This is a genomic window from Georgenia soli, assembly GCF_002563695.1.
Classification (GTDB): Bacteria; Actinomycetota; Actinomycetes; order Actinomycetales; family Actinomycetaceae; genus Georgenia; species Georgenia soli.
This window is the reverse complement of the sequence record NZ_PDJI01000003.1, coordinates 56,600-112,607: the sequence shown is the minus strand read 5'-3', so window position 1 is coordinate 112,607 and position 56,008 is coordinate 56,600. Positions and strand designations below refer to the sequence as shown.

Here is a 56,008-nt window from a genome sequence, read left to right as displayed (position 1 = left end):
CGCTGTACTCGTTGGCTACGTCCTTGAGCACCCGCGTTGAGGCGGTCTCGTCGGTCTGCCAGCTCGCACCATCCCAGTAACGCCAGCGGTCCAGGGCGGTCAGGTCCCCGCCCAGCACCTTCGCGACATGGAGGTACTTCTCCGCACCGAGGTCCTCCACGCCGTAGACGTACACGTGGCCGCCGATGCGCTGATACCACGAGGCCCACTGGATGTTGCCGTCGGAGGGCAGCGGTTGGACGTCGACGAGCTCCCAGCTGTCGGTGTCGATGGTGGCGAGCGAGTTGCTGGACCAGCCCCAGTCCCAGTAGCCCTCGCCGAAGCGTGCGAACTCCAGCACGCCGACCTGCAGATCCCCCGTGCGGGTGCGCAGGCCAGCGCCGAACCAGCTCCAGTCGCTGTCGGTGCCCGGCCCCACGATGCTCTCGGGGGCTCCCTCACTCCCGCCTGTGACGGTGGTGAGGTCCTGCCCGTCCTGCACGATGATCGAGTTGTTAAGGAACGGCGTCGACTCTGGCCGACTACCGTCCTCGTGGACCGGGCCGAGGAAGGTATCAGAGAAGATCCACGCCAGGGAGCCGTCGCGGAGCTGGACGGAGTAGGTGCTGTCACCTCCGGTCCAGCCCTGCCCCGAGTCGCCATACCCGGCGAACAGATCGGTGCGCTCGGAATCTATGGAGGCGGTGGCGGTGATCTCGGCGCCAGCGAGGGGGCACGTGTCCTGGCGCTCGGGGCCGCTCGGTGGCTGGCCGGGGCTCGTGGGCTGCGCTGCGGCCGACCCGGCGGCGCCGGCGCTGAACAGGAGCGCGCCGGCAACGGCCGCCCCAGCAATGCGGGTGGTCTTGGGCATGGTGGTCACCTCGTTGTGATCAGTGTTGGTTCGCGTGTCAGGGGTCGGGTGTACTAATCGCGCCGACGACGTCGATCAAGTGACGGCGCATGAGCTCGCTCACCTCCTTGACCCTGCCGGCGGTGATAAGGCGGACGATCTCCTCGTGCTCGGCGTGATCCGCGTCGGGGTCCCCGTGAAGCACCAGGATCTGGCGCTGCTCCTCGGCGTGGATGAGCAGGATCGAGTCCAGAACCTCTTCGATGATTCGGTTGCCCGCAGTAGCGCCGATCGCCCGGTGGAGATCGATGTTGACCTTCCACAGTCGGTCGTCATTCAGCTCCAGGCATCGGCGTGCATCGGCCAGGTGCTCCTCAAGGAGAGCCAGGCCACCTGGGGCACGCACCGCCGCGGCCTGCCCGGCGATCGCGGGCTCGATCACCACCCGAGCCTCAGTGAGCTCGATGAGCTGCTGCCGGTCGGCGCGCGGGGCGACCGCGTTCGGCAGCACACTCCGGTCGAAGTTCTCCCCCACGTAGATGCCCGACCCGTGCTTGAACGACAGGATCCCCAGACCCTCAAGGCGGCGGAGCGCCTCCCGCATGGTTGGCACCGCAACACCGAACCGGGCAGCCAACTCACGCTGCGGGCCGATCTTCATCCCGGGCGTAAGCCCCTGCTCGCTGATCATGTCCACCACGGCGGCGACCAGAGTGGAAGTGAGCGTGGCTCGGGTCACTGGTTCGACTCGCGGCTGCGGCACTGACATGGAAAGTGATCTAATCACCTGCTCACTGCTACATGCAAGGGTTTCGTTCCATCGCCGCCAAGAAAAATCCTCGTTAGCCCACGGCAGTTGTGCCGCGGCGTCAGGTTGCCCTCGCGAGATGACCATCCACGCGCTGGCTGGCCGCCCGGGTGCCCCGCCAGACAGGTCCCGGAGTTGCCGTGTCGGAGGTCGGGCGGCCGCTCCGAGGCGGCAGGATGGCGGCGCAGGCGTGACAAGCCAGAACCTCGAAGCGTCTGTCCCCGAGGGGTACGGCGAGCTGCTGGAGGAGTTCAAGCAGCGGGTGCGTACTTCCAGGGTGCGGGCGGCACGGGCCGCGAACACCGAACTACTGGCGCTGTATTGGTTCGATCGGGTGCAGCGACAGGAACAGACGGTATGGGGGCGCGGAGATCGTCGAACGCCTGGCGCACGACCTGCTGCCGGCCACAGCGCAACCTTCAGTACATGCGCGCGGTCGCCGCGGCTTCGCCAGACCCGGCTTTTGTGCACCAGCTTGCTGCACAACTCCCCAAGCGCCACGTCACCGTGCTGCTCGACCGTCTCGACGAGCCCTCGCGGCCGGACTGGTACGCCGCCCAGGCCGTCGAGCACGGCTGGTCCCGCAACGTCCTTAGTCGAGACCGGACTGCTGCCTCGCGGCGGCAACGGTGAAGACGGCGAGCAATGCCGCATACGGCCCGAACTTCACCTAGAGCGCCGGTGCGATGTTCCAGATCGTCGTCGACGTCGGAAACTGGGACGCCTCCAGGGCAATGAACTCCCCGGCCAGTCCGCGAACCTCGACAGCCCCACCTGACCGACTGTTCGAGTCCTGGGCCGCCGACGGCAGACCCACGCGGGCGATGACACTCTTGGCGATTCCCCGACGCGCCGCTGACGACCACCATTGCTACTCGACAAGCAGGGGTCGCTACGAACTCGTCCTAGAAGCCCGGCAAAGGGGGAAATGGCTGTCCGACGGGTTTCCCTCAGCCACTGGGCCCCGCGACGAACCGTCGGCTAGCGTGGCGATCCCCCTCAGCGTGTGACGGGATCGCCGGAACGCTCTAGCCGACTGCGGTCGGGTGCGCCCTCCCAGTCGCCCGGTGCCTCGCAGAGCATCGCGCCAGATCTAACGGCCGTACGCATTGCGTCGTGGATGGACGCGCCGTGGAGACGTTCCGCGAGGAAGCCGGCGACGAACGCGTCACCTGCCCCCACGGTGTCGATGACCTGGCTGACCGGGACCGAAGGCATCACCGTGATCTCACCTCCGTCGAGAGCCAGGGCACCATTCGGGCCGAGTTTGACGACGGCCGTCTTGGCGCCAAGGTCGACGAGGCCTTTGGCGAGATCGACCGGTTCATGCTGTCCGGCGACGACGATCCGCGCCTCGTCGTCACCAGCGAAGACGTAGCGGCATCGCGCGATGACCTCGCGCACGAATGCCGCTGCATCGTCCTGGCTCCACAGGCGTGAGCGATAGTTGATGTCCAGCGAGATGGGCACCCCCACATCGTGGGCGCGGGCGACCGCGGCGAGGGTTGTTTCACGCGCGGAGTCGCTGAGAGCCGGCATGATGCCTGTGATGTGCAGGAGGTCCCACTGTGCGAGGTCGTCGAGTGGAAGGTCGTCCGGGGTCATGTGGCTCGCGGCTGAGCCGGCACGGTAGAAGAGCACGTTGGTCTCTGATGCGGATGTGCGCTCCTTGAGCATGAAGCCCGTCGGGCGCACAGGATCGACGGACGCGCGCACATCAACGCCTTCCGCGCGAAGCCCTCTGAGGATCATCCGGCCGATGAGGTCGTCGCCGAGGCGACTCACCCAGGTCGTCGGGATACCCAGACGCTGCAACCCGATGGCCACGTTGCTCTCGGCCCCACCGAAGCTGACGGCCGCTGCGGGCTGGTGCGCGAACGCACCGAAGCCCGCACTCGCGCACAGACCCATCGTCTCTCCGAAGGTAAGGACCTTCGGCTGCCCGGAGCTCATCGGTTCCGCGCCACGGCGACGGCGTCGACGACGCGGAGAGCACGGTCGCGGAGAGCCGCCTGGCTGCCGCCCTTGAGTGAATCGCCGAGCAGCGGTCCGCCGAGGCTAACGGCGATAGCGCCGGCGCGGATCCAGCCGCCGACGGCGCTGATGTCCACTCCGCCGGACGGGATTACCGCGAGATCGGGGTATGGCCCGTGCAGGTGCCGGATGTAGTCCGGGCTGACGGTCGCGGCCGGAAAGAGCTTCACGGCGCTCACCCCGCGACGCCAACTGTCAATAAGCTCCGTTGGTGTGAGGCCTCCGGGGTAGACCTCGAGGTCGTGTTCGGCAGCGGCGGCGATGACGTCGGGCGCAACGGCCGGGGTGACGATGAAACGTCCACCGGCTGCCCCGGCTGCGGCGACCGTCGCCGCGTCGACCACCGTCCCCAGGCCGATGGTGACGCCAGGGGGCACCTCGTCGACGATCGTCTCGAGGCGGTCGAGCACGCCAGGGGTGGTCATGGTCAGCTCGATGGCCGCGACGCCGGCGTCAGCGAGCGTCGCAATCGCCGGCCGGCAGTCGTCGATGTGCTCAGCGCGCAGCACGGCGAGGATTCCGGGTCCGGTGAGGGCGGGCGGCGGTGGCTGGATCATGCAGGTGCTCCTAGGGGGGATGGAGGGCGTCCCGATGGTGGGCCCCCTCTGCGCGGTTCAGCGGTTGGCGGTTCAGTTTGATTTCGTGTGAGTGGCGGTATCGCGACAATCCGCTCGAGGGCGACGCGCCGGTGAATCGTAATCACGCTGAAGCGGGCCACCACCAGTGCCGCCGACAGGTTGCAATATGCGGTAACAGATAGGGCGACGGCCGCCAGGAGGCTGAGGCCAGCCTGCCTGGCCGTCGTCGCTGGAGTTACGCGGAGAGGACAGCCATCCCGTCGATCTCGACCAGCATCTCTTCACGGGGCAGGCCCACGAACACGGTCGTGCGCGCAGGGAGCACGCGTGAGTCAACGTGCTCGTGCATGAACTGCTCGTAAGCCGCGTTCATCTCGGCGAAGTGCCCGCGCTCGGTGAGGAAGACCCGCAAGGAGATGACGTCGTTGAACGTCCCGCCTGATGCTTCGACGACGGCCCTCACATTGTTGAGCGTGCGAAGAGTCTGACGGCCGACGTCGCCCGGATACAGGTACTTGCCCGTTTCCGGATCCTGCGGACCCTGCCCTGAGACCTGGAGTATTCCTCCCTTGAGTACCCCTTGCGAGAATGAGTGGGCGGCCGCCGGAGCGTCAGGCGTGGTCAGAGCACGCTTCTGGGTCATTCGTATTCTTCCAAACTCGGTGCACATGGCACCGCTCAACAGGGAGATAGACGTGAGTGTTTCTGCGGTGATCAGATGAACGAGCGAGCGACTCCCACGATGTAGTCCTGCTCGTCGGCGATGAGAGCGGCTTGCCACTTGTCATGGAGCGTGCAGGGGTGCGAGATGCCGAGCTGAATGAGGTCTCCCACCTGGACATCGCTATCGGGCGGTAGTGAGACGAACGCATGTTGATCGTTAAGACTGGTGACCCGCCACCCGTCGATCGGTTGTACCGAGTCGCCCCGCCGCAGGGCCAGCGGTTGCGGGAGATCCTGGTCGTAGGGCAGGTCACGGCGCCCGGAGTCGAGGATCGCCAGGCCCGGTTCAGGCAGCGACAGAACCTGCGACCATACCTCCGCAGCAGGGATGAGGCCGCCGTCCTCCGGGCTGCCGAGCGGCGACAACCGCGTGTAGAAGCCGTGGTCGTGCGTCAGATAGGCGCCGCTGCGGATGACGCGACGGACGTTGCGTCCGAGGTCCTGGAGCTTGTTGAACTCCTCGGCGACCACGTCGAAGTAGATGCTTCCGCCAGCGCTCAGCAGATACTCCTCGGCGGCGGCGTCGAAGAGGCCGGCGGCGGCGATCGCCTCGAATTCTCGGACAACGCCCGCGAGATACGCACCGACCGCTGCCAGGCCCTCGGCGTCCCGGTCGTGACTGACGCTGCCTTCGTAGCCGGCGACGCCGACCAAAGAGAGTCGTCGGGACTGCGCGGCCGCTCGAGCGACATTCAGCGCCGTCTTCGAGTCCCGACAGCCCGCTCGTCCTCCGGCATGGCCCAGTTCGAGCAGCACCGGCAAGGGTGGTCCGGCTGGGTCGAGTGCCGCGTCCAGCAGTTCTACCCCGGCCACCGAGTCGACGTAGCAGTAGAATTCGAACTCCGGGCCAGCGGCAATCTCGCGCTGCACCCATTGCGCAAACGCCGTATTCACCAGTTCGTTCGCCATGAGGATCCGGCGCGCGCCCGCAGCACGGAACGCCCGCGTCTGGTGGGGCGTCGCAACAGAGACTCCCCACGCCCCAGCCTCTGCCTGCAGCGCCCACAGCTGGGGCGAGACGGCCGTTTTCCCATGTGGCGCCAAAGAAACGTTGTGCTTGGCGCAGAATCGCGCGAGTACGGACGCATTGTGACGAAGCGCCGACTCCCGTAGGACGAGCGCGGGCCACTCGACCCCCGCCGCCGGGTCGAACAGGCCGTAGCGGCGTTGACCGATCTGTTCGATGGTGAGGTCGTGAGCCGCCGTCGGGAGGCCCTTAAACCTCCAGCCGACCGGTCCCTCAGCGATCTGTTGGCGATGCATCCGATCCCCCAAGGTTGCGACCTTCCATTCCGTAGGTGACGCGTCCCATCAGCACCGTGCGCATGATCTCCACTGCGGCCGTGAGCTCATCGATGTCGATCGACTCATCGGGTTTGTGCGCGTCCGTGATCGAGCCCGGTCCCAGGACAACCGCGGGGATGCCGACTGCGGCAAGCTTGCTTGCGTCGCTGCCCCAGCCGGTGCCGATCGGAGCGCCATCCCGGCCGACGTGGCTGAGTGCAGCGCCCACGCTGGCAACGAACGTATCTGCCGGGTCCGTGTCGAGCGCTAGGTCGACGAGGAAGGGCTCCTCGACGACAACTCGATCGCCGAACTTTTGCTCGACCCCCGCGCGCAGTTCTGCCCACACGTTGTGTGGGTCCTCTCCGGGCAGGGTCCGGCGATCCAGCGTGATGCGGCACTCGTTGGGGACGGTGTTCGGCCCACTGCCGCCGCTGATCATCGAGGTCACCAGGGTCGGCGGACCGACGAGCGGGTGGGCCTGATCGCCGAGGTGCGGGACGACGTCCGAGGCAAGGTGGGTCACGACCTCGGCGATCGACTCGATGGGGTTCACCAGCCCCCATGGCCGGGAGCTGTGCCCTCCAGGACCGGAAGCGACGATGTGGCAGCGCATGCATCCCTTGTGGGCCACAACCATCCGCAGGTCGGTCGGTTCACCCACCACGGCGCCGACGACCTCCCGCGCCGCGGACAACGACTCGCTCGCTAGAAGACCGGTCACTCCCCGGTATTCGTGCTCTTCGTCCACGACGCCCGCCAGGACAACCGAGTACGGCGGAACCTGCCCGCTCCGGGCGAGGTCACGCATCGCGATGAGGAAAGCTGCGAGCGGTCCCTTGGCGTCACACGCGCCCCGACCGTACAGTCGCCCTCCGTCCACTCTGGCTTCGAACGGCGGCACGGTCATGTGCTCGACCTCGACGGTGTCCAGATGGCTCTCGAGCAGCACGATCCTGCTCTGGTCTCGCCCCGGCAGCGTCACAATGACGTTGCACCGGCCGTCGACCACTTCTTCGAGCCATGCGTCAAGGCCGTTCCTGCGCGACCAGTCGGCGACGAACGTAGCGACCGCCGTCTCGGCCGGGATCGCCTGCCCTCGTGGATTGACACTCGGGATGGCGACAAGCTGTGCCAACAGACTCGTGACGTCAACGCGCACCGACTCCTCGGTCCGGGACACGAGCGTGGGCTCGGGGCTCATCCCTTCACCGCCCCTGCCGTCATTCCCGCGACCACGTACTTCTGGCCGAGGAGCGCAATGACCATCATCGGCGCCGTGATGCTGACGCAGGCCGCCATCAGGGCTCCCCAGTCGATGCTGGCGTACCCGATGAAGTTGAAGACCGCCACGGGCAGGGTGCGGGTGTCCGTGCCGGACAGCACCAGTGCGAAGACGAAGTTGTTCCACGAGAAGATGAAGGACAACATCGCCGACGTGGCAATTCCTGGCACCGCGAGCGGCAGGATGATGCGGAGAAAGGCCCCGATGTGGGTCAGCCCGTCGACGCGGGCTGCCTCCTCCAACTCTTCGGGCACGCCCTCGAACACCCCGATCATCACCCAGACGATGAGCGGTACCGAGATGAACATGTGCGAGATAACCAGCGAGCTGTATCCGCCGACCAACCCCAGCGAGGCGAAGATGAAGTACCACGGAACCAGAAGGGTGACGTGCGGGATCACTCGCGAGAGCAGGATGAGAACTGACGACTTCCCCATCGAGAATCGCTGGATCGAGTAGGCCGCGGGAACGCCCAGCACCAGAGCCAGCAGCGTCGACCCGACGCCGATGATCAAGCTGTTGACGAGGAACTCTAGGAAGTTCTCCTGCTCGAAGACTGCGGAGTAGTTCCGCAGTGTCGGCGAGAAAGAGAACGTCTTCGCCGGATCGTATATGTCGATGTTCGTCTTGAGCGATGCGAGGATCATCCAGGCGATCGGCAGGATGCACAAGAGTCCGAAGACCGCCAGGAAAACCGCCCGGAACACTGAGAACTGGCGCGACTCCAACGACCCGCCGGGACGGTGGCGCCGCTCCCGGCGCCCGTCTGCTGCCTGGACAGCCTCGACAGTTTCTCTGGTGATGACCGATGTCGAGCTCACCGCTGCGCCCCCTTTCTACGCATGGTCAGCACGACGAGCACAGCGACAATGAGCAGGAAGTAGATGAGAACAAGTGCTGAGGCCATCCCATACTCGTTGTAGTCAAAGCTCAGCGCGTAGGCGTAGATGTTGAGCGTCTCGACCTCGTGAGAAGATCCGCCCCCGGTTCCCTTTGTCACGTAGAGCAAATCGAACGTCTTCATGGCGTCGATGCTGCGAAGCAGAAGGGCGGCAATGATCGTGGACTTGAGCATGGGCAGGGTGACGTGCCAGAACCGCTGCCAGTTCGACGCGCCGTCGATGCGCGCCGCTTCCTGCTGCTCCTCGGGAAGGCCGACGAGACCGGCCAGGAGAATGAGGATGACCATCGGCGTCCACTGCCACACGTCGACGAGCATCAGCGTGGGCAGTGCGGTGGCAGGGTCGGAGATCCATCCTTGCGGTGCGATCCCGAACCATCCAAGGACCTGATTGGCAAACCCGATTGTCGGCTCGAAGATCAGCAGCCACATCATGGCTACGGCGACCGGCGTCGCCACCAGGGGCAGCAGCATCGCAACACGGACGGCGCGGCGGCCCATGAACGGTTTGCGCATGAGCAGCGCGACTGCCATGCCTAACGTCATCTCGAGTGAGACGGCGACCACCGTGAAGATGAGCGTCCGCCATACCGCCGGCCAGAAGCGGGTGGTGTCGGTGAGGATGCTGACGTAGTTGTCGAGCCACACGAAGTCAAAGGCCCGCTGAATGGACCCCTGGGCATCGGTGAAGCTCAGGACCATCGTGTAGGCCAGCGGCAAGACCATCAGAGCCAGCACGAAGATAATGGCCGGTGCCGCCAGTACCCACTTGCGGTGCTTGTTCGCCCAGTCCGACGCGCGCGTCAAGACAGGGGTATTCCGGAGCGTCGTCGTAGCTGTCATGACTCCTCGCTCGCGCAACCAGCGTTGCTTCGGACCGGAGCGGTCGTGGCGACCGCGAGTGAGTGCAGCAGGGCGGTGTTATTCACGCTCATCGGCGAGGAACTCACTGAACGCCTGGTCTGCAGCGTCAAGTGCGGCCTCGACGTCGCCCCCTTCGATCGCGGTCACGATGGGTTCACCGACGATGTCGCGGGCGCGGCTGACGTTGAGGACGACCGGGTGGCTGTAGCCCACTCCGACCTCGGCACTCGCCCGCTGCGCTTCGGCGAGGTCCTCGGGGAACGTGCCGTCAACCTGGGCTTCCCAGGCCGAAGCACGGGAGCCGATGACGCCGCCCTCCTGCGCCTTGAGGGTGTTCTCCTGGTTGGTCGCCCAGCGGACAAACTCCCAGGCCGCCTCCTGGTTGTTGGACGTCGAAGGCACAGCAAGCGCCCACGCGGGAACGTTCGTCGGGCGAGATCCTGCCGGACCGGCCGGGAACTGCGCGAAGCCGACCGTCTCGGTTACCGTCGAGCTCTCGGGGTCGGTCGCGTTGGTGTAGAGGCTGTCCGCCTCGGTGTAGAAGGCCGCTCGACCCTGCGTGAAGATGGCCATCGCCTCGGGCCAGCTCATGTTGGTGACTCCGGGCGGGCCGTAGTTGCGCAACATGTCGCCGTAGAAGGTGTAAGCCGCTCGGGCCTCAGGCGTTCCGATGCCCGATGTTCCGTCGTCCGTCTCCCAGTCCGCGCCGTAGCTGTACAGGAAGCTCGAGAACTGTGTGACGGCTGCGGCTCGCGCGCCTCGGGACACGAAGCCATAGACGCCCTCGTTCCGCTCCTGGATCATTCGCGCGGCTTCCTCCAGCTCCTCGAGGGTCTGCGGCACCTCGAGGCCGGCCTCGTCGAGCAGGTCCTTGCGGTAGTACAAGACTTCACGCTCCGTCGACAACGGCACGGCCAGGACCTGGTCGTCCACCGTGACAGAAGCCTGCGGTCCCTCCTGGAAGTCGCTCCAGTCCCATGTCTCGTCGGTGGTGGCCCATTCGGTGAGGTCTGTGAGCCAGCCGTTCTCATGGAACGTCCGCACCTCCTGCAGCGGACGCATCATCATGACGTCGATGTCATCGGCGCTGGCGTTAAGCCGGACATTCAGCTGCTGTGAGAGTTGGTCCTCTGTGTAGGAGGTGACCTCTACGGTGAGGCCGGTCTCTTCCTCAAACTCGTCGATTCCGCTCAGCACCGCGTCGGTCCAGGGATGGTTGGCAACGACGACGCGCACGGTGCCGCCGCCGGATTCCTCGCTGGCCCCGCCGCAACCTGTCAGGATCAGGGACGTACACGCGACGACTGCGCCGATTGCAGCCAGACGAGGGGTACGTAGACGCATGGGTCCTCCAAAGATGGATGAGAAGCCAGTTCGTGTAGTGGCGCCGTTGCTGAACTGAACTTCTATTAACTTAACCCGATTTCTACAGTATGCTTTCGGACGTGTCAACGCGGTTCCAGGAGGAAGAGATGACCCAGCTGAGCGACTCCGGCGCGTTGGCTACCAACGACCAGTTCGACGACATCGAGACCCTGTACGCAGTCCTGCACCCGGTCATGCGTGCCATCGCAGCCGCGGTCGGACGCCATTGTGAGGTCGTGCTGCACGATCTGCGGTCGCGATCGATGGACCGGACGATCTATGCGATCGAGAACGGTCACGTGACTGGCCGCACCGTCGGCGGCCCCTCGACGAACCTGGGGCTAGGCGTACTACAGAACGAAGGGGCCAACCATGACGCCTTCGGCTACCGGGGTCGGACGTCGGACGGCCGCGACCTCCACTGTTCCTCGGTCTACTACCGGGACAGGTCGGGTGCGGTCATCGCAGCCCTCTGCATCAACATCGACCTCACTCCCCTGAAGAACGCAGAAGCATTGGTCGCGTCGCTCATTCCGACGGCAGCGGACGCGCAGTCGCCGGAGGAGATCGTCGGGCCGGACATCCAGCACGTACTCGAGGACATGATCGAGAGCGCAGTCGAGGCGGTCGGCAAACCGGTCAACTTGATGGACAAGCGCGACCGCGTCGAGGTTTTGCGTCTGCTCGAGGAACGCGGTGCCTTCCACATCAAGCGCTCTGTGGACCGGGTCGCCGCGCGCCTGGGTATCTCGAAGGTGACTGCCTACAGCGACCTCGACACCGTCCGGAACGGACGCGCCTGACAGGCGGGCACTTCCGTCGGCGCACAGTCCTATATCCGCCCCCAGTGATTGGCTGTGCCGCTATGACGGGGCGACGAACCCGAACCGGGCGGAAAGAATGTGCCCGCCCTCCGTGTTCGTCATTTCCAGGCACGGCATGGCGTTCGTCGGCCCAGAGGTCCACCTCGACGTCGCCGACGACGTGCTCGTCGTCGACCTGCTCCTCTTCCACGTCACCCAGCTGCGCTACGTCGTCGTCGAGCTCAAGATCGGCCGCCTCTCCCCCGCCTACGTCGGACAGCTTCTCCCCCGCCTACGTCGGACAGCTCGGCACCTACGTCGCCGTCGTCGACGACTGCGTCCGTAACCACGCCATCCACGCGCCCACCACTGGGTTGCTGCTGTGCGCCAGCCGCGACGAGCAGGTCGTCCGCTACGCCCTTGCCAGCGCCAGCGCACCTCTTGCGGTCGCCACCTGCGACACCCTTCCCCCCGAGCAGCGCCAAGATCCCCCCGACCGCGAGGGGACTGACAGCCACCCTTACAGACGTCCTCGCCGACACGTCGCGCGAACTTGCGGGTGATCAGCCCACCGAGAACTGACGGAGCGATCCCTGGACTGACGTATCGACCGCTACCGGATCAGCATGCGAGAGGCGAGTCTCAGCATGCAAGCCGAACGGTCTGCCGTGGCTAGCGCTCATGTTCCGCCAGCACGACCTCAAGCGTCGTGGCCTGTAAACGCCGTGACAAATCGCCCGCATGAGATGAGCCGATCTTCGCGCACAAGTCCTCGAAAGCTCCTCGCGTCGGTCAACTGACTAGTACCGTCCGTATCGACCCGGAGCCTCGACTACGGAAAGACCCGTCGCCATGCCCGCACCCATCCTCATTCCTCTGCTCCTTGCTGCGGTCATCATGGTCCCGGCAGTAACCGGCAATTTCTGGCTGACTGTGCTCGCCCTAGCCGCAGTCTGCTTCGCGAACCCCGTTGTTCGCACGATCCGAAAGAACCGTTACTTCGCGTCAGAGCACTTCCAGACGCTCAAGACGGAGATCGCCTCCGTGGTTGCCGAGCACAACGACGTGGTCGACTACGTCGAGGAGATCCGCACCCGGGGCTCGTTCGAGCTCGGATCATCGTCCACCGGCCAGCACGCGCACCTCGCCTCATTCGAGAACACCTCGGCGTGGAACAACCGGCGCGACCGCAACATCGCCGAATACGCCCCGCACGTGCACAACGCCTCACTGCAGGTCGTGCGCAACGCCAGCGCCGACCCGATCAAGTACCTCATGAAGTACTTCTCCATCAAGGCCGACCAGAACACCCTCGCCGATGTCCAGCGCGTCGCCAACGACATAGCCCAATTGGAAGAAGCCGTCGCCAACGTCAAGGAGCGCGAGGCGGACATCACCGCAAAGATCGACCCGCCCGCGTTCATCCTCAAGCACTACCGCGAGGAGTTCTGGGACCAGGTCGGCGTTCACCTCTCACCGATCGAGGTGCCTTACCCGCAGTACAAGTTCCAGTACACCTCTGCCGGCGGCAACAGCGGTCAGACGACGAACATCGAGCTCAACACGCCGACGCTCGAGGCGCTGGCCGCAACCCTCGTCGACAAGATCCGCTGGGCCAAGTCCGCTTCCGGACAGCGTGCGCTTATGACGGCCAGGCTGCGTAGCCACATCAAGGAGCGCGACAATCACACCTGCTTGAGCTGCGGGGTCTCGCTGGCCGCGGAGCCACACCTGCTGCTCGAGGTTGACCACATCATGCCCGTGTCCAAAGGCGGGCTCAGCGTTCCCGAGAACCTTCAAACGCTGTGCTGGAAGTGCAACCGCACCAAGGGCGCGAAGGTCATCGCCTGAGGCAAGCGCCCACGCAGGAAGGCGTGTCGGGCGCGTCCTCGTGTCATACGCATCAGCCTGGGACTCCGACCCAGACGAGGGTCGGCATAACTGGTTGGTAAGTGCCAGACCGCGGACACTGCACATTGCGACGGAAGTGGGGCGGATTCCCCTGTCTGTAGGTAATTCGCGGCGCTACGGTTGACAGATGAAATACGTGCTTCTCTACCTCCTCGGGCTCGCTATCTCTTGCGCAGTACTTTTCCTTGTCGTGCGGGCGGCCGTGCTCGACGCGGCTCGCCGGGCCCTGGCCGAGCACCGCACAATTAGCCTCTTCAGTGACGCTGCTGTCGAGGATGAGGAGGAAGAGAAAGAGGAGATTCCGGAGACTCGGTTCCTCGACCGCTTCCGCGACTGAATCGGGCCAGACCGTTGAATTGGCCCTTCGGCTCGTCTGGGTCGCATCGCGACCTCCGCGGAACTTCAAGTCGCCGAGACGTCATACGCCGCCTATAACGTAGAACAAGCCCAGTGGCCGGCCAGAGGCACCTGCCGCGTCGAACGTTGCGATCACAGCTTGCGCCCCGCAACAGTTCGGAGCTGACGCGCCTTGATGTGGTCGCAAACTGTCCACAAATACGCGTCCAGAGTGCGATGCTACGCGTTCCTTCTGTATTTACTGGGCCTTGGAAATCGTGCGACCGCACAATAGAGACATAAAGGTCCGTTATCGGATCCGTACAAAGACCCGCGTCTCCCTCAGGCGCAACGCTCCGCAGCGCGCCTCGGCCCTACATTGGCTCGGTCGGCGCTGGTCACTCCACGGGCTCGAGCCTCAAATACGCATTTGCCGGCACGGTGATGAGACAGGCGTCGTCTGCAGCACTACCGCTGAGGCTTACGCGAGCGTCGAGATGATGTGCCCGGCATGCCTGACGGGGCGCCGTCACTAACAGTGGCCACCGCCTAACCAGTAATGGCGCGCAGCATATCCGCTAATCCGCTGAGCAGGGCTCCCGAACCTATGTCTGTAACTGCGAGGGTTGCAGAAGCGACCGCTAGGGAGGCGAGGGAGATCCAAGTGGCCAAGCGACTGATCTTGTACGTGTCGATCGATGAGCCCCCTGACTTCCACAGGTGCGGGCGGTGCTGAGGGTGTTGGTGCAGGTCAGCGGCGTGTGGGTGGCTGATTCGGGGCACTAGCCTGCCGGGTAGTCTCACGAGGTGTCCCTGTTCATCCGTAAGGTCCGGACCTCGTCGGGGGCCACGGCCGTGCAGATCGTGGACAAGCGCGGCGGGACAAGGCGGATCGTGGCGCATCTGGGCTCGGCGCACGATGACGTCGAGCTCGCGGTGCTGATGCAGGCCGCGCGGGAGCGGCTGAACGAGGGGCAGGGCGAGCTCGACCTCGGGCTGGACACTGCCGTGCAGACCAGTCCCGGGCGGGCCCGGGTGGTCGCGACCGCCAGCCAGGTGCTGTGGGACGTCCTCGTCGACGCGTACCGGTTCCTGGGCTTCGACGTCCTGAGGGACGAGGCGTTCATGAAGCTGGTGCTCGCCCGGACCTGACTTCCACAGGTGCGGGCGGTGCTGAGGGTGTTGGTGCAGGTCAGCGGCGTGTGGGTGGCTGATTCGGGGCACTAGCCTGCCGGGTAGTCTCACGAGGTGTCCCTGTTCATCCGTAAGGTCCGGACCTCGTCGGGGGCCACGGCCGTGCAGATCGTGGACAAGCGCGGCGGGACAAGGCGGATCGTGGCGCATCTGGGCTCGGCGCACGATGACGTCGAGCTCGCGGTGCTGATGCAGGCCGCGCGGGAGCGGCTGAACGAGGGGCAGGGCGAGCTCGACCTCGGGCTGGACACTGCCGTGCAGACCAGTCCCGGGCGGGCCCGGGTGGTCGCGACCGCCAGCCAGGTGCTGTGGGACGTCCTCGTCGACGCGTACCGGTTCCTGGGCTTCGACGTCCTGAGGGACGAGGCGTTCATGAAGCTGGTGCTCGCCCGGATCATCGAGCCGACGTCGAAGGCCGACACCATCCGCGTCCTGGAGGACGTCGGCATCACGGCCCCGCACCTGAACACCCTCTACGCCACCCTGCGCCGCTCCCAGGAGCGCGACTACCGCGACGTCCTGGCCAGGAGGTGCCTGGCACACTCGGCCCGCACGACCGGCACCGCGGCGATGATCATGTACGACGTCACGACCCTGCACTTCGAGAACGAGGACGAGGACGACCTGCGCAAGGTCGGGATGAGCAAGGAACGCCGCGTCGACCCCCAGGTCCAGGTCGGGCTCCTCGTCGACCCGGGCGGGTTCCCCCTCGAGGTCCACCTCTTCGAGGGGAACAAGGCCGAGACCACCACCCTGATCCCGGTCCTGACCGAGTTCCAGCAGCGCCACGGCGTCACCGACCTGGTGGTGGTCGCCGACGCGGGCATGCTCTCCGCGGCGAACCTCAACGCCCTGGAGGACGCCGGCTTCAAGTTCATCGTCGGCTCGCGCCTGACCAAGGCGCCCTACGACCTCGCCGAGCACTTCGAGCGCAAGGGCAACTACTTCGAGGACGGCCAGATCCTGGAGTCGACCCGGGTGATGGGCACCGGGAAGAACGCCCGGGAACGGCGCATCGTCTACCAGTGGTCCTTCAAGCGGAACAAGCGCGATGACCGCAACATCAACCTCATGATCGCCAAGGCCGAGAAGATCGCCGCCGGCACCGTCCCGCTGAAGAAGGCCCGCTTCCTGAAGGTCTCCGGCGCGACCAAGGAGCTCGACCAGGCCACCATCGACCGCGCCCGCCAGCTCGCCGGACTGAAGGGCTACGTCACCAACCTGCCCGCGAAGACCATGCCCGGCCAGGCCATCATCAGCGCCTACCACGACCTGTGGCGCGTGGAGCAGTCCTTCCGCATGACCAAGTCCGACCTGAAGGCCCGGCCCGTCTTCCACCACCAGCGCGAGGCCATCGAGGCCCACCTCACCGTGGTCCTCGCCGCCCTGGCCATCAGCCGCTACCTGCAAGAAGCCGCCGGAGTCTCGATCAAGAAGCTGGTCCAGACCCTACGACCGCTGCGCTCGGTCCTCATCGACATCGACGGCCACCACATCACCGCCTACCCGACCATCCCCTCGGAAGCCCGCACCATCCTCGACAAGCTCCCGCCCATCAGCACGGGGCACTAGGACTGTGGAACTCGGGCCTAACCAGTAATGGCGCGCAGCATATCCGCTAATCCGCTGAGCAGGGCTCCCGAACCTATGTCTGTAACTGCGAGGGTTGCAGAAGCGACCGCTAGGGAGGCGAGGGAGATCCAAGTGGCCAAGCGACTGATCTTGTACGTGTCGATCGATGAGCCCAGCGATGCAACCGTGGACAGAATCTCTCTATAGTCTTTATCTGCCTGGAGTAGTGAAGTTACTCGCCGCTTGCAGACTTTGCGGACATGCTTATTGAAGTCGATCGGTGTGAATCGCGGCCTGTTCTGAGCCTCGTCTTCCATGACTATCCATGGTGCGTAATCCAAGACAAAGCGTGGCTCGCCCAGGTACCGAGTTTTGCGTCGCCAGAAATCGCCTAGGTCGCGGCTAATGCTTGTTAAGTCGAGGCTCATCGTCAAAAAGCTCGCTCTCAGTTGCTTAATGTACGCCGCCTTGAACCGGCCGTGCCTTGACCTAGCATCATCCCGCAATACGGCATACCGCTCTTCGATGACACTAAGGAAATTTGCGATGCCTAGGGTGACCAAGAAGTTGGACAGCGAGTCGTCAGCAGCGTTCGAGATGGCGCGTCGATGTTCTTTCCCGTAGAAGTGCAGGTTCTGCATCGATTGCGCGACAGAAGTTGTGTTTCCCCATAGAGTCCACGTGTGGTCTCCTTCGAATGGTGGGCACATCCGCCCCTCGACTTCGCTCAGCACCAGGTTTGGCAGATCTTTTGAGGTCCGGTACAACGAGTTGTCTGTGATGCCGAGGGCGCGCAGTGCATCCCAGTATTTCCGATCATCGCGAGTGGCGAGGATGGGGTCGTACTTCTCCAGAAGCAGCATGTCCATAAGCGGCTGCGTCTTTCCGTTCGCGGAAAAATATCCTGGGCAGCGATCGCTCATCCATGCCCTTGCCTCTTCATGTAGTTCGCGGCGGGCATTTTGCGTCTTGCGGTAAGCCGTGAACATTCGGTCGTTAGCGTGCGGGCGACGGCGCTTCCGGTAGACGATCTCGGGCTCGTGCTTTCTATGCCACATCTCGTCCACATACTCACTGCCGGCTTCATTGAGGTGGAAATGGGCAACGACTGCAGTCAATCCGGAACCTATTTGAATCGCGCCGAGTTCAATGGCCCCAATGTGTGGAGGTAACTTCTCTCGCACGCTGTCGGGGAACACATAAGGTGAGCCCTCACCGGAGACCTCTCCTAGCCGCCACCACGACCAACCTTGGCCCGTCCTGGACCTATTCAACATCGTTCGGTTCTGTTCCCCAGTGCCGATGCTCACTCGCCTGCGGTCCCAACCGTTGCGTTCGAAAGCTCTATTCAAGGCGTCGATTTCGCTCGGGGGGAAAAGCTCTACTGCCCAGAGGCCTGGAATGGTGACATGCTCATCGTCCGGTACGTGGATGTTGTGGCGCGGGTCGGCCGGGTCCCATGCTCTGTGCAACTCGTGAGAGTAATAGGGAAGCAGGTAATTCTGGATGTTGCTTAAGTGTGGTCGCACGCGGGCCGGTATGAAACGTTTCGGGCGTGCGAATAGAAGCCAGCGGATGAACCTGTACGGGAGGTCGTACCATCGGCGTCCCTTGCCGATGTCTGCGACCTTACCGTGTGCTTCGCCAATGTAGTCGGGGTCGGCTGCGCGGTTTGTGGAACCTTCCGACCTTCGGGTGTTCGGCGGCTTATCTTCGTTCATCGGTACCTCCGGTGCCGAACTTAGCGAGTCAACGCCGCTAGTCGGAGTTTTGACGCCCCGCGCCCGGTTGCACGTTGTATGAGTTGTCGCTTAGTCGCGCATGTTCGGGGTCGAGGCGGAGGTGTCGCCAGGCTCGCCACAGGGCCTCAAGGCGGACGATGGCCTCGGGGTGGCGTCACCACTCCGCGGGGCATTTCGCGGTGGTGTTGGGGCCGACGCGGCGGCGGTAGAGCTGGCGGAGGTGCTCGCGCACGAACTGGTCGACGGAGCCGTAGTGCAGGGCCGGTTCCTCCGGCCCGGACTCGCCGACACCCGCCTCGGCGGTGCGGGCGTCGATGAGGTCTTCGGCCTCGTCCCAGCCGCTCAGCTAGCGAGGGGGCGGGAGAGCAGCTGTGGGAGTGATCGGACTTGAAATGCCCAGTCTCGGGGAACGGCGCACCAAGACTTGCCCCCGCGCGCAGCAACTGGCGTACTGGCTGGTATCAGGTGAGTTTTAGGTGTGTATCAGTTAAGTAGCAGGCACATTGCATTGGTTGGTGCGGCGCCGCAACTGGCGGTTGCTGAAGCTGCATTGGTTGTGCACGCAGAGTGGTGCAATGGTGCCTATGAAGCAGTCATCTGCAGACCTGTCATCCGGCAACCAGGTCGCACTACTTGACGAGCCGGCCGCAACCCCTGCTGAGACGTGCGCCGAGATGCTCAGGTTGGTGCCGCGTGACTACTTCCAGCTTCGCGGCGTCCTCGTCCAGCTGCCCAAGGGCAACGGGGCTGACCGCAGCAGCACCTTGGCCCGCATGGTGACCGGCCGTCGGCACCGTGCCCTGCTCCTCTATCTGCTTCTGCTCACGTGCTGGCCGTGGCTCGAGAGTCGACGCGAACCGCTGCCCGCCACGGCATGGGTTCGCGCCCTCACCGCGACCGACCGAGGCGCACCAACGTGGTCGCCATCGACTCTCTCGCGGGTGTGGGCCGAGCTCGAGGAACTGGGCCTGATCGAGAAAAGAGAGCGGGAGGGGCGTGCCGTACGAGTTCGCCCCCGACGCGAGGACGGCAGAGAGGCGTACGACGCCCCTGGCGGTCGTCGCGACCTGATGAACACCTACTTCGTGTTGCCGCTCGACTTCTGGCGTGACGAAACCTTTGCGAAGCTCACCCTTCCTGGCCTCGCGATGCTGCTGATCATCGCCAAGGAGACGAACCCGAACCTGACTTCCACAGGTGCGGGCGGTGCTGAGGGTGTTGGTGCAGGTCAGCGGCGTGTGGGTGGCTGATTCGGGGCACTAGCCTGCCGGGTAGTCTCACGAGGTGTCCCTGTTCATCCGTAAGGTCCGGACCTCGTCGGGGGCCACGGCCGTGCAGATCGTGGACAAGCGCGGCGGGACAAGGCGGATCGTGGCGCATCTGGGCTCGGCGCACGATGACGTCGAGCTCGCGGTGCTGATGCAGGCCGCGCGGGAGCGGCTGAACGAGGGGCAGGGCGAGCTCGACCTCGGGCTGGACACTGCCGTGCAGACCAGTCCCGGGCGGGCCCGGGTGGTCGCGACCGCCAGCCAGGTGCTGTGGGACGTCCTCGTCGACGCGTACCGGTTCCTGGGCTTCGACGTCCTGAGGGACGAGGCGTTCATGAAGCTGGTGCTCGCCCGGACCTGACTTCCACAGGTGCGGGCGGTGCTGAGGGTGTTGGTGCAGGTCAGCGGCGTGTGGGTGGCTGATTCGGGGCACTAGCCTGCCGGGTAGTCTCACGAGGTGTCCCTGTTCATCCGTAAGGTCCGGACCTCGTCGGGGGCCACGGCCGTGCAGATCGTGGACAAGCGCGGCGGGACAAGGCGGATCGTGGCGCATCTGGGCTCGGCGCACGATGACGTCGAGCTCGCGGTGCTGATGCAGGCCGCGCGGGAGCGGCTGAACGAGGGGCAGGGCGAGCTCGACCTCGGGCTGGACACTGCCGTGCAGACCAGTCCCGGGCGGGCCCGGGTGGTCGCGACCGCCAGCCAGGTGCTGTGGGACGTCCTCGTCGACGCGTACCGGTTCCTGGGCTTCGACGTCCTGAGGGACGAGGCGTTCATGAAGCTGGTGCTCGCCCGGATCATCGAGCCGACGTCGAAGGCCGACACCATCCGCGTCCTGGAGGACGTCGGCATCACGGCCCCGCACCTGAACACCCTCTACGCCACCCTGCGCCGCTCCCAGGAGCGCGACTACCGCGACGTCCTGGCCAGGAGGTGCCTGGCACACTCGGCCCGCACGACCGGCACCGCGGCGATGATCATGTACGACGTCACGACCCTGCACTTCGAGAACGAGGACGAGGACGACCTGCGCAAGGTCGGGATGAGCAAGGAACGCCGCGTCGACCCCCAGGTCCAGGTCGGGCTCCTCGTCGACCCGGGCGGGTTCCCCCTCGAGGTCCACCTCTTCGAGGGGAACAAGGCCGAGACCACCACCCTGATCCCGGTCCTGACCGAGTTCCAGCAGCGCCACGGCGTCACCGACCTGGTGGTGGTCGCCGACGCGGGCATGCTCTCCGCGGCGAACCTCAACGCCCTGGAGGACGCCGGCTTCAAGTTCATCGTCGGCTCGCGCCTGACCAAGGCGCCCTACGACCTCGCCGAGCACTTCGAGCGCAAGGGCAACTACTTCGAGGACGGCCAGATCCTGGAGTCGACCCGGGTGATGGGCACCGGGAAGAACGCCCGGGAACGGCGCATCGTCTACCAGTGGTCCTTCAAGCGGAACAAGCGCGATGACCGCAACATCAACCTCATGATCGCCAAGGCCGAGAAGATCGCCGCCGGCACCGTCCCGCTGAAGAAGGCCCGCTTCCTGAAGGTCTCCGGCGCGACCAAGGAGCTCGACCAGGCCACCATCGACCGCGCCCGCCAGCTCGCCGGACTGAAGGGCTACGTCACCAACCTGCCCGCGAAGACCATGCCCGGCCAGGCCATCATCAGCGCCTACCACGACCTGTGGCGCGTGGAGCAGTCCTTCCGCATGACCAAGTCCGACCTGAAGGCCCGGCCCGTCTTCCACCACCAGCGCGAGGCCATCGAGGCCCACCTCACCGTGGTCCTCGCCGCCCTGGCCATCAGCCGCTACCTGCAAGAAGCCGCCGGAGTCTCGATCAAGAAGCTGGTCCAGACCCTACGACCGCTGCGCTCGGTCCTCATCGACATCGACGGCCACCACATCACCGCCTACCCGACCATCCCCTCGGAAGCCCGCACCATCCTCGACAAGCTCCCGCCCATCAGCACGGGGCACTAGGACTGTGGAACTCGGGTGACGAAACCTTTGCGAAGCTCACCCTTCCTGGCCTCGCGATGCTGCTGATCATCGCCAAGGAGACGAACCCGAAGTCCCCCGAGATGAGGATGCGGCTGTCGGATGCGCGCGACTGGTACGGCATCTCGCCGAAGACAGCTCAGAACGGCCTCAATAACCTGCGCGACCTCGGCCTCGTCCACGAGAGGAAGCAGCGGGTGAAGGCGCCACTGTCACCGACCGGGAGCACCACGCACTTCTGGTACTCGCTCACCGGCAGCTACGGCACCGAGGCCCGGAGTGCCCTTCAGAGCCGGGCGAACAAGGCGAGGAAACGCAGGGACGCCGCGGCTACGCATGGTCCCAAGAGCAAGCAGCTCGCCAAACCGATGAAGGGCAACAGGGGTGGCAAGAAGAAGAGGGCCAATGCTGGTGCGAGGGCGGAAGGGAGGTGAAGGCGTGTGGATCGAATTCGGGCGTGACGGCTGGAAAGTAGTGCGGGCCGCCATCCAGGGTGGATGGGGCCCGACACTGAGGCTGGTGTCGATCCTGCTCGCGGCTGGCACCGCGGGGATCGTGCTGCCAGCGGTCATGCTGATTTCTCAAATCTGACTCTACAGACAACCCTGCTGCACGAGGGCTACCAGAGCCGACTCCGAAACTCGTGGACATCTAGTGGTGAAAGCCGTCCACAGGCACGAAATGTGGTGTGTGCCAGGTGTGGGTGCGCGCAGTTAGAGTGAGACCACCACCGTCGGTAACACGACGGTGGTATTCACTGCCGGGCCAGATGCTCCAACATCCGGCCCGGCAGTAAACCGACAGCCGGTCGCCGGAGCGACGCGAGATGCCGAGAGTCCTTGGTCGGAACTTCTTAAGCATCTTCGCACAAGCTTCGGCCTCCGGTTAACCCCGAGCGGCGAGACGTTCGCCGCTCATGAACTGGAGGCTTTCCAATGGCAAGACCCCAGGTCCGCCTCAGCGGACTGATCACCTATCTCAACGCCCCGCCGCTCGGGCGTGCCCGTGCCGCCGAGAGCGCTCGGGGTGGTGACTACCGGTTCTACGCGGATTACTACGCCGCACTGCGGCAGGCCGTCCGCCGCGACCGGACCACGTCGCGCGACGGCGCCGCCGTCGTCGCCGCGGCGATGAACGCCACGGCCAAGAAGCGGCCGCGGTACACCGACCTCGCCGCGAAGTGGGGCAGCGTCTCTGCCCGCTGGGGGATGTTCGCCGCCGCTGCTCTCCCCCCGCGTGCTGTAGTGCGCATCGGCGGGCTGGACGTGTCGATCAGTCCTACCTTTGCTGAGGAGAGCCCCCTTGGGGAGACCGAGATCGTCATGGTCCGGTACGCCGAGGCGCCCCTCGAGGACATCGTCATCGACGCCGTCCTCCGTCTGATGGAACGGGCCTACCCGGGAACTGTTGCAGTGTTTGTCGACCTTTCTTGCAGCCACGTCGTGACGAGTCGCGAGCGGAAGCACCTTCACCGGTACGACAGCTGGCTGGAGTCTGAGGCGGCAGGTCTCGCACACCTGCTGGCTACGGCGGCGTAGGGGGCGACGAGGGACGTCCCGGATAGTCGGCCGAAGCCCGGGGCCAGGCTGCTGTGAGCGGGCCCCGGGCTTCGGGCTTCGTCAGTTGCGCATGTCGGGGAACATCCCGGCGGGCGGTGTCGTGTACGGCAAGGGGTCGCCGTCGCGGTTGCTGTCCTCGGACTTCCTGAAGGGGCCGTCCGCGGAGAGCAGGACGCCCATGTGATAGTCGGCGTGGTCGCGCAGCCAGACGCTCATGCCGGTGGCGGGGTCGAGGCGGAGGTGTTCCCAGGTTCGCCACAGGGCTTCGAGGCGGACGATGGCCTCGGGGTGGCGCCACCACTCCGCGGCCCATTTCGCGGTGGTGTTCGGGCCGACTCGCCGGCGGTAGAGCTGGCGCAGGTACTCGCGCACGAACTCGTCGACGGAGCCGTAGTACAGGGCCGGCTCCTCCGGCTCCACGGCCGCTTCATCGTCCGCCTGCTCGGTGCGGGCGTCGATGAGCTCCTCGGCCTCGTCCCAGCCGTTCAGCACGTCGGTCAACGCCGTTCTCCTTAATAGGCCGGGACCGGGTCCGGCGCATGGTCGACGATGGCGAGCTCGCGCTCGGCGTCGACGATCGTGCGGGTGGCCTGCGGGTCGTGGGCCTTGATGGAGGCGCGGACGGCGTCGGCGTGCGGGCCGCTCATCCAGGGCTGGGTGCGGATCAGCGTGGGGCGTGAGCCGGAGGCGAGGACGAGGGCGCGGCCCTTGGGCATGGCGGCGAGGTCGGCGACGTCGAGGATGCGTTCGCGGTGGAGCTGCTGGGAGACGGTTCGGTGCCCGCGCCCGTAGGAGACCGAGGACGCCTGGCGGTCGTAGTCGCCGACGATGCGGGAGAGGTCCTCGAGGAAGGCGGCTTCGGAGACGCCGCCGCCGTAGACCTTCACGTTCGCGGCGGACCAGAGCTTCTTCATGCCGGACTCGCCCCAGACCTCCACGCCCTGGGACCAGGACTGCAGGATCGTCATGATGACGATGCCGCGGGAGCCGTAGTGGCTGTAGAGGTTGGGCAGCTCGCGCCACCGGCACACGTTCGCGGCCTCGTCGAGCACGGCAAGCAGCGGCGTGGTGAGCCGCCCGCCCGGGGAGTGGACGGCGAGCTCCTCGGCGGCCTCGACGACGGCGACGGTCAGCGCGGTCACGAGGGGGCCGGCGGTGCCGCGGCCCTCCTTGGAGAGGCTGTAGAGGGTGCCTCCGCCGGCGACGAAAGCTGCGGGGTCGAAGTGGGGCCGGTGGTCGGTCTGGGATTGCGGGGTGACCCAGGCGGCGACCTGGCGGTTGGTCAGGCAGGAGGCCATCTGCTGGGCGGTGCCGTAGACGCCGCCGCGCTGCTTCTCCGGGGCGTTGATCACGCCGGCGACCTGGTCGGCCACGAGCTTGAAGTCGTGGGTGGCAAGGATGTCGACGGCGGTGTCGTCAGTGGGCCGGGTCAGCCAGGTGTAGACGTCGGTGATCGGCCGGCCGGCGAGGGCGGCCGCGAGGAGCAGGCCGGCGAGCAGGTCCTGGCCGGCGGGGTCGAAGTAGGCATCCGTCCGGGCGCCGGGGTCGCGGCTTCCGGCGGCGAAGTGCTCGGCCAGCCGGGCGGCCTTCACCTCGTCGGTGACGTAGGACAGCGGGTTCCACCACCAGGCCGGCTCCTCCAGGGCGATGGCCTGGGGGTCGAAGACCCACACCGGCCCGGTCCTGGCGCGGACGTCGCGGGTGGCGTCGACGACGTCACGTTTGTTCGAGGTGACCAGCACCGCACCGGGGGCATCGAGGATCGCCGGCACCGCCCGGGAGGTGGTCTTGCCGGTGCGCGGGCCCCAGATGTCGATGTGCATGTCCTCCCACGACCCGTAAAGCGGCTGCCGTGAACTCACGGTGACGCCGATGGGAACACCCGGGGAGTCCTTGACGCCGAGGCGCTCGGCGGTCGCGGCCGCGTGCTTGCGAGTCAGGGCCTCGACGTCCTTGCCTCCGCCCAGGTAGGCCGCGGTCCGGTCCACGCGGGTGCGCCTGCCGGTGATCCTGCGGGCCAGCAGTACGACCCCGACGAGCAGTAGAGCCACGGCGAGGGCCAGGGCGACGAGCACGCCGGTGCCGGCGGCCGGCCAGGCGACGTCCCCGGAGAGCAGGCCGAAGAACAGCCCGAACGGATCGGTCGGGATGGTGGCGCCGGTGCCGTCGATGCGGTGGCCCAGGTGCACGGCGGCGTAGGCGCCGCCGACGACCAGGACCACGACGGCGATGCCGACCCAGATCAGGACGGCCTCGCTGGACAGGCCGCCCGGGTCACGTCGCCGGTTGTTCGGGGTGCTCACGCCACACCACTCCCCTGCGTTGCCATCGCACCGATGCGCGAGACGGTGTGCCAGAGCTTGTTGGTGTCGTGGATGCCCATCTCGACCTCGGTGAGCTGGACGTCGATCGGGATGCCGGGGCGGCCGCCGACCTTGACGAGAAACTTGCCTCGGCCCGGGGGCTCGGCCTCCTGACCGGCAGCCGGGTCCCAGGCCGGTGGGTCCTGCCAGCCGATGAGCAGGTCCTGCTCGGCCCGGGAGAACGGCACCGCGGCCGTCAGCTGGGGCATCTCGGCACCGGGCAGGCCGCCGCAGATGACCATGCCCGACCGTTCGACGAAGCCGCGGGCCTTCATCCGGTCCTCCTCGTGCGCGAGGGCGAGCAGGTCGGACATGGTGTGGGAGATCATCGCGACCCCGACCCCGCGCTGACGGTTCAGGCGGGTCAGGGCGTCGACGCGGTCGACCATCCCGCGCCCGGCGCGCAGCGCGCGCCAGAGCTCGTCGAGGACGACGAAGTAGTGCCGGCGCGGCTCCAGGCCGGCGTCGGCCAGGGCATTCGCCACGTTCACGGTGCCGAACCCGGCCGACCAGCACGCCAGCAGTGTCGCGGCCTGCAGGTCCATGTCGGTGTCGTCGATCGAGGAGACGTCGTAGACCACCGGACGGTCCCGGCGCATCGGGTTCGTCGTCGGGCGGGCGAAGGTCTCCCCCAGGCGGCCGCCGTCGACCAGGCCGACCAGGGAGGCCTCGAGGTTCTCGGTGATGGCCTGGTACCGGGCCTGGTCGCCCCGGTCCAGCGCCGCGGCGCGGACCTCCTGCGGGCCTTCCTGGATCACGCGCAGCAGATCCCCCAGGACAGGGATGCCGTTGTGGCGGGCGTCGAGGACTTTCAGCGCCCGGTCCAGGATCGTCTCCTCCCGGTCCGTCGGCGGGGCGCCGCGCATGATCGTCACCAGAGCGGAGACCATGGTGTGCCGGCGCCCGTGGGCGTCGGCGAGGACCTGGGCGGCCTCCTTCTCGTATCCCGCTGCGCGCAGCCGCTCCGCGGCCTCGAGTGCCTCGCCCGGGTCGAGGACGTTGACGTAGCCGCGGCCGCGGCCCAGGGTGATGACCTGCCCGCCGAGGGCCTCGATGAGGTCGACGTAGTCGGGCTTGAGGTCACCGAGGACCAGGGGCATCACCCCGTAGCCGGCCAGCCCGGTGGCCATGCGGCGCACCAGGGTGGACTTGCCCAGGCCCGGCTTGCCGAGCACGAAGGCGGAGGGGTTGGAGATCAGCTTGGCCCGCTGGAACCAGGAGATCGGGTCGCAGCACAGCGTCGCCCCGGTGTGAATGTGCCGCCCGAGCGGCACCCCCACCATCGGGGTGCCGGCCCCGACGGCGAACGGCCACAGCCCGCACACCTGCACCGAGGTGCCGCGCCACTCATCCGCCGCCTGGACGTAGAACGACTCCCCCCGGCCGCGGCCGAGCCAGCCGCGCATGCCCGGACGCAGCACCCGCGGCCTGGCCGTGTTCTTGGTGCGCTTCACAGTTTGTCCCTCATCTCGGCCGGCACCCGCAGGTGCCGGGGCAGGACCAGGCCCAGCGGCAGGGCGCCGGCGAAGGCGGAGTCCTGCGACCCGCGCAGCAGGCGCAGCCGCAACCGTGCCGTGGCGGACAGGCCGTCGATCGCCGCCCGGGCGTCGGCCTCCTTGCCTGGGTCCAGCACCGTGGCGGTCACCAGCATCCCGAAGTTGAGCAGGCCCGCCCCAGCCGCCTCCTCACTCGCGGTGGCCGCGGCCGCGCGGGTGGCGAGGATGTCCCGGGCCGCCGGCTTCGCGCTAGAGGTCGCGCGGAACTCCGCCGCCCGCAGGTCGGCCTCGACGATCGCCGCCGCGCGGGCGGCGTCGACCGGCCGGTAGAGCAGGGTGACCCGCTTGCGGGCCACGTCCCGATGCGGGGCCAGGAGCTTGGCCAGGACCCCGGACTGCACGGTCCCGCGCGGGGCGGTGGACATGCCCCAGGTCACCGACAGCGCCGAGTCGTGCAGGTACCCGTCGTAGGTCGCCTCCGCGAACGTCGGCCCGACGTCGTACCAGGACAGCTCCGGCGTCTCCCCGGCCGCGTGGGCCTCGTCGATCAGCGCCGCCGCGGCCGGGTCGTAGGCGATGCGGATTGTCTCGCACAGCTCCTGCGCCGACAGCGGGTGCGACGCCCCCGCCCCGGTCGCCGAGAGGGTCTGCGTCAGCCCGGGCAGCCGGGCCGCGAGGTCGTGCCCCATCTCCTCCGGGGTGCGCTTCTTCCCGCCCGCCCGGGGGGCGGCCGTGAACGTCAGCGCGACGTACGCCTTCACCGTCGAGGAGCCGGCCGGGTACCGCTCGACCGCCTGGGTCAGCATCGCCCGCGCGAACTCCGGGGCGCCGGGGTCCATGTGCGTCATGACCTCCCGGCGCAGCCGGGTGCCGCTGTCCGGGGCCGTCTCGATGGTCACCGACGCGGCTTCCAGGCTCGGCTCGTCACCGAGGTTCGCCAGCCAGTGCCCCCAGTCGGCCACCCATGTGTCGATCTGCTCCGGGTCGACCAGCGCCGAGCCGTCCGGCTCGGTGCCCAGCACCACGGAGTAGTGGCCGGTCGCCGGGGTGTAGAGCATTGCGAACCGGCGCCCGTAGGAGTCGGAATGCTCGGACAGGCGCGTCGCAGCGACCAGGCCCGGCAGCTGGAAGGTGCCCCACAGGGCCCGGCCGGTCGGCCCGGAGGAGTACAGGTGCGCGCCGCGAGACCGCGCCGCCCACCAACCCGTCCTCGCGCCGATGCGCGATAGCAGGTTCCGGCCGTGCCGGTCCTTCGCCAGCAGAAGCAGCAGGACCAGGCCCAGGATCGTGCCCAGGGCCACCGCCTGCCACAGGCCGGCGACCATGACCGTGATGACGACCATCACCAGCCCGGCGATCAGCACACCCGTGCCGATGGAGCCGAGCCCCATCAGTCCCGGCGACGTCGGCCGCCGCCAGTTGCCGTAGGTGCGCCGCGCCGTGCGCGCTTCCTCAATTACTGCCACTCGGACCATCCCCCGTTACCTGGTCTGCGGTGTTCTTGGCGGCCGAGCTCGCGGCCTGTCCTGCCTGCAGGCCGGCCGCCACAGCGGCGCCAGCCGGTCCTGCTGCGGCCCCCGCACCCGTCGCGGTCGCGCCCCCCGCGGCCGTCGAGCCGCCCGCTGCGGCACCGGTGGTGGCCCCGCCGCCCGCCGAGGCGGCCTGTGTGCCTCCGGCCGCCGGCGCACCCGTAGGTGCGGGAGCGATGCCCTTGCTCCCACCCTGACCGGCGCCCGAGGGGCCCGAGGTAGCCGTGCCCGTCGAGGTGTTTGTGTTGTGGCTCGAGCTCTGCGGCGCCGCGTTCGACGCCGCCGCAGCACCACCGCCGCCCGCGCCGGTCGCCAGGCGGCCAACGGCCGCGGCACCGGTCGGGATAGCGGCCATCGTCCCCGCCGCGACGGCCGCGCCTCCCCCACCCGCGGCGAGGGAACTGACCATCGGCGTCACGAACCGCATCAGCGCCGGCATGGCGAACAGCGCCAGCACCATCAGCATCAGCCCCGTGACCACGGCCAGGATGCCGGAGCCGTCATCGGCGAAGACGTCGGTCCCCGTGAGCTGGAACGCAGCCGCATAGACGACCGCCGCGGCCGGCTTATAGAGGATGAAAGCGACCAACCAGCCGATGCACTTCCTGAACCAACTACGGCCCATCTCCGTGTTCGTCGCCGCGGCCGCCAACGGCAGGATGCCGGCCAGGATGACCAGCATCCCGCTGCGCGCGACCATCAGGACGATCTGCACCACCGACGCGAAGATCGCGATCAGGCCGAAGATGATCACCAGGACCGAGCCGAGGGACGGCTGACCCGGCACGCCGGCAGTGGTGCCAAGACCGAGCAGTGCACCGACGTTCTCCTCGAAGCACGCCCCGTTCGCCGCGGTCACGTCGCAGGCGAGCGAGTTGTTGATGACCCAGACCGAGAAGCGGTCAGCCGCGGTCACGAGCAGCGCCACCACCGTCACGCCGGCACCCCCCACGACCGCCAGGGTCAGCAGGCTGCGCAGCAGGTCCTTGCCGGGCTCCGCACGGCTCTCCCAGAACATCCGAGCCCCGCCCACGACGACGGACAGGGCCGCCGCGATGAGCATGTACGGCCAGAGCGAGGACTGAAGAAACTCGACCGTTCCCGAGACACCCACCGGGCCGTTCGGCAAAAGCGCCGAGACGATCGAACCGGCACCACCGACGAGAGCGACACCGCCGAGGATCAGACCGACCTTCCCCAGGCTCGCGATCCCCTCGCCCGTCCTGATCCGGGTCGCGATCAGCGCACCGAGAATCATCAGCGCAATGATCGCCACCGCCAACGAGACCCAGGTGACGTAACCCAGCACCGTGGTCAACTCCCTGACCCCAGGAGCAGACGCGCCGTCCAAGGCGGACGCGCCACCGGTATTCACCAGATTCGGCGTCCCGACGTTCACCCACAACGTGCCCAGCGACGCGATGACCGACGCGAACGCCTCCATCACCTGGTCCGCGAGGTTGTCCGTCGCGTCACCGATGACGGAACCGGCGGCGCCGCCGATAGCGTCGCCCACCTTGCATCCGAAGTCGATACGGCCGCAGCTCTCCTCACCGGTGGCCACCTCCCTACGCTCCCGCCCAGAGGAGGTAGCCGGCCAAATCAGGGAGGACGACGACGTCTGTGGGTAGTTGCCCGTCCGGGGCTAGTTGCACCTTCCAGTCCCCGTCCTCCCACACCAGGTCGAAGACTTGACCGGCAATTGCGCCGTTGGAGCCGCGCATGGCGATATCGACAGTCGCAGACTCGCCGGAGTAGTCCAGGAGCCTGAATCCCGCTATCTGCACGCGTACTCCGCCACCGGCGTTGCCTGTCGGGGTCTCGGACAGCGCAACGTCTCGCCCAACCCCCTCGGCAAACAGATGCTCGGCGACCTTGGGTGAGAGACCGGGGTCAGAGCCCATTGCCGCCACATTGGCGGCAGCCAGCAGTGCGCCAGTTGGCGTCTGTGCGAAGCAGTAGCGGAAGCCGTCTTCTTCCACTTCCCCGGGACCGTGGTCCTCCACCGAGGGTGCTGCGGTGGTTCCGACGAGTTCCCATTCCGTGTCGGGTGCGGCGGTGAGTGTGCCGTCGAGCTCGACGGGTTCGAGGCCACAGACGCTTTCGCCGCCCTGTGCCGATGGTGATTCGGTGGGGGCGGCGGTGGCTGTGGGGTCGGAGCTTGTGGGTGCGGTGGTCGGGTCGGGATCGTCAGGCTCTGCCACGGCCCGGTAGCTGAGGACGGCCGCCAGGACCACAACGAGTGCCACGACGATCGCCGCTGCGACGAAGCCGGGCCGGGTGTACGGGTTCTGCTCGCTGTCATCGCTCGCCATGAAGGAATCCCCCCTGTCTGTGCTGTGTCAGGCGCTCATCAGGAAGCCGACGAGAGCGCCCGCCGCGCTGATGACGATCACGCCGCCCAGGGCCATGCCGATCTTCCCGGCGTGCTCGCCGCCCTCGCCGCGGCGTGACTGGATCGCCATGAGAGCGCCGGCGACCATCAGGCCAACAATGCAGATGGCGAGGGCGAGCCACTTGACCCAGCCCATGATCGAGGTGATGCCCTCGGTGCCCGGGGGCTGGATCGGGTCAGGGTTGGGCAGCGCGACCGCGGCCTCCGCGAGCAGCATGGTCATGGTTCCCATCAGGGTTTCCTCTCAGTTGGTGGTGCCCTCGGCACCGGCTTGAAGGAGGGCGCGCAGGTCCTCGACCAGCTTTCGCACCTCGCGCGGGGCGGTCTCCAGCGAGACGTCCTCTCCCAGGCGCCAGGACTCGACCCACGGCAGGTGCCACACGCGGGGCACACCGCCACCGACGACCTTGATGAGGTCACGAATCGGGCGCGGGAGCCGGCCGGGAGCGTCGGCGATGACGACCAGGCCCAAGACGGTGACGTGCGGGACGATCCCCGAGGCCCACTGCGTCGCGGCGATCTGCGCCGCACGCAGGCCGCGCATGCTGGAGCGTGCGACGAGGACCGTGCGGGCCGCTGCTTGGTTGTTCACCACCAGCGGCCAGGCGTGGTCCGCCGGACGCCACTGCGGAACCAACTGCGCCAGGGTCCACTCCCCCGCCCCACCGTGGACACCGAGCCACCACAGCGGCGCTGCTGCAGCGTGCTCGAGGCTGGGGAGCTGGTCGACCTGATCGGGCACCGGGATCCCCGGCTGTGGAGCCCTGGCACCCGTCGACGGCGGCGCCAGGAGCGCCGGCCGCGGTGGGGCGTCCGGGGCCTGGTCGGACTGCGGCAACCAAGGATTGGAAGCCATCGATCCCCCCTCGACGACTCTTTGGGATGATCTGCCTCATGCCATCCCAGCGCAGTGACAATATAGGGCCGTGGAGGTCCGATGTTCAATCCGTACGCGCCAGTGCAAATCATATCGTTTTGTGGAACGATGTGACCGCAGACATGAGGCAGGAAGGGTGAGCCGGTTGGACGACCTCTTCGACCCGCTGCCGACGCACCTGAGCGTCGACCAGCTGGCGAAGGTGCTCGGCGTCAACCGCGGAACCGCTTACAACTGGCTCAAGGCTGGCCACATCCCCGCCTACAGGGTCGGCCAGTCATGGGTCATCGTGCGGGACGAGGTCAAGGACCACCTGGCCGCTCACCGGAACCAGCCGCTCAAGCCTGAGGAACCGCGTCAGGACACCTGACAGGTTCGGTCACCGGGGGGGATGGCATGGCGGTACGAGTGGTCAGCGTGCTCGCGCTCGGCGCGGTGCTCGCAGCCTCCCTCGCCGGCTGCACAGGCGAGCCGGCACCCACGTCACCGGAGGCGACCACGGCCCCCACCGCGACGGTTACGCCCGCCCTCACCGCGCCGCCGGCTCCCCCGCCCGTCTCCGACGGTGGGACCCCGATGGAGTCCGACCTCGGCGAGGACACCAGCGCCGCCGCACCGGTCTGGGACGACGCATCGCGCAAGGAAGCGCAGAAACTCGCCCAGGACGTCATGACCGCCTACGCACGGCCCGACATCCCGCAGGAGAAGTGGTGGGCCGAGTTCAGCGCCCACCTCAGCGCGCAGGCCGCCTACGACTACCAGTGGGTCGACCCCACCTCGATCCCCGCCAGGGCAGTCACCGGCCCGGCCACCATCACCGCCAAACCCAGCGTCTACCTCGCCGAGCTGACCGTGCCGACCGACGCCGGCACCTACGGCGTCCTGCTCTCGCGCACCGACGGCCCGAGCCCGTGGCAGGTCGAGCGCATCACCCCGCCGGAGTCCCTCGAACAACCGGCCGACGGGGAGTCCGCGTGAAGCTCCCCGCTCTCGTCGGCGGCGGCGCCGCCCTCACGCTCGGCGGCGTCGTGGGCTTCCTGCTGCTCCTGGCGCCGGCCGAGGAGGCGTCGGCGTGCACGCCCGGGTCGGGCATCACCGTCGCGAACGCGGACTACGCCGGCGCGTCCGTGGCCGGCTACAGCGGAGAGGAGCTGGGCAACGCGGCCGCCATCATCAACGCCGGCGCGGCACTCGGCCTGTCGGTGCGTGACCAGACCATCGGCGTCATGACCGCGATGGGCGAGTCCGGCCTCCGGGTGCTCGACCACGGCGACCAGGTCGGCCCCGACTCCCGTGGCCTGTTCCAGCAGCGCGACAACGGCGCCTGGGGCACCTACGCCGAACGGATGGACCCCACCCGCTCGGCCACGATGTTCTTCCAGTCCCTCGCACAGCTCGAGGACCGCGAGACCCTGCCGCCGACCATCGTCGCCCACCGGGTCCAGCGCAACGCCGACCCCTACCACTACGAGCGGTACTGGGACGGTGCCGTGGCGATCGTCCAGGCCCTCGCCGCCGCCGGCGCCCAGGGCGAGCCCACGGCCGCCCCGCCCGACGGTGGCGCGGCCACCGTCGCCCGGCCGGCCGACATGACCTGCCTGGCCGGGGCCGTCTCTCCCGCGGCCGTGAGCATGGACGGCTGGACCGCTCCCCTGGTCGGCTTCCTCGACCACAGCTCGGAGTACGGCATGCGGACCAACCCCGTCACGGCCGTCCACCAGCTGCACTCCGGCACCGACCTCGCCGCGCGGGACGGCCACCCGATCTACGCCGTCGCCGACGGCATCGTGACCATCGCCGGCCCGTCCAGCGGCGGCAACACCGGCTACATGGTCGCGATCGACCACGGCGGCGGCATCCAGTCCCGCTACGTCCACTCCTGGGCCAGCGGCATCCACGTACGCGTCGGTGACCAGGTCGCCGCCGGCCAGCACATCGCCGACGTCGGCTCGTCCGGCAACTCCACCGGCCCGCACCTGCACTTCGAGATCCGTATCAACGGTGAACCGACCGATCCCGTGGCCTTCATGGCGGCCCACGGCATCGACATCACCACGCCGTAACGAGGGGGAACCTTGACCACCACACCCGTACCCGACTGGCCGCACGTGACCGCCATCGCCCGACCCGACGGCGGCGAGGTCACCATCAACGGCACCTCCCACCCCGTGACCGGCGATTCCGTCGCCACCGTGCGCCAGGCGATCCTCGCCAAGGTCGCCGAGACCGCACAGTCGGTCAACCGGCCGGTCAAGGTCAACGCCACCGACCCCGACGGCACCTGGCCGCTGATCGTCCACCCGGACGGACACGTCGAGGCCATCGAGCAGCCCGAGCCTGAGGCACGCCGCACGCGCCGGGCACGGGCCGAGGACACGGCCTCGCCTTCAAGGAGAGAGGTGCAACGACTCAACGGAGACGACCACCAGGTCGCCGCCCCGGCGGCCGTGATCACCGCCGAGCCCGAGACTGTCTCGCCGCCGGCGCCCGCGGCCACCCTGGCCGCGGCGGGCACGGCAGCCTGGGTCCAGGAAGCACCCGAGCCGCAGGCGACCGGATCCTCCCCCGCGCCGATGACCCGGCGCGAGGCACTCAGCCGGTCCTTCCTGACCGAGAACCGCGACGAGGCCCCGCCCGAGGCGGGCTGGCGCGGCCTGCTCGCCCGCGTCGGGATCAAGATCCAGCCCTCCCCCGCCGAGCTAGCCGAGCGCGCCGACCAGCGCTCTGTCTCCCAGCACTGGCGCGGGCCGCGCACCATCGCGATCGTCAACGGCAAGGGCGGAGCGAACAAGACGCCCACGACCATCCTGCTCAGCGCGCTCCTGGCCCGCTACGGCGGCTCCGGCGTCCTGGCGTGGGACAACAACCCCACGCGCGGCACCCTGGGGTGGCGCACCGAGCAGGGCCCGCACGAGAACACCGTCCTCGACCTCCTCCCCCGCACCGACGCCCTCCTTGCACCGGATGCCCGTGCGGCCGAGCTCGCGCACTACGTCCACCACCAGACCCGCGACAAGTACGACGTGCTGCGCTCCCACCCCGAGGTCCTCGCCACCGACCAGCGCATCACCGCCGCTAACTTCGACGCCCTGCACACCGTCGCTGCGAAGTACTTCCGGCTGATCATCATCGACTCCGGCAACGACGAGTCCGCCGAGTCCTGGCTGCGCATGATCGACCACACCGACCAGCTCGTCGTCGCCACCACCACCCGCGAGGAGCACGCCGAGTCCGGACGCCTCCTCCTCGACGAACTCTCCCGCCGCGACGCCCACTCCGCCGCCCTGGCCGAGAACGCCGTCGTGATCGTCTCCCACGCCTCGACCAACGAGGCCGGCCCCAAGGCCATCACCGAAGGCTTCTCCCGAATCGCTCGCGAGGCCGTGGCGATCCCCTACGACCCCAAGCTCTCCGGCCGGCCCCTGCACTACGACGCCCTCGACAAGCGCACCAAGCGCGCCTGGCTGCGCGCCGCGGCCGCCGTGGCAGGTGGGCTGTGACGTCCAGAAACCGCCGGGGGCGGCGCGTGGCCCACGACACGCCGATCCGCCTCCGCATTTCGGGTAACTGTTACCGGCAAGGTGGGGGCATGGCGAAGACGTACCTCGGTGGGCGCCCCAGCAAGGGCCCACGTAAGCAGCTTCCGGCACGCCTACCGCTGGACATGGCAACGGAGATCGAGGACCGCGCATCGGCCCTGGAGATCTCCGTGACCGAGTACCTCGTCCGGGTGCTCGGGGACCACCTGTCCAGCACGCCCCGCCCCGACAACGGGCAGGGCGCACTGCTTCCCTACAACTTGGAGGGTCTTAGCAAGACCGCATAAGCCCACAAATGTGAGTGGGCCGGCCCCGAAGGGCCGGCCCCTGAGTCCAAGTCCTTCACCCTCTTGCTTGGCGGCGGGCGGTGAAGGGCCAGACCAAACACACCCTCAGGTGTGTCCTACGTTCGGAGCCCACCATACCTGCATCTGCTCCCCGACGCCCCGCACCCGCACGCCAAAGTTTCATGGGCGTGTCGCGTGCCGACGCGTGGTCCCTCACGGCCGCGATGAGTCCGCGCGGCCGTGTGCGTGTGGCCACCGTCGATGCCTACGGCGTGACGCTGAACCTCTACACCGGGCACACGCCGATCACCGCAGCCGTCCCGGAGCAGCCCTGGGCCGTCTACTTGGCCGACCAGAGCGGGCGGTTCCGCCTGATCGCGTTCGACCTCGACGCCAAGGACGACCCGGCCGCGGCCGCGCGCGACGCGGAGACGCTCGTTGGCCTGCTCGAGGCCTCCCGCCTCCCCCACGTGGTGTGCGAGTCCGGCCCGGGAGGTGGCCGGCACGTCTGGCTGGCTCTGAGCGAGGAAGTAGCCGCCGAGACGGTAGCGAGCATGGGCCGCTTGGCGAAGACGCTGTGCCCGACCCTCGACCTCGCTCCCCTGTCGAACCCGAACACCGGGTGCGTCCGCCCTCCCGGCGCCCCCCACCGCCACGGCGGCGCCTCCACCGTCCTCGCCGGGTCGCTGGAGACCCTGGCGCGACCCACCGTCACGGCCGCGCAGCTGACCGCCTTCGTCGCCGCACTCGCCCGCCTGGTCGACCACCATGAGCCCGTCGGCGAGATCGAGCTCCACCAGCCGGTCCCCGTCGACGCTCACGGCCACCTCTACCTCCCCGGCCCCAAGCGAGCCCTTCCCGCCGCCTCAGCGGCCGCCCTGGCCGAGGACGCCGCCTCCGGCGACGCCTCAGCCGTTCTCTGGCGTGTCCTGATCGGCGCGGCCGCCGCCCGCTGGCACCACGAGGACGTCGCCGCCCTGGCCGCCTCCGCACCGGGCCTGGAGCACGTGCGCACCCGCCGGGACCGCTCCAGCCGCACCCCCCGCCCGGCCAGCGGGCCGGACAGCGGCGCCGCGGTGCTGCGCCGGCAGTGGCACAAGGCCGTGCGTTACGTCGCAGCCACCGCCCGCAACACCGGCGACGACCCCACCTTCGACGCCCGCGCCGGCGCCATCGCCGCCCACGTGCACGAGGTCCAGGCCCGCGCTGACACCTCCCCCGGCCGTTGGGCCACCCGCAGCGGCCCCACCGACCGCCGGGTCCTGGACGTGCTCTGCATGCTCGCCGTCCAGGCCCTGACCGCGGAGGTCGAGGCCGACATCCGCCGCCTCGCCCTCCTGGCCGGTATCGGGCGCGAGACGGCGCGCACCGCGCTCCTACGCCTGGCGGAGGAGGGCTGGATCAACCAGACCCGCCCGGCCGACGGACCCCACGCCGCGCACTGGACGGTCGACCCCAGGAACGAAATCCACAGGAACGTAGGCACAAGTCGGTCACAAGCGGACCCGCGCCCCGAAGGGGCCGGGGCCGCCCACCGCTCCACGCTGCTCGCCGAGCTCGCCGCGCGCACCCAGGCCAGTGCACATGACGCCTTCACTCCAGCCGGGGGTCTTGGCCACCACGCAGGAAACATCTACGCCCGGACCACAGACGAAGCACTCACCCTTGCTCAGCTCGCCGCAGCAACCGGAGCCACACCTTCCCGCACTAGCTACACGCTCGAGCGACTCGCCACCTTCCGACTCGTCACTCGGACCGTCGACGGCTGGATCCGCAGCGACCGCGACCGACGCGACACAGCCGCACGCCACCTCGGCACCCACGGCCGGCTCCGCGACCGAGCGGCCCGCTACCGCATCGAGCGGGAGCTGTGGGCGTGGTGGCAGGCCGAACAAGAGTGGATGCGCGCACCACGCCGCACCTCCCCCGGCCGGCGCCCCGGCCCGGGCCAGCTCGCGCTCCTGCCCGCCGACGGCACCAACATCTACGGTGCACACCCCCGACGACCCGATGGACGTGCTGACTACGCAGCAGCCCGCCGTGAACTACTCACCGGAGTCCAGCAGCGGTCTGTCCTGGATGATGAAGTTCACGCGAGGCCACCAGCGAGGCGGACTGCCGCGTAGCGCGGCACCAGGGATTCCAGGTTCAAGCGACTCGGCTTGAACCGCGGTTTCGTCACCATTCCAACTCGCGGGGACGTGTGCCCAGATACTCCTTCGCTCTTGCGCGAGTTTGCGGGCTGGCGTTGACGAGGACGGGGACTGCTGCATGTGCCAGCAGCGGTAGATCAGCAGCAGAGTCGGTGTAGACCTGCGCGAACGGAGGCAGGTACCCCGCAACCTTTAGAGCTGCCACCTTGTTTGCTCCCCGGGCATGCTCGCTGAATCCCGCGGCGGGGACAGCGATGCGTGATCCGACTACGGCGACGTGGTTGAGGCCGACCCCGTCCAGGTAGGCGCGGGCGAGCGTGATCTCCGACGCTGTAGCTACGACGACTGTGGCCCCCGCTTTCAGGTGCGAATCGATCGCGTGCAACGCAGCGGCAACGGCGCCTTCGGCGTGTGCGAGCCGACGACCGAAGGCGGCGGCTGCGTCCTGGTACTGATCCAGGGACATGTGCCCGACCGCCGCCCGGACGAACCTGCCCAGCACGGCACCTCGTGCATGGGGGCGCACCAGGGAGCCCACGCCCGCAGGAAAGATCCGTAGCAAGGGCGGGGTCAACCTCGCCGGATTGGCGCGGAGCAAGTTCAGGATGAACCGGAAGAAGGTGTCGCCCCGGTAGATGACGCCGTCCAGGTCGAAGACGACGACCTCTCCTAGGGCGCCGACGGGCGACTCCTCTCCCATTACTGGCCCTCCCAGGGTCCGTATGAATACGGCGATCACGCTAGCCGACGCCCTGCCGGACTCGGCTCGGTGTTGTGCTACGGCCCGGGGTTAGGCGACGCACTGTCGCGCAGGTGCTCTGCTCCCTGTACCCGGGACGTAGGTCCACGAAAAGTGGGATTGACATGCGCTAGCGCAGAGCCCACACTAGCGGGCATCTTCGGTCAGTATCAGGCAGGCTCGGGCAAACGCGGGCAGTCCTGCGGGCTCTATAGGAGAACTGGATGCTTGCTGCGTCACGGCGGTCTCGAATCCTGGAGATAGTGCGTGACCAGGAATCGGTCCAGACCGAGGAGCTCGTGGACGTTCTCGGGGTCTCGGTGGAGACGGTCCGGCGGGACCTGGAGCACTTAGAGCGGGCTGGTTCCTTGCTCAGGGTGCGCGGTGGGGCACTGAAGACTCCGGCGACGCCAGGAACGGAACCTCCGTTCGATGCTCGCGTGACGCTCGCCAGCAAGGAGAAGGAGCAGGTCGCCAAGGCAGCGGCCCGTTTGATGGAGTCGACCCGCACCGTGTTCATCGACATCGGCACTACCGCCGCTGCAGTGGCCAGGTCTATCGGTCCGGAGTTCACAGGAACGGTGGTGACGCCGTCGGTACGGATCGCTGAGATGCTCGCTGGAATCAGTGGGGCGACGGTTCTGCTGCCGGGAGGCCAGCTCCGCCCGGGAGATCTCGCCATCTCCGGCCCGACGGCCCGGCAGTTTCTCGCTGACATCTATCCCGATGTTGCCTTCATCGGCACCGGCGGTGTCGATGTCGACGCCGGGTTGACCGACTTCGAACTGGTCGAAGTGGAGATCAAGCGGGTGATGATCGCCAACAGCCGGCGCTCCTACGCCCTTGCCGACTCCTCCAAACTCGGGTCCCGGGCGCCGTACCGCGTGTGCGACCTGACTGAGCTCGATGGCGTGATCTCCGACCGACAGGTCTCTCAACGCCTCCGGAATGCCTTCTCTGACCGTGACATCAACCTCGTGATCGCCTGACGGTCCGCAACCGCCGCATCACCCACGCGCCCACCCACGGCGCACCGTGCAAAGGAGCAAACACACCATGGCGATCCTTGCGATCGATCAGGGCACCTCTGGAACCAAGGCCATCGTCGTCGACGACAGCGGCATCCTGGCCGTGGCTGAGCGTGAGATACGGCCGCGGTACTCGGCCGGTGGAGCCGTGGAGCAGGACCCGCAAGAACTGCTCCTCTCGGTTCTCGACAGCGCTCACGAAGCTGTCGATCGTGCTGGAGTGACGCTCGAGGCGGTCGCTCTGGCGAACCAGGGCGAGACGGTGCTGGCGTGGGACCCCGAGACCGGAGATCCGCTCACGACGGCTATCTCCTGGCAGGACCGGCGCGCCGAGAGCGTTTGTGCCGAGCTCGCCGAGCACGCCGACGAGATCCACCGGAAAACCGCCCTCAAGCTCGACCCGTACTTCACGGCGCCGAAAATGACGTGGCTGCGCCGGAATCTCACCCGCGAGGGCGTCGTGACGACGACCGACACCTGGCTGGTGCACCAGCTGACCGGTGAGTTCGTTACCGACACCTCCACCGCCAGTCGCTCCCTCCTGCTCGATATCGACCGCGTGGCCTGGGACGAAAGCCTCCTCGAGATCTTCGAGCTCACCGGTGAACGCCTGCCCAGACTGGTCTCCAGCGACGAGATCGTCGGTATGACGACCGAGTTCGGCAGCCCGGTACCCGTGGCCGGACTGATCGTCGACCAGCAGGCGGCACTCCTCGCTGAGGAGTGCCTCGAGCGTGGCACGGCCAAGTGCACGTATGGCACTGGTGCGTTCCTGCTGGTCAACATGGGCGATGTCGCCCCACGGCTTGACAATGGACTGACGACCTCGGTGGCCTGGACCCTGCGTGGACAGACCACCTACTGCGCCGACGGCCAGGTCTACACGGCCGCCTCCGCGGTCAGGTGGCTCTGCGATCTCGGCATCATCTCCTCCGCCGCAGACCTCGACACAATCGCCGCCGAATCCTCTGACGGGGTGCTTTGCGCACCGTCGTTCGCCGGGCTGGCGGCTCCGTGGTGGCGCCCCGATGCGGGGGCCTTCCTCACCGGCATGACCCTCTCGACCGGGCGCCCCGAGATCGTCCGGGCCGTCCTCGAGGGCATCAGCGCTCAGGTCGCTGAGCTGGCAGCCCTGGCCACGGAGGAACTTGGCCAACCGCTCCTCCGACTCCGGGTCGACGGTGGACTGACCCGCAGCCGGACGCTCATGCAGAGCCAGGCCGACCTCCTGCAGGCCCCCATCGACATCTTCAGCTCCGGCCACGCCACCGCCCTCGGCGCCGCAGCCGCCGCACGACTCGCTCTGGACCCAGACCTCGACGTCGCCGACGCCCCCCTCCCGTGGACACCAGCCCACACGTACCGCCCCAGGATGAGCGCCGCCGAAGCGGAGAAGTTCCGCAAGCAGTGGCGCACAGCCGTGGAGGCCAATCTCGTCGCAAAGGAAGACCGATGACATACGACATCACCATCGTCGGGGCTGGCGTGGTCGGCACCGCCATCGCGCGGGCTCTAAGCAGGTACGACCTCAACGTGGCCCTGCTCGACGCCGCGAACGACGTGGGCCAGGGCACCAGCAAGGCCAACACCGCGATCCTGCACACCGGCTTCGACGCCAAACCCGGCACCCTGGAGTCCCGACTGGTCCGCCGCGGCTACCAGCTCCTGGCCGACTACGCGGCCCGGACCGGCATCCCGCTCGAGCGCACCGGCGCGGTCCTGGTCGCCTGGACCGAGGAGGAGCTCGCCAACCTCCCTGCCCTGCAGGACAAGGCCGTCGCAAACGGGTACGAGAACTGCCAGCGGCTCACCGCCGAGGAGGTCTACGCCGCCGTGCCGGACCTCGGACCCGGCGCGCTCGGCGGGCTGTCCGTGCCGGACGAATCGATCATCTGCCCCTGGACGCCCTCGATCGCCTACGCCACCGAAGCGGTCGACAACGGCGCCACGCTCCTGCTAGAGCACGAGGTCCGAGCCGTCGACGTGCACCCGGGCGGCACCACGACCCTGCACACCACCCAGGGCCCGGTCACCACCCGGTGGCTGATCAACGCCGCCGGCCTCGGCGCCGACGTCCTGGACCGCGCCCTGGGGCACGACCGCTTCACCGTCACCCCCCGCCGCGGCGAGCTGCTGGTGTTCGACAAGCTCGCCCGGCCCCTGGTGAACAAGATCGTGCTCCCGGTGCCGAGCAAGCTCGGTAAGGGCGTGCTCGTCAGCCCCACCGTCTACGGCAACGTCATGCTCGGCCCCACCGCCGAGGACCTCGACGACAAGACCGCGACCGGCACCTCCGAAGGGGGGTTCGAGTTCCTCCGCACCAAGGGCGAGAAGCTCATGCCCGTCCTCTTCGAGGAAGAGGTCACCACCGCCTACGCCGGACTGCGGGCCGCCATCGACCACGGTGACTACCTCATCGACACAGATCCGGACCAGCGCTACCTCCTCGTCGGTGGCATCCGCTCCACCGGCCTGACCTCCTCCATGGCCATCGCCGAGCACGTCGAGTCCCTCCTGCAGGACGCCGGCCTCACCATGACGGCGAAGGTCGAGGTCGCGGACCCGCCCTTGATGCCGAACATCGGTGAGCATGCGCCGCGACCCTACGAGCGCGGTGACCTCATCGCCCAGGACCCGGCCTTCGGCGAGATCGTCTGCTTCTGCGAGCGGGTCACCGCCGGCGAGATTCGCGACGCCCTCACCGCGACCGTGCCGGCCGTCGACCGCGCCGGCGTCAGCAAGCGCACCCGCGCCACCAACGGCCGCTGCCAGGGCTTCTACTGCGGAGCCAACGTCGACGCCTGCATCACCAAGCACCTCCAGGGGGCACCGCGATGACCACCATCACCACCGACGTCGCCATCATCGGCGGCGGCCCCGCCGGCCTGACCGCCGCCGCCACCCTGGCCGCCCGCACCTCCGTCCGCGTCCTCGTCCTCGAACGCGAGCACGAGGCCGGCGGCATCCCGCGCCATTCCGACCACCTCGGCTACGGCGTCCGCGACAAGCACACCTTCACCACCGGCCCGCGCTACGCCCGCCGTCTCGTCGACGAAGCCACCGACGCAGGGGCACAGCTCCTCACCAAGACCATGGTCACCTCCTGGGGCGAGCAGAACGGCCTGAACATCACGAGCCCCCGCGGCCGGGACCGCGTCGAGGCCAAGGCCGTCATCCTGGCCACCGGCGCCCGGGAACGCCCGCGCCCGGCGCGGATGATCCCCGGAGGCCGCCCTGCCGGCGTGCTCACCACCGGCGAGCTGCAGAACAAGGTCCACCTCTACCACCAAGAGGTCGGCACCCGCGCCGTCGTGATCGGCGCCGAGCTCGTCTCCTGGTCCGCCGTCATGACCCTCAAGGAGGCCGGCTGCCGCACCGAGCTCCTGGTCACCCAGCACGCCCGACCCGAGTCCTACGCCGCCTTCAATCTCGGCGGCCGGGCCATGTTCCGCACCAGCGTCGCCACCCGCAGTCGCGTCACCCAGGTCCTGGGTTGCACGCGCGTCACCGGTGTCGAGATCGAGGACCTCACCACCGGCCGGCGCCGCGTCGTCGAGTGCGACACCGTCGTCTTCACCGGCGACTGGATCCCCGACCACGAACTCGCCCGCACCGCCGGTATCACCCTCGACCGCGGCACCCGCGGCCCTCTCGTCGACTCCATCGGCCGCACGAACCGGCCCGGCATCTTCGCCGCGGGCAACCTCGTCCACCCCGTCGACACCGCCGACATCGCCGCCCTCGGCGGCGCCCACGTCGCCCGTGCCGTCGAGAAGCACCTCAACGGCGCCACCTTCCCCAGCGGCGGAGCTGTGCCGATCCTCGCCAGGGCGCCGTTCAAGTGGGTTACGCCCGGCCTCTATGAGCCGGGCCTGCCGGCTCCGGCCCGCGGCCGGCTTGAGACCTGGGTCACCGATCACGTCCGAGCGCCGCGAGTGACCGTCCGGCAAGGAGGACGAACTATCGCCCGTCGCTCTCTTCCCTGGCCCGCTTCCCCTGGGCGGGTCTTCCGGATCCCATGGGACCTGCTCAAGGACGTCGATCCCAGCGGCGGGCCCGTCGAACTCACCCTCTGACCAGCCCGCCACTGGCGGCACCACCCCCCCCGCTAGCGCGTCACGCGCTCGCGCCAAACAAGGAGATTGCAATGACGCATGCGCACGACCCGGTGAGGTCCCTGGCATCCCCCACACAAGCCGAGCACCAGCCGAAGATGGCCAAGGACCTCAGTGCCTTCACCCTCTTCGCCGTTGCTTTCGGCTTCGTCTCGATCGCCACTGGGATCTTCACCGCCTACGGCTCCGTGCTGAACTCGTCGGGCCCGCTCGGCATCTGGACGTGGCCGATCGTCGTCGTCGGGCAGCTCGCGGTTGCCCTCGTCTTCGGCGCTCTGGCCGCGCGTGTTCCCGTCACCGGGTACGCGTACCAATGGGTCTCCCGGCTGGCCAACCCCGTCATCGGCTGGATCATGGGCTGGATCTCCTTCATGTTCCTAGGCGTGGTCGTGGTCGCTGTTGACTACACGATCGCCTCGACCATCCTCCCCGTGCTGCTCGGCTATGCGGGCACCACGGCAAACGCCTGGGCGATCACGGCCGTCGTGATCCTCCTTCAGGCGGCGTTGGTCGCAATCTCCACGCACGCCACCCAGAAGGTCAACAACACCGCTGTCACCCTCCAGCTGATCGGCATGATCGGCCTGACCGTGCTGCTTTTTGCAGTCGGCCTCATCACCGGCCAGTTCGACTGGTCCACCCTCTTCAGCACCGGTTCGGTCCCGACGGAGGGCTACTTCGCCCTCGGCTCACTCTCAGACATCAGCCCGTGGGCGATGGGATTCCTTCTCGGCGCCTTCACGATTGTCGGGTTCGAGTCCGCCGCGAACCTGGCAGAGGAGACCAAGGACCCCGCCAACGTCGTCCCCAGGGCAATGTGGCGGGCTGTGCTGTCCCTCGGCGTCCTAGGCTTCCTGTTCCTCGTTGCAGTCACCGGACTGAGCGGCGACCCGGCAGCACTCGCCAACTCCCCCACTCCCGTCGCTGATGTCATCACGACCGTGCTCGGCTCGTTCGTGGGCAAGGCGTTGCTGGTCCTGGTCGTGATCTCCATCTTCTCCTGCGGCCTGGTCATCACTCTGAGCGGCTCACGCCTCATCTGGGCCATGTCTCGTGACGAGCGCTTCCCCGGATGGCGGTCGTTCCGCAAGATCTCACCATCGCGCGGTACGCCGATGAACGCCACGGTGTTCATGTTCCTGGTCGGCCAGGCCGTCCTTGGCGTCTTCTCCGCCTTCTCCACCGACGCCCTCTTCGCCCTGTTCTCCGCGGCGACCCTGCTGCCGGCAGTGATCTATGCAGGCACAGTCGCGCTGTACATCGTCAAGCGCAAGCAGCTGCCGCCTACCCGAGGCTTCACTCTCGGGCGCTGGGAAGTGCCGGTGCTTGCCGTGGCCGTCGTGTGGCTGATCTGGGAACTGCTCATTTTCCGTGACGAGTCGTTCCGCGCGTCTTGGGTCTACGTCTTCGTGATGCTCGGGATCGGCGCGGTGTATTTCGTGTGGTTGCTCTCCCGCAAGGGCATCCGGGGCCTGACGATGCCGGACCTCGCGTCTATCGACGCCGAGCTTGACGCAGAACCGCCCCACCACGCCTGAGGCCCCCCTGGGCTGCGCGCCGTAGGAGCACCTCGCCGGGGTGTCCGCGGGAGAGCGGCCTAAGAGCGCGAGTACGTGCTTCGCCGGGTAAGGCGGACAGCCCCTGCTTCACGGAGCAGGGGCTGTCCGGCTTGGGGCGTGCCAACTGCGAAGTCGACTTGAAGATGCGGGGTTGGGGCACTGTCGGACTCACAGAACACGAGCCCAGCGCGGCTCTGGCCGGTGCCGTTGTTGGGTGCTCCGACTGATCGGGGCACACGTCGAGAAGCTGAGGTCGTGCGCGGCGCGTGCGTTAAGGCTGCTGTTTGCAGGCTCCATGCGCCACTGAACGTTCGTCGACACCTCGACGCCCCAATCAAGCTCTCGTGACGGCCCTGATCCGGTCCGGCCGGAACCCCGACCACCACTCCCGCCCTGTCGTGACCACCGGGGCGCCGGTGAACTCCAGCGCCAGCAGCAGTTCCCTCGCCGCCGCGTTCGCCTCCAGGTCCACCACCTCGTACTCCACGCCCGCCTGCCTAAGCGCCCGCTCCGTCAGCCTGCACGCCTGACACCCGCCCAGGCCGTACACGACTACCTGTGCTCCCATGACCCACTCCCCTGCAGAGACGTTTTTCTTGCCGTTCCTGGCAGCAGTTCGGTTTGAGCCGCGACGGGGCGCCAGAGGTCAAGGCGGGGGAACCCGGTGGGACAAGGGAAGAATCTGGGGCGGAACAAGCGACGAAGGAGCGCGTCACAGAATCTTCCGCAGGTCCACCGGCGCGAAGCGCCCGCCTTGACCGGCGGCGACCGCGGCTCACAATCGGACGCCAGGAACGGAAAGAAACAAAAGACACGGGCGACCGCGCAGCGGGCGCACCTTGCGGGGAGTAGTAGACCCAGCCCGGACCAGCCGCCGGCCCGCACCACCACTCACGCACCCGAACGCTTGTTCGACAATAGGTGCATGCAGACCCGGCTCACCGACGAACGCGGCCCCACGACCGCCGCGGTTCCCACCGTCAATCTCGACTGGAACGGCCGACGCGAACCCGCCTGGTACGAGGGCCACCAGCGCATCCTCAACGCCCACGAGGTACCCAAGCGTTTCACCCAGGCCCGCGCACCCATCCCCGTGCGTGCGCGCCTGGAGTGGGAGCACGACGGCGTTGAGCTCACCGACACCGTCGCCACCGCCTGGACCCACAGCCTCGCCCTGGTCGCCGTCGACGACGCCCGCTCACGCTTCCGCGGCGTCTGGGTCGACATCGGCGAGGTCGTGCGTCGATAGCTGGCGGATCGCCTGTGCACGCTGGCGCTGACCTGGGACTTATCCCCACCGCCCTTGTTCGACGTCAGTGGGGACCGAAAGGATCTCGAGCATGGTGACCATCGAGACGAGTCCCGAGACCGAAGCCATGGCGAGGGCGCGCGCCGCGCTCTTCGCCCTGAACACCCGCCCCGATGACATCGGGGCGCTGGCAGCCGGAGCGCTGTTCGCCCTCAACGCCGTACACCCTCCCTATCCCCCGGCCCGGGCGCTGCCAGGCGGAGAAGCTCCCACGCTCGAAGCGGTACGAGAGCTCCTCGTCGCGGCCGCCGAGGCCACGACCGACGTGCCCGAGCTCGGGCGCATCGCCCTGGCCGGCGAGGCACTGAACACCCCGATCGTCCGATGACCTACCGCCAGCACAGCGCCGAGCTCGCGCAGCACATGGCCGTCCTGACGATCACGGGAGCTTCCCGCCGGCTCGACACAGACGGTCTGGACGCTGCACTCCTCGCGCGGAAAACCACGTTGAACCTGATCAGCCAGACACTTGCCACGGTCACCGGGAACGACCCCCGTGCTCCGCAACCCGGCCGGCGTCCCCCACGACGCGGTAGGACCGACGGGTCGACCACGGTCGAGAACGGACGGGTGCGCGCCCTGCTCGAGGAACCCATAAGTGCCTACCAGCGGGCGCTGGCCGCATACCCCGCTCCCCCGCCCCAGCTCTCACTCGGTGAACGCGCCGCGATCACGCCTCACGCGAAGTCGACAACCGAGACTTGGTACTCCATCGCCAAGGCCGCCACCCTCGCCCTTCACGACTTCTCAGCAATTCAGGAAGGTATGGACGACGGGCATCGCTGGACTGTCGTGGCCGACGCGGCCGCCATCGGCCGCACCCTCTACGTCCTGGACAGCCACCTCGTAGAAGCGGCCGAGAATGAACCGCCCCGGGTTCCGTGGAGGGTTCCTTCCTTGGAAGGATCGATCTCATGTCGAAGACGACGAAGCGGTACCCGGAGGAGCTCAAGCAGCGCGCTGTGCGCATGGTCCTGGAGCACCGGCAGGACTACACCAGCGAGTACGAGGCGATCAGGACGATCGCGGAAAGGCTGGGGGTCGGGCACGAGACGCTGCGTAAGTGGGTGCGCCGGGCCGAGGTCGACGCCGGCGCAAGACCCGGGGTGACCAGCGCCGAGGCGACGCGGATCAAGGAGCTGGAGAAGGAGAACCGCGAGCTGCGGCGGGCGAACGAGATCCTGAAGTCCGCGGCGTCTTTCTTCGCGCGGGAGCTCGACCCGCCACAGCGGTGATCTGCCGGTTCATCGACGAGAACCGGGCCAGGTTCGGGGTCGAGCCGATCTGCCGCGTGCTGACCGAGCACGGCTGCAAGATCGCCCCGAGCACCTACTACGCCTACCGCTCCCGCCGGCCCGCGGCGCGGACCGTCTCCGACGCCACCGTCCTGCACGAGCTGCGCCGGCTGCGCCTCGACGCCCACGGCCGCCCGACCCCGGAGAGCCTGTACGGGTACCGCAAGACCTGGCACGCCCTGCGCGCCCGCGGCGTGACGGTCGCCCGCTGCACTCTCGAGCGGCTCATGCGCGAGCACGGGATGCGCGGAGCGGTGCGCTCGGGGAAGGTCCGCACCACCGTCCCGGGCAAGGACGGCAGCCGGGCCGGGGACCGGCTCAACCGCGACTTCACCGCCGCGGCCCCCAACCTGGTCTGGGTCGCCGACTTCACCTACGTGCGGACCTGGGCCGGGTTCGTCTACGTCGCCTTCGCCGTCGACGTCTTCTCCCAGGCCGTCGTCGGCTGGCACGCGATGACGACCAGGCACACCGACCTGGTGCTGACCTGCCTGCGCATGGCCACCTGGGCCAGGAGCCACCAGGGACACCCCGTCACCACCGGGCTGATCCACCACTCCGACGCCGGCAGCCAGTACACCTCGCTGCGCTTCACCGAGCACCTCGACCTCGAGGGCATCGCACCCTCGATCGGCAGCGTCGGCGACGCCTACGACAACGCCCTGATGGAGTCGATCGTCGGCCTGTACAAGACCGAGTGCATCAAGCCCGACGTCTTCCACGCCGGCCCCTACCGGTCGATCGCCGACGTCGAGTACGCCACCATGGCCTGGGTCGAGTGGTACAACACCCGACGACTCCACTCCGCGCTCGGCTACCTCACCCCGACCCAGCACGAAGCCAACCACTACGCCAAGCACGACTCCGTCCAGCCGGTCGGAGCCAACAACTGAACTCTCCACGGAACCCGGGGCGGTTCAGAACCTGCCCGACCTCGAACCGACGGTCCTGGAGAACCTGCATCAAACCCGCCACAGTGCGATGCCCCTGGCCGCAGAGGAAACAACCGCCCTCGCTCAGGGCGGGCCGCTGCCTGACCTGGACACCGTCACCGCGGAACCACAGGCGACCCCGGTCCGCGTCAGCAACGAGCTCGCGGCGGTCGAGGCGCAGGCCAGGCTGAGCCGCCAGGTCACCGCAGCCAAGGACATCAGCCCCGACGTCATCGGCTACACCGCCTGGACCCAGGGCCAGCTGATGGCCGGTGCAGCGCACCTCCTCGAGGACCACGACCCGGCCAGGGCTCAGCTGGCCGCCACCCTCAGGGACCAGCTGCTCTCCGTACGGGTGCGTGACCCGCAGCTCGCTGCGCTCGTGCCCGGGTCTCAGGTCCCGTTCGTCCAGTCCGCACAGTTGAAGCGCTACCTCGACGCAGTCATGAGAACCGACCTCACCACCTCGCGAGGCGATGACATCCGGCGCAGCATGAGCGCGATCGTGGACCACTCCCCCACCGTCGTCCAGGCACTGGCCAAAGCCGCGAACGCCCAGGTCTATGGTCACCGGTGGGTTGTCTCCTACGCCGGCCAGGACGGCTCAGCATCACCGTGGGGCGCATGGCACGAAGAGCTCGACGAGCCTCGACTGTGCACACAACTCGACCAGGCCGCAACGGTCGCCGCTGCCGCCCAGGTCCGGGCACCCCAAGCACCGGTGAGGTTCACACCCCAACCACCCGCCCACAAGACTCTGGCGGAGGTGAGCAGAACGCGGTCCCGCCCCGCCGCGCCGATGATCAACAAGCCTGGCCTCGGGCGTTAACGCCACCCAGCTCGAAGCGCCCCACACCGATCGGGCGCTCAACCGTCTCCACGAGGAACGTTCCCGATGCCTGACCCGGACGACTACCAGAACGCCGCCAACGCTCCCCTGCCCGGTGACGACGAACCCGCTCCCCTCCCCCGGCGCCAGCTCCAAAAGGCCGACGCCATCCTGCACGCGTACCTCAACGGCGCCGAGATGTGGGCCGAAGCCCTGCCCGACGTCGCCGCCCTCCTACGAGCGGGTCACATGCACGACCTCGTCAGCACGGGCCAGGTTCGCGGAGTGCCGACCATCGCCGAAGCCTCCGCAGCCCTCGACTCCTGGCCATGGCCAACCCCGAACACCTGACCCAACAACAGACTCTGTAAGTCACAGACCCTGGAACTCGCGGAGTCTGTTGGTTCGGCACTGCCGGAGTCTGTGAGTGCCGAAGTGCCGAAGTGACTGAGAGCCGGACTAACAGAGTGCCGGAGCATTGGGACCGCGGGAGGCCCGGGCGGCGCTGTAAGCCGGGATTGCTGCTGCTGCTGCTGCGGCGCCGCCGTGTGGATACCCGATGTGCACGGCGGGGGCCTGTGGAAAGGCCGGAGTCTGTGAGTGCCGGAGTGCCAGAGTCTGTAAGTGCCGGAGTCGCAGACTACGGACGTACAGAGTGCCGAACTAACAGACTTACGGCGCGCGTCCCACGCCAAGTCCCTCACGGCATGCACGATGAACGGGGCGCAGGCAAAAGGAGAAACGCTGATGGGTACCGGACTTGAACGTGTCGTCGCCGTGGTCAACGGCAAGGGCGGCGTCGGCAAGACGACGATCACTGCCAACCTCGGCGGCATGCTTGCCGCCAGCGGCTATAGAGTCCTGCTGGTCGACATGGACCCGCAGGGCAACCTGGCCGAGGAGCTTGGCTACACGCACAGCGACATCAACGACGACGGTCTCGCGCTGGCCCAAGCACTCACCTTCGCCGGCGCGCCCCAACCGGTGGCGGGGATCCGCGAGAACCTAGATGTGCTCGTCGGGGGACCGCACCTGGACATGGCGGCTGCCGGCCTGACCATGAAGGCTCAGAAGAGTCCTACTGCAGCAAAGCTTGCCCTAGCTGAAGCGCTGACACCGTTGGCTGCCGGGTACGACCTGATCTTCATCGACTGCCCGCCCGGGCAGGAGACGCTGCAGCAGGCCGCCCTGGCGGCCGCCCGCTGGGCGCTCATCCCCGTCAAGACTGACGCGTCCTCGCGTAAGGGACTGCGGGACGTCGCGCGACGGCTGGACGCCGTCGTCGACCTCAACCCCGATCTCGACCTGCTCGGTGTGGTGCTCTTCGGCGTCAATCGCTCGGCGAAGCGAGTCTCGGAAACCGCTCGCGAGGCGATTGAGCAGGATTTGGGTGCGGGTGCACCGATCTTCACGACCACCATCAGGCACGCCGAAGCGGCAGCTCAGGAGAGCCGCGACCGCGGACTGCTCGCCTTCGAGCTCGAGCAGGCCGTTCTCTCCGCCCCCAAGTGGTGGGAGCTGCGCCGGGGGCACGCCCAGAGCGACGGCCCGCGCTCACGATCGGCCGTGGGTCTCGCCGAGGACTTCCAGGCCCTCGGTGAAGAAGTCGTCGCTCGAGTCACCGAGAGCGAGCAGAGCCAGGTTCTGGCAGGGGAGGAGTCGAAGTGACCAGCGAAGCGCCACGCCGCACCCTTACCGGCCTCGCGCCCCGAACGGGTGCACCGGGGAACGCCCGACTGATCCGTAGCAACCGGGTAGCCGCCGCGCCTCCCGCGACAGAGCCCCGCGAACTCCCGGCGCCACCGACCTTGCGACCGGCCGAACCCACAGAGTTACAGACTGCCGGACTAACAGAGTCTGTGAGTATTGCCGCGGGTTCGTCGCTGCCGAAGTATCAGCGGCTTCGGCGCCGCGAGTCGCGCGTACACGACGACCAGGCGAACGCACTCACTGCGCTCAGTCGCCGCCTCAACAAAGAGCGGCGCCGGCCGGACGGTACGATGGCGGGGGAGCGGATCACCGACAACACGCTGCTGCGCGTCGCGATCGATCTGCTGCTCGTCCGTGCCGACGACCTGCACGGTACGACCGAGGCGGAACTGGCCGTGAGCCTCGGCCTTCAACCGCGCGAATAAGACCGGGCCTGACCTAACGGAAGCCTGAAAGTCCGTGCCCGAGGCGTTCCGGCCACGGGGGACTAGACCCTGCTGCCACAGAGCGGCCAGCGCCAGGCTAGGCGGGCCCACCAGAGGAGATGTGATGGACGATCGGTCCGAGAGCGGCACACACGAGGAGTACGAGGCGCTGCGCGCGGAAGCGATTCGCGCGATGACCAGAGCCGCCCGGTTCAGCTGGTCGAACGACAGCCCTATGGACTTCGGTGAATTCGTCACGCAGGTGGTCACTGCCACCGCCGCCAACATCGGCACGCTCAGCAAGTTGCTCGCCGGTCGCCCTGGCTCGTGGGAGGCCGACCTCGTGCGCCAGATGGTCGTCGGCGCGGCCGGCCCTGACGGGGACCACCTGCCTGAGCACCGCACCGACCCTGTAGTGGTCGATGTCGACGTCGAAGAGATCATGTGGGAGTCCGGCGTCGAGGAGGAGTTCGACCAGGCCGCTCACCAGGCACGTCAAGCAGTCATGGACGCGGCCGAAGACGGTACTTCGGGCACGGTCGACGACCGCGCCCGAGAGGCCGCGGACGACGTGTGGAACCGTCTGGAGGAGAAGAAGCGGCTCTATGCCGAGAGGCTCGAGGCCGAGATCCTCAAGGCAGCACAGGAGCAGGGCTATCGCGCGCCCGTGACTGTGCGCATCAATCCCCGCGATGCCAACTTGCACGAATACGGCACTGTTGAGCGCGCGCTGCTCGATATCGCCCGGGATCGCACCGACCTGCCGACCGTCGACTGATCTCGAACGTCCGGGATGACTAAGAGCGACACGAGTTGATGATCGACGGTATTTGGGAGGGCGGTCTCCGTTAGCCTGCGTGCTCAGCCGTGGGCCAATAGCGTCAGCCCATGCCGCTCGAGTCGGTGCCCGATGATGAGGGCGCGCACATCCACACGCTCACGCCTGAGCAGTACGGGGAGCCCGTCAAGATGGCGGAGCGACCAGTCCCCGCGCTTGCGTGGATCCGGAATCGGGACGGCCACCATCGCCTGATGGAGGTCGTGGCGACCGCGTGGACACCGCGGGCCGTGCAGGTCCGGTACACCGACGGCAACGACCACGTCCCCGTGGTCTGGCTCTCGGCACGGTCGGTTCTCCGCCTCGGGTCCAGCGACGAATAGCAGGAGCCACTGAAGGACCTGGAGAGTAGGTTCGTGCACCGCACGCAGCCTCCCTTAAAGTGGGGGCCCTGTTCATTAAATCTTGCGTATGAGGAGCCGGTCCGTGGCCCAGAAGAAGCACGTGGTGCTTGTCGACGACATTGATGGCTCGCCAGCATCAGAGACCGTGCTTTTCGGCCTGGACGGCGTCGAGTACGAGATCGATCTCAACGAGGCCCACGCTGGAGCCCTGCGTGAGTCATTCACCGAATGGATCGGTCACGCGCGCAAGCTGGCTGGCCGACGGAAGACGGGTCGCCGAACCGGTGCGTCGGCGGCGGCCGCCTCCGCTTCCGACACCGCGAAGGTCAGGGAGTGGGCACGGCAGAACGGCTACACAGTTTCCGATCGGGGGCGTATCCCCACGAGCGTCCGTGAGGCGTACCAGCTCGCGAACTGAAGTCCACGGTTGTCTCGGTTAACCGCACCAACGTGAAAGCTGAGGTCGGCGGGCGGCTGCGACGACCAGTTCGAGTTCACCCGTAACCTCGACTGGGCGGGGCTTGAAAATGGCTCCCTCAGCAGGACTGGCCCTGATGCAGTGAGCCGCTGGTGGTTCGCACGTCTCCGTTCACCCGCGTACGCCTGGTACTGCGACGCCGGCGGTGACGGCTTCCTCTGCCCATAAGCCCGGGCCGGTGGATCGACCTCAGTCCTGCGGCCGTTCGACCTCCGCCTCAATCTCGTCGAGCGCGGCGACCAGCTCGGCCTCGGTCGGGACTGCGGCGCGGATCGCGGCGGGCAGTGCCTCGTAGGTGTAGTCGGCCACCGCGAGGGGCTGGTCTGAGCCGGCGAGGGAGTAGCGCACGACGTTGTCGTTGCGTCCGGCGCACAGCAGGATCCCGACCGTGGGGGAGTGGCGGTCGTGGTCGCGCAGGTTCTCGTCGACCCAGGCGACGTAGAAGCCGAGCTTGCCGGCGTGCTCGGGGGCGAACCGTCCGACCTTGAGCTCGATGACGACGTAGCGGCCCTGCGGGATGTGGAAGAAGAGCAGGTCGATGTAGAACTCATCGCCGTCGACGGCGAAACGGTACTGGCGGCCGACGAAGGCGAATCCGTGGCCCAGCTCGAGGAGGAAGTCCTGCAGGCGGGCCATGAGCGCGTCCTCGAGGTCCTTCTCGGCGGCCGGGCCGGTGAGGTCGAGGAAGTCCAGGACGTAGGGGTCGCGGGTGAGCTGCTGGGCGAGCTCGGAGTCCGCAGCGGGCAGTTGCTCACGGAAGTTCGACGGCGCGGCGCCGACCCGGGTGTGCAGCCGGCTCATGATCTGGTTGAGCAGGACATTGCGGGACCAGCCGTGTTCGGCTGCGGCCGCGGCGTACCAGTTCCGGTCGTCCTGATTCTCGAGCTTGTCGAGCAGCACGGTGATGTGCCCCCAGGGGAGTCGTCCAACAGCCTGTTGGACGATTGCGTCCTCGGGCCAGGTTCCGGCGAAGGAGCGCATGTAGAAGAGGTTGCTGCGGGATAGTCCGCGCATCTGTGGGAACGCCTTGCGCAGGTCGGTGGAGAGCCGATCGATGACTCTGGTCCCCCACCCCTCAGCCTGCTGCTGGTCGAGGATGGACCGCCCGATCTGCCAGTACATCGCAACCAGTTCGGTGTTGACCACCCTCTGGGCGCGCCACCGGGACTCGGCGATAGTCTGCTTAAGCTGCTCAAGCAGCTGCGGGTAGTCGTCGGGCAGGGCCACCAGGTCGCCGGTCACGCGGCCATCGTGCCAGGCAGCTCTGACGACGGTTAGCTCGAAGAGATGCAAGGCGTCTGAAAACGGACGTACCCGACCGCTGATCTCCCGCACGACACCCCTACCGCCGGGCGAGATGGAGACCCTGCCCCAGATCGCCGAGGCGCTCGACAACCAAAGCGGAAATGCGTGGGTGGCACGAACAAAGCGAGGAGTTGGCTGTGAGCTTGGCGCTTCGTCGGCGGTCGCCCCTGCCGTAGCAGGCAGGAGCGACGCCGGCATGGACAGGCTGAGAACCCCGCGCCGGTCCGTTGATGCCTCACCGCCGAAGTCACGCAACACACGAGTCTAAGTCGGCGACGGGCGTCTCGACTCGGGCTCTCAGCGCCTGTTCACATCCGCCTGAAACTCGCCGGTGAGGCGCCGGGGGCCATCGGCACGGCGTCAGGCTCTGGCACTCCCGGAGGTGGTGAGCCCGGACTCTTCGGGATGACCAGCGCCGGCGGTGCGCCAGGCGTTGGAATCCCGGGACTCTTCGGCACCGCGGTCGAATACACAACGTTCGGCGGCGGAGAGCCGGGGCTCGTGGGTGTGACTAGGTCCTGCTTCGACGTCCACGTATGGATTTGTTACCTCCCGATTGGTTGCTAACGCGGTATTGACCGGTCCCTTCCATCATCGTCGAGGTGGAGCGCATATCAAGTCACTGCAAAGAATGGTTAACAGAATCACGGTGGTGCCGTCATGCACGAACCACCTCGCCCGTGACGCCGATCGCATGCCCCGTGCCAGTCGAGGCCCGGGTACGGCAGGCCGCGCCGAACGCTCGCTCACCGGCCGACGACTCCGAACTGTGCAGTCACCGTGCATGCCTAGGAGAGGAGGCTCCGCCCCTTGAAACACAGGGCCAGACTCGCGGCTCCAGCAGGAGGTCACCGTCCGTATTGTGCGGTCCGGCCGTCCCCCCGGGTCGTCGGCGTGTGCCCAGGTTGCGACTGACTTGCCGGGGGGGTCCGGCTGGAGTTACCTTTGCCGCATCCACGGGCCTCCCGGTCAAGTCTCTGGCCGGTTGTAGATAACGGGTGGACACCTTATTTCTGATGAACTAGGGGAGTTCTGTATGCATTTGACGCCCCGTGAGCACGAAAAGCTCATGATCGTGGTGGCCGCTGACCTGGCTCGAAGGCGCCGGGAGCGTGGCCTGAAACTGAACTATCCCGAAGCTGTCGCCCTGATCACCTATGAGTTGATCGAGGGTGCCCGGGACGGGCGCACCGTCGCCGAGCTGATGAGTTTCGGGAGCACGATCCTGACCCGTGACGACGTCATGGACGGCGTGGCGGAGATGGTCTTCCAGGTGCAGGTCGAGGCGACCTTCCCGGACGGCACCAAGCTGGTCACCGTCCACAATCCCATTCGCTGAGCGCTGAGAGGAGTACCCATGAAGCCGGGTGAATACATCCTCCGCGGCGGGCCGATCACCTGCAACGAGGGCGCC

Annotated in this window: 56 protein-coding genes, 4 pseudogenes and 1 other annotated feature (2 of these 61 cut by a window edge); of the genes and pseudogenes, 37 read left to right on the top strand and 23 right to left on the bottom strand. The window is 67.7% G+C overall.

Annotation, left to right across the window (positions count from 1 at the left end; all coding sequences use genetic code 11):
- Together ATJ97_RS01215 and ATJ97_RS01210 are read right to left on the bottom strand one after the other, a co-directional pair.
- On the bottom strand, positions 1 to 850 hold the 5' portion of the coding sequence (locus tag ATJ97_RS01215; RefSeq protein ID WP_143426840.1) for a DUF4185 domain-containing protein. Its footprint begins 332 nt before the window's first position; only the first 850 of its 1,182 coding nucleotides appear in the window; it begins with the start codon at positions 848 to 850; its stop codon lies off the left edge, out of view.
- A 37-nt stretch (positions 851 to 887) separates the two neighbouring features.
- Entirely contained in the window at positions 888 to 1,598 is a 711-nt protein-coding gene (locus tag ATJ97_RS01210; RefSeq protein WP_281254902.1) for a FadR/GntR family transcriptional regulator, read from the bottom strand.
- A gap of 396 nt (positions 1,599 to 1,994) precedes the next feature.
- Between ATJ97_RS01210 and ATJ97_RS01205 the strand changes: the two genes are divergently transcribed.
- Positions 1,995 to 2,270, top strand: coding sequence for a DUF1016 N-terminal domain-containing protein (locus ATJ97_RS01205; protein ID WP_098482183.1), 276 nt, complete (start codon positions 1,995 to 1,997; stop codon positions 2,268 to 2,270).
- Positions 2,271 to 2,636: 366 nt separating this feature from the next.
- Here the strand turns inward: ATJ97_RS01205 and ATJ97_RS01200 are convergent, their stop codons facing one another.
- From ATJ97_RS01200 to ATJ97_RS01165, 8 genes are all read right to left on the bottom strand, one after another.
- Entirely contained in the window at positions 2,637 to 3,590 is a 954-nt protein-coding gene (locus ATJ97_RS01200) for a sugar kinase (protein ID WP_098482182.1), read from the bottom strand.
- Positions 3,587 to 4,228, bottom strand: coding sequence for a bifunctional 4-hydroxy-2-oxoglutarate aldolase/2-dehydro-3-deoxy-phosphogluconate aldolase (locus ATJ97_RS01195; protein ID WP_098482181.1), 642 nt, complete (start codon positions 4,226 to 4,228; stop codon positions 3,587 to 3,589). Before ATJ97_RS01195 ends, ATJ97_RS01200 begins: the two co-directional genes overlap by 4 nt.
- A 256-nt stretch (positions 4,229 to 4,484) precedes the next feature.
- A complete protein-coding gene (locus ATJ97_RS01190; RefSeq protein ID WP_098482180.1) occupies positions 4,485 to 4,892 on the bottom strand; it encodes a RidA family protein in 408 nt (135 codons plus the stop codon).
- A 71-nt stretch (positions 4,893 to 4,963) separates the two neighbouring features.
- Entirely contained in the window at positions 4,964 to 6,235 is a 1,272-nt protein-coding gene (locus ATJ97_RS01185; RefSeq protein WP_098482179.1) for an alanine racemase, read from the bottom strand.
- Positions 6,213 to 7,460, bottom strand: coding sequence for a M20 family metallopeptidase (locus tag ATJ97_RS01180; protein WP_098482178.1), 1,248 nt, complete (start codon positions 7,458 to 7,460; stop codon positions 6,213 to 6,215). Before ATJ97_RS01180 ends, ATJ97_RS01185 begins: the two co-directional genes overlap by 23 nt.
- Entirely contained in the window at positions 7,457 to 8,362 is a 906-nt protein-coding gene (locus ATJ97_RS01175) for a carbohydrate ABC transporter permease (protein ID WP_245861935.1), read from the bottom strand. Before ATJ97_RS01175 ends, ATJ97_RS01180 begins: the two co-directional genes overlap by 4 nt.
- The gene (locus ATJ97_RS01170) at positions 8,359 to 9,285 is read right to left on the bottom strand and encodes a carbohydrate ABC transporter permease (RefSeq protein WP_098482177.1); all 927 of its coding nucleotides are present in this window, start codon (positions 9,283 to 9,285) and stop codon (positions 8,359 to 8,361) included. Before ATJ97_RS01170 ends, ATJ97_RS01175 begins: the two co-directional genes overlap by 4 nt.
- A gap of 78 nt (positions 9,286 to 9,363) precedes the next feature.
- Positions 9,364 to 10,650, bottom strand: a complete 1,287-nt coding sequence (locus tag ATJ97_RS01165) for an ABC transporter substrate-binding protein (RefSeq protein ID WP_098482176.1) — start codon at positions 10,648 to 10,650, stop codon at positions 9,364 to 9,366.
- 128 nt (positions 10,651 to 10,778) lie between these two features.
- Between ATJ97_RS01165 and ATJ97_RS01160 the strand changes: the two genes are divergently transcribed.
- The 7 genes and pseudogenes from ATJ97_RS01160 (at position 10,779) to ATJ97_RS01135 (ending at position 16,487) form a co-directional block, all read left to right on the top strand.
- A complete protein-coding gene (locus ATJ97_RS01160; protein ID WP_170037022.1) occupies positions 10,779 to 11,474 on the top strand; it encodes a helix-turn-helix transcriptional regulator in 696 nt (231 codons plus the stop codon).
- A 112-nt stretch (positions 11,475 to 11,586) separates the two neighbouring features.
- Positions 11,587 to 11,820, top strand: coding sequence for a PDDEXK nuclease domain-containing protein (locus tag ATJ97_RS20170; protein WP_425432716.1), 234 nt, complete (start codon positions 11,587 to 11,589; stop codon positions 11,818 to 11,820).
- A 28-nt stretch (positions 11,821 to 11,848) separates the two neighbouring features.
- Complete coding sequence (locus ATJ97_RS20165) at positions 11,849 to 12,037, top strand: hypothetical protein (RefSeq protein WP_425432715.1); 189 nt, start codon at positions 11,849 to 11,851, stop codon at positions 12,035 to 12,037.
- A 334-nt stretch (positions 12,038 to 12,371) separates the two neighbouring features.
- Positions 12,372 to 13,325: an HNH endonuclease gene (locus ATJ97_RS01150; RefSeq protein ID WP_483866786.1), complete on the top strand. Its 954-nt coding sequence runs from the start codon at positions 12,372 to 12,374 to the stop codon at positions 13,323 to 13,325.
- A gap of 187 nt (positions 13,326 to 13,512) precedes the next feature.
- The gene (locus ATJ97_RS01145; protein ID WP_098482172.1) at positions 13,513 to 13,722 is read left to right on the top strand and encodes a hypothetical protein; all 210 of its coding nucleotides are present in this window, start codon (positions 13,513 to 13,515) and stop codon (positions 13,720 to 13,722) included.
- Positions 13,723 to 14,528: 806 nt separating this feature from the next.
- Positions 14,529 to 14,867, top strand: a pseudogene (locus ATJ97_RS01140) (IS1634 family transposase); the annotation flags it as partial.
- Positions 14,868 to 14,969: 102 nt separating this feature from the next.
- Positions 14,970 to 16,487 carry an IS1634 family transposase gene (locus ATJ97_RS01135; protein WP_211287005.1) on the top strand — a complete coding sequence of 506 codons (1,518 nt, stop codon included), beginning with the start codon at positions 14,970 to 14,972 and terminating at the stop codon, positions 16,485 to 16,487.
- Positions 16,488 to 16,504: 17 nt separating this feature from the next.
- Here the strand turns inward: ATJ97_RS01135 and ATJ97_RS19355 are convergent, their stop codons facing one another.
- Both ATJ97_RS19355 and ATJ97_RS20730 read right to left on the bottom strand, forming a co-directional pair.
- Positions 16,505 to 18,208 (bottom strand): hypothetical protein, encoded by a 1,704-nt coding sequence (locus tag ATJ97_RS19355; protein WP_143426839.1) that lies wholly within the window; start codon positions 18,206 to 18,208, stop codon positions 16,505 to 16,507.
- 37 nt (positions 18,209 to 18,245) lie between these two features.
- A pseudogene (locus ATJ97_RS20730) lies at positions 18,246 to 18,374 on the bottom strand (hypothetical protein); the annotation flags it as partial.
- Positions 18,375 to 18,813: 439 nt separating this feature from the next.
- Between ATJ97_RS20730 and ATJ97_RS01125 the strand changes: the two are divergent.
- The 6 genes and pseudogenes from ATJ97_RS01125 (at position 18,814) to ATJ97_RS01105 (ending at position 23,028) form a co-directional block, all read left to right on the top strand.
- On the top strand, positions 18,814 to 19,479 hold the full coding sequence (locus tag ATJ97_RS01125) for a helix-turn-helix domain-containing protein (protein WP_143426838.1): 666 nt from the start codon (positions 18,814 to 18,816) through the stop codon (positions 19,477 to 19,479).
- A 34-nt stretch (positions 19,480 to 19,513) separates the two neighbouring features.
- Positions 19,514 to 19,852: pseudogene (locus ATJ97_RS01120) on the top strand (IS1634 family transposase); the annotation flags it as partial.
- Positions 19,853 to 19,954: 102 nt separating this feature from the next.
- Positions 19,955 to 21,472 (top strand): IS1634 family transposase, encoded by a 1,518-nt coding sequence (locus tag ATJ97_RS01115; protein ID WP_211287005.1) that lies wholly within the window; start codon positions 19,955 to 19,957, stop codon positions 21,470 to 21,472.
- A gap of 56 nt (positions 21,473 to 21,528) precedes the next feature.
- Positions 21,529 to 21,924 (top strand): hypothetical protein, encoded by a 396-nt coding sequence (locus tag ATJ97_RS01110; RefSeq protein ID WP_098482168.1) that lies wholly within the window; start codon positions 21,529 to 21,531, stop codon positions 21,922 to 21,924.
- 4 nt (positions 21,925 to 21,928) lie between these two features.
- The gene (locus tag ATJ97_RS19615) at positions 21,929 to 22,081 is read left to right on the top strand and encodes a hypothetical protein (protein ID WP_170037019.1); all 153 of its coding nucleotides are present in this window, start codon (positions 21,929 to 21,931) and stop codon (positions 22,079 to 22,081) included.
- Positions 22,082 to 22,425: 344 nt separating this feature from the next.
- Positions 22,426 to 23,028, top strand: coding sequence for a hypothetical protein (locus ATJ97_RS01105; RefSeq protein WP_098482167.1), 603 nt, complete (start codon positions 22,426 to 22,428; stop codon positions 23,026 to 23,028).
- Between the two features lie 81 nt (positions 23,029 to 23,109).
- On the opposite strand, the gene ATJ97_RS01100 is transcribed toward ATJ97_RS01105, so the two are convergent.
- Genes ATJ97_RS01100 through ATJ97_RS01050 form a run of 8 tightly spaced genes read right to left on the bottom strand, consistent with a single transcriptional unit; the run spans position 23,110 to position 31,574 of the window.
- A complete protein-coding gene (locus tag ATJ97_RS01100; RefSeq protein WP_245861955.1) occupies positions 23,110 to 23,541 on the bottom strand; it encodes a DUF4913 domain-containing protein in 432 nt (143 codons plus the stop codon).
- 20 nt (positions 23,542 to 23,561) lie between these two features.
- Positions 23,562 to 25,352 (bottom strand): type IV secretory system conjugative DNA transfer family protein, encoded by a 1,791-nt coding sequence (locus ATJ97_RS01095; RefSeq protein ID WP_098482166.1) that lies wholly within the window; start codon positions 25,350 to 25,352, stop codon positions 23,562 to 23,564.
- Positions 25,349 to 26,818, bottom strand: a complete 1,470-nt coding sequence (locus tag ATJ97_RS01090) for an ATP/GTP-binding protein (protein ID WP_211287010.1) — start codon at positions 26,816 to 26,818, stop codon at positions 25,349 to 25,351. The genes ATJ97_RS01095 and ATJ97_RS01090 overlap by 4 nt, the downstream gene beginning before the upstream one ends.
- Positions 26,819 to 26,862: 44 nt before the next feature.
- Positions 26,863 to 28,383, bottom strand: a complete 1,521-nt coding sequence (locus tag ATJ97_RS01085; protein ID WP_211287004.1) for an SCO6880 family protein — start codon at positions 28,381 to 28,383, stop codon at positions 26,863 to 26,865.
- The gene (locus ATJ97_RS19345; protein WP_143426837.1) at positions 28,361 to 30,001 is read right to left on the bottom strand and encodes a TrbL/VirB6 family protein; all 1,641 of its coding nucleotides are present in this window, start codon (positions 29,999 to 30,001) and stop codon (positions 28,361 to 28,363) included. Before ATJ97_RS19345 ends, ATJ97_RS01085 begins: the two co-directional genes overlap by 23 nt.
- A 4-nt stretch (positions 30,002 to 30,005) precedes the next feature.
- On the bottom strand, positions 30,006 to 30,752 hold the full coding sequence (locus ATJ97_RS01060) for a DUF8175 domain-containg protein (protein ID WP_098482161.1): 747 nt from the start codon (positions 30,750 to 30,752) through the stop codon (positions 30,006 to 30,008).
- A 27-nt stretch (positions 30,753 to 30,779) separates the two neighbouring features.
- On the bottom strand, positions 30,780 to 31,064 hold the full coding sequence (locus ATJ97_RS01055) for a hypothetical protein (RefSeq protein WP_098482160.1): 285 nt from the start codon (positions 31,062 to 31,064) through the stop codon (positions 30,780 to 30,782).
- Positions 31,065 to 31,076: 12 nt separating this feature from the next.
- A complete protein-coding gene (locus ATJ97_RS01050; RefSeq protein ID WP_211287011.1) occupies positions 31,077 to 31,574 on the bottom strand; it encodes a DUF6668 family protein in 498 nt (165 codons plus the stop codon).
- A gap of 271 nt (positions 31,575 to 31,845) precedes the next feature.
- On the opposite strand from ATJ97_RS01050, the gene ATJ97_RS01045 reads away from it, so the two are divergent.
- The 6 genes from ATJ97_RS01045 (at position 31,846) to ATJ97_RS01020 (ending at position 37,661) form a co-directional block, all read left to right on the top strand.
- A complete protein-coding gene (locus ATJ97_RS01045) occupies positions 31,846 to 32,079 on the top strand; it encodes a helix-turn-helix domain-containing protein (protein WP_170037016.1) in 234 nt (77 codons plus the stop codon).
- 26 nt (positions 32,080 to 32,105) lie between these two features.
- Positions 32,106 to 32,687, top strand: coding sequence for a hypothetical protein (locus ATJ97_RS01040; RefSeq protein WP_143426836.1), 582 nt, complete (start codon positions 32,106 to 32,108; stop codon positions 32,685 to 32,687).
- On the top strand, positions 32,684 to 33,772 hold the full coding sequence (locus tag ATJ97_RS01035) for a M23 family metallopeptidase (RefSeq protein WP_098482156.1): 1,089 nt from the start codon (positions 32,684 to 32,686) through the stop codon (positions 33,770 to 33,772). Before ATJ97_RS01040 ends, ATJ97_RS01035 begins: the two co-directional genes overlap by 4 nt.
- Positions 33,773 to 33,784: 12 nt before the next feature.
- Entirely contained in the window at positions 33,785 to 35,209 is a 1,425-nt protein-coding gene (locus ATJ97_RS01030) for a MinD/ParA family ATP-binding protein (RefSeq protein WP_098482155.1), read from the top strand.
- Positions 35,210 to 35,298: 89 nt separating this feature from the next.
- Positions 35,299 to 35,535: a hypothetical protein gene (locus tag ATJ97_RS01025; protein WP_098482154.1), complete on the top strand. Its 237-nt coding sequence runs from the start codon at positions 35,299 to 35,301 to the stop codon at positions 35,533 to 35,535.
- Positions 35,536 to 35,783: 248 nt separating this feature from the next.
- Positions 35,784 to 37,661, top strand: coding sequence for a hypothetical protein (locus ATJ97_RS01020; protein ID WP_143426835.1), 1,878 nt, complete (start codon positions 35,784 to 35,786; stop codon positions 37,659 to 37,661).
- A gap of 52 nt (positions 37,662 to 37,713) precedes the next feature.
- Here ATJ97_RS01020 and ATJ97_RS01015 read toward each other — a convergent pair whose 3' ends face one another.
- Positions 37,714 to 38,427: a haloacid dehalogenase-like hydrolase gene (locus tag ATJ97_RS01015; protein ID WP_143426834.1), complete on the bottom strand. Its 714-nt coding sequence runs from the start codon at positions 38,425 to 38,427 to the stop codon at positions 37,714 to 37,716.
- Positions 38,428 to 38,651: 224 nt separating this feature from the next.
- Here ATJ97_RS01015 and ATJ97_RS01010 point away from each other — a divergent pair, with 224 nt between their 5' ends.
- The 5 genes from ATJ97_RS01010 to ATJ97_RS00990 all read left to right on the top strand — a co-directional run bounded on the left by ATJ97_RS01010 (position 38,652) and on the right by ATJ97_RS00990 (position 45,108).
- The gene (locus ATJ97_RS01010) at positions 38,652 to 39,416 is read left to right on the top strand and encodes a DeoR/GlpR family DNA-binding transcription regulator (RefSeq protein WP_098482151.1); all 765 of its coding nucleotides are present in this window, start codon (positions 38,652 to 38,654) and stop codon (positions 39,414 to 39,416) included.
- Positions 39,417 to 39,483: 67 nt separating this feature from the next.
- Positions 39,484 to 40,911, top strand: a complete 1,428-nt coding sequence (locus tag ATJ97_RS01005; RefSeq protein WP_098482150.1) for an FGGY family carbohydrate kinase — start codon at positions 39,484 to 39,486, stop codon at positions 40,909 to 40,911.
- Positions 40,908 to 42,293 (top strand): NAD(P)/FAD-dependent oxidoreductase, encoded by a 1,386-nt coding sequence (locus tag ATJ97_RS01000; protein WP_098482149.1) that lies wholly within the window; start codon positions 40,908 to 40,910, stop codon positions 42,291 to 42,293. Before ATJ97_RS01005 ends, ATJ97_RS01000 begins: the two co-directional genes overlap by 4 nt.
- Complete coding sequence (locus ATJ97_RS00995) at positions 42,290 to 43,531, top strand: NAD(P)/FAD-dependent oxidoreductase (protein WP_098482148.1); 1,242 nt, start codon at positions 42,290 to 42,292, stop codon at positions 43,529 to 43,531. The genes ATJ97_RS01000 and ATJ97_RS00995 overlap by 4 nt, the downstream gene beginning before the upstream one ends.
- 71 nt (positions 43,532 to 43,602) lie before the next feature.
- Positions 43,603 to 45,108: an amino acid permease gene (locus tag ATJ97_RS00990; RefSeq protein ID WP_098482147.1), complete on the top strand. Its 1,506-nt coding sequence runs from the start codon at positions 43,603 to 43,605 to the stop codon at positions 45,106 to 45,108.
- A gap of 355 nt (positions 45,109 to 45,463) precedes the next feature.
- On the opposite strand, the gene ATJ97_RS00985 is transcribed toward ATJ97_RS00990, so the two are convergent.
- Positions 45,464 to 45,697 (bottom strand): glutaredoxin family protein, encoded by a 234-nt coding sequence (locus ATJ97_RS00985; RefSeq protein WP_098482146.1) that lies wholly within the window; start codon positions 45,695 to 45,697, stop codon positions 45,464 to 45,466.
- 357 nt (positions 45,698 to 46,054) lie between these two features.
- On the opposite strand from ATJ97_RS00985, the gene ATJ97_RS00980 reads away from it, so the two are divergent.
- The 10 genes from ATJ97_RS00980 (at position 46,055) to ATJ97_RS00935 (ending at position 53,229) form a co-directional block, all read left to right on the top strand.
- Positions 46,055 to 46,378 carry a hypothetical protein gene (locus ATJ97_RS00980; protein ID WP_098482145.1) on the top strand — a complete coding sequence of 108 codons (324 nt, stop codon included), beginning with the start codon at positions 46,055 to 46,057 and terminating at the stop codon, positions 46,376 to 46,378.
- 91 nt (positions 46,379 to 46,469) lie between these two features.
- The gene (locus tag ATJ97_RS00975; protein WP_098482144.1) at positions 46,470 to 46,766 is read left to right on the top strand and encodes a hypothetical protein; all 297 of its coding nucleotides are present in this window, start codon (positions 46,470 to 46,472) and stop codon (positions 46,764 to 46,766) included.
- Between the two features lie 586 nt (positions 46,767 to 47,352).
- Positions 47,353 to 48,626 (top strand): IS3 family transposase gene (locus tag ATJ97_RS00970; protein WP_425432714.1). Its coding sequence is split into 2 segments (ribosomal slippage): positions 47,353 to 47,635 and positions 47,635 to 48,626, totalling 1,275 coding nucleotides; the frame shifts between segments, so codons are not numbered across the junction.
- Positions 47,631 to 47,762, top strand: a sequence feature (AL1L pseudoknot). Its footprint overlaps the gene before it by 132 nt.
- Positions 48,627 to 48,714: 88 nt before the next feature.
- Complete coding sequence (locus ATJ97_RS00965) at positions 48,715 to 49,494, top strand: hypothetical protein (RefSeq protein WP_098482143.1); 780 nt, start codon at positions 48,715 to 48,717, stop codon at positions 49,492 to 49,494.
- Positions 49,495 to 49,560: 66 nt separating this feature from the next.
- The gene (locus ATJ97_RS00960) at positions 49,561 to 49,845 is read left to right on the top strand and encodes a hypothetical protein (protein ID WP_098482142.1); all 285 of its coding nucleotides are present in this window, start codon (positions 49,561 to 49,563) and stop codon (positions 49,843 to 49,845) included.
- Positions 49,846 to 50,241: 396 nt separating this feature from the next.
- Positions 50,242 to 51,162, top strand: a complete 921-nt coding sequence (locus ATJ97_RS00955; protein WP_098482141.1) for a ParA family protein — start codon at positions 50,242 to 50,244, stop codon at positions 51,160 to 51,162.
- Positions 51,163 to 51,353: 191 nt separating this feature from the next.
- Positions 51,354 to 51,629, top strand: a complete 276-nt coding sequence (locus ATJ97_RS00950) for a hypothetical protein (protein WP_211287003.1) — start codon at positions 51,354 to 51,356, stop codon at positions 51,627 to 51,629.
- A gap of 124 nt (positions 51,630 to 51,753) precedes the next feature.
- Positions 51,754 to 52,407, top strand: a complete 654-nt coding sequence (locus ATJ97_RS00945) for a hypothetical protein (RefSeq protein WP_098482140.1) — start codon at positions 51,754 to 51,756, stop codon at positions 52,405 to 52,407.
- A gap of 110 nt (positions 52,408 to 52,517) precedes the next feature.
- Complete coding sequence (locus ATJ97_RS00940; RefSeq protein ID WP_098482139.1) at positions 52,518 to 52,790, top strand: hypothetical protein; 273 nt, start codon at positions 52,518 to 52,520, stop codon at positions 52,788 to 52,790.
- A 103-nt stretch (positions 52,791 to 52,893) separates the two neighbouring features.
- Positions 52,894 to 53,229: a histone-like nucleoid-structuring protein Lsr2 gene (locus ATJ97_RS00935; protein WP_098482138.1), complete on the top strand. Its 336-nt coding sequence runs from the start codon at positions 52,894 to 52,896 to the stop codon at positions 53,227 to 53,229.
- Positions 53,230 to 53,478: 249 nt separating this feature from the next.
- On the opposite strand, the gene ATJ97_RS00930 is transcribed toward ATJ97_RS00935, so the two are convergent.
- Positions 53,479 to 54,531, bottom strand: coding sequence for a PDDEXK nuclease domain-containing protein (locus ATJ97_RS00930; RefSeq protein WP_245861928.1), 1,053 nt, complete (start codon positions 54,529 to 54,531; stop codon positions 53,479 to 53,481).
- Between the two features lie 1,099 nt (positions 54,532 to 55,630).
- Between ATJ97_RS00930 and ATJ97_RS00925 the strand changes: the two genes are divergently transcribed.
- Both ATJ97_RS00925 and ATJ97_RS20160 read left to right on the top strand, forming a co-directional pair.
- Complete coding sequence (locus ATJ97_RS00925; protein ID WP_098482137.1) at positions 55,631 to 55,933, top strand: urease subunit gamma; 303 nt, start codon at positions 55,631 to 55,633, stop codon at positions 55,931 to 55,933.
- A gap of 18 nt (positions 55,934 to 55,951) precedes the next feature.
- Positions 55,952 to 56,008: pseudogene (locus ATJ97_RS20160) on the top strand (urease subunit beta); its annotated part runs 339 nt beyond the window's last position; the annotation flags it as partial.

Bases quoted from the DNA above. Each gene is read 5' to 3' on its own strand.
- ATJ97_RS01085 (WP_211287004.1), bottom strand. From the start codon at position 28,383: ATGGTCCGAGTGGCAGTAATTGAGGAAGCGCGCACGGCGCGGCGCACC.
- ATJ97_RS00980 (WP_098482145.1), top strand. From the start codon at position 46,055: ATGCAGACCCGGCTCACCGACGAACGCGGCCCCACGACCGCCGCGGTT.
- ATJ97_RS01105 (WP_098482167.1), top strand. From the start codon at position 22,426: ATGGCAAGACCCCAGGTCCGCCTCAGCGGACTGATCACCTATCTCAAC.
- ATJ97_RS01195 (WP_098482181.1), bottom strand. From the start codon at position 4,228: ATGATCCAGCCACCGCCGCCCGCCCTCACCGGACCCGGAATCCTCGCC.
- ATJ97_RS01005 (WP_098482150.1), top strand. From the start codon at position 39,484: ATGGCGATCCTTGCGATCGATCAGGGCACCTCTGGAACCAAGGCCATC.
- ATJ97_RS01190 (WP_098482180.1), bottom strand. From the start codon at position 4,892: ATGACCCAGAAGCGTGCTCTGACCACGCCTGACGCTCCGGCGGCCGCC.
- ATJ97_RS01145 (WP_098482172.1), top strand. From the start codon at position 13,513: ATGAAATACGTGCTTCTCTACCTCCTCGGGCTCGCTATCTCTTGCGCA.
- ATJ97_RS00965 (WP_098482143.1), top strand. From the start codon at position 48,715: ATGCCCCTGGCCGCAGAGGAAACAACCGCCCTCGCTCAGGGCGGGCCG.
- ATJ97_RS01200 (WP_098482182.1), bottom strand. From the start codon at position 3,590: ATGAGCTCCGGGCAGCCGAAGGTCCTTACCTTCGGAGAGACGATGGGT.
- ATJ97_RS01025 (WP_098482154.1), top strand. From the start codon at position 35,299: ATGGCGAAGACGTACCTCGGTGGGCGCCCCAGCAAGGGCCCACGTAAG.
- ATJ97_RS01205 (WP_098482183.1), top strand. From the start codon at position 1,995: ATGGGGGCGCGGAGATCGTCGAACGCCTGGCGCACGACCTGCTGCCGG.
- ATJ97_RS00955 (WP_098482141.1), top strand. From the start codon at position 50,242: ATGGGTACCGGACTTGAACGTGTCGTCGCCGTGGTCAACGGCAAGGGC.
- ATJ97_RS01110 (WP_098482168.1), top strand. From the start codon at position 21,529: ATGCTGCTGATCATCGCCAAGGAGACGAACCCGAAGTCCCCCGAGATG.
- ATJ97_RS00925 (WP_098482137.1), top strand. From the start codon at position 55,631: ATGCATTTGACGCCCCGTGAGCACGAAAAGCTCATGATCGTGGTGGCC.
- ATJ97_RS19355 (WP_143426839.1), bottom strand. From the start codon at position 18,208: ATGAACGAAGATAAGCCGCCGAACACCCGAAGGTCGGAAGGTTCCACA.
- ATJ97_RS00990 (WP_098482147.1), top strand. From the start codon at position 43,603: ATGACGCATGCGCACGACCCGGTGAGGTCCCTGGCATCCCCCACACAA.
- ATJ97_RS00940 (WP_098482139.1), top strand. From the start codon at position 52,518: ATGCCGCTCGAGTCGGTGCCCGATGATGAGGGCGCGCACATCCACACG.
- ATJ97_RS01090 (WP_211287010.1), bottom strand. From the start codon at position 26,818: ATGCGCGGCTGGCTCGGCCGCGGCCGGGGGGAGTCGTTCTACGTCCAG.
- ATJ97_RS00960 (WP_098482142.1), top strand. From the start codon at position 49,561: ATGCCTGACCCGGACGACTACCAGAACGCCGCCAACGCTCCCCTGCCC.
- ATJ97_RS01060 (WP_098482161.1), bottom strand. From the start codon at position 30,752: ATGGCGAGCGATGACAGCGAGCAGAACCCGTACACCCGGCCCGGCTTC.
- ATJ97_RS01000 (WP_098482149.1), top strand. From the start codon at position 40,908: ATGACATACGACATCACCATCGTCGGGGCTGGCGTGGTCGGCACCGCC.
- ATJ97_RS01185 (WP_098482179.1), bottom strand. From the start codon at position 6,235: ATGCATCGCCAACAGATCGCTGAGGGACCGGTCGGCTGGAGGTTTAAG.
- ATJ97_RS01170 (WP_098482177.1), bottom strand. From the start codon at position 9,285: ATGACAGCTACGACGACGCTCCGGAATACCCCTGTCTTGACGCGCGCG.
- ATJ97_RS00995 (WP_098482148.1), top strand. From the start codon at position 42,290: ATGACCACCATCACCACCGACGTCGCCATCATCGGCGGCGGCCCCGCC.
- ATJ97_RS00985 (WP_098482146.1), bottom strand. From the start codon at position 45,697: ATGGGAGCACAGGTAGTCGTGTACGGCCTGGGCGGGTGTCAGGCGTGC.
- ATJ97_RS01040 (WP_143426836.1), top strand. From the start codon at position 32,106: ATGGCGGTACGAGTGGTCAGCGTGCTCGCGCTCGGCGCGGTGCTCGCA.
- ATJ97_RS01165 (WP_098482176.1), bottom strand. From the start codon at position 10,650: ATGCGTCTACGTACCCCTCGTCTGGCTGCAATCGGCGCAGTCGTCGCG.
- ATJ97_RS01150 (WP_483866786.1), top strand. From the start codon at position 12,372: ATGGTCCCGGCAGTAACCGGCAATTTCTGGCTGACTGTGCTCGCCCTA.
- ATJ97_RS01160 (WP_170037022.1), top strand. From the start codon at position 10,779: ATGACCCAGCTGAGCGACTCCGGCGCGTTGGCTACCAACGACCAGTTC.
- ATJ97_RS00975 (WP_098482144.1), top strand. From the start codon at position 46,470: ATGGTGACCATCGAGACGAGTCCCGAGACCGAAGCCATGGCGAGGGCG.
- ATJ97_RS01180 (WP_098482178.1), bottom strand. From the start codon at position 7,460: ATGAGCCCCGAGCCCACGCTCGTGTCCCGGACCGAGGAGTCGGTGCGC.
- ATJ97_RS01010 (WP_098482151.1), top strand. From the start codon at position 38,652: ATGCTTGCTGCGTCACGGCGGTCTCGAATCCTGGAGATAGTGCGTGAC.
- ATJ97_RS01210 (WP_281254902.1), bottom strand. From the start codon at position 1,598: ATGTCAGTGCCGCAGCCGCGAGTCGAACCAGTGACCCGAGCCACGCTC.
- ATJ97_RS01125 (WP_143426838.1), top strand. From the start codon at position 18,814: ATGAAGCAGTCATCTGCAGACCTGTCATCCGGCAACCAGGTCGCACTA.
- ATJ97_RS00945 (WP_098482140.1), top strand. From the start codon at position 51,754: ATGGACGATCGGTCCGAGAGCGGCACACACGAGGAGTACGAGGCGCTG.
- ATJ97_RS01055 (WP_098482160.1), bottom strand. From the start codon at position 31,064: ATGGGAACCATGACCATGCTGCTCGCGGAGGCCGCGGTCGCGCTGCCC.